The sequence below is a fragment of the uncultured Shewanella sp. genome, from assembly GCF_947501665.1.
Taxonomy (GTDB): Bacteria; Pseudomonadota; Gammaproteobacteria; order Enterobacterales; family Shewanellaceae; genus Shewanella.
In genome coordinates this window covers 56,420-114,090 of record NZ_CANMWS010000021.1, presented here as the reverse complement: position 1 = coordinate 114,090, position 57,671 = coordinate 56,420, and the positions used below count along the sequence as shown (strand labels likewise).

Annotated in this window: 44 protein-coding genes (2 of these 44 running past the window's edge); 15 read left to right on the top strand and 29 right to left on the bottom strand. The window is 40.8% G+C overall.

Annotated features, from left to right (window positions below):
- The 4 genes from Q0976_RS16730 to Q0976_RS16715 all read right to left on the bottom strand — a co-directional run.
- On the bottom strand, positions 1-296 hold the 5' end (the start) of the coding sequence (locus Q0976_RS16730; protein WP_299495005.1) for a sulfite exporter TauE/SafE family protein. 529 nt of this gene lie to the left of the window's left edge; the window shows 296 of its 825 coding nt (coding positions 1-296); it begins with the start codon at positions 294-296; the stop codon falls past the left edge of the window.
- 257 nt (positions 297-553) lie between these two features.
- A complete protein-coding gene (locus Q0976_RS16725; protein WP_299495004.1) occupies positions 554-1,972 on the bottom strand; it encodes an MFS transporter in 1,419 nt (472 codons plus the stop codon).
- Positions 1,973-2,057: 85 nt separating this feature from the next.
- A complete protein-coding gene (locus Q0976_RS16720) occupies positions 2,058-3,458 on the bottom strand; it encodes an MFS transporter (RefSeq protein WP_299495013.1) in 1,401 nt (466 codons plus the stop codon).
- 330 nt (positions 3,459-3,788) lie between these two features.
- A complete protein-coding gene (locus tag Q0976_RS16715) occupies positions 3,789-5,171 on the bottom strand; it encodes an MFS transporter (protein ID WP_299495003.1) in 1,383 nt (460 codons plus the stop codon).
- 144 nt (positions 5,172-5,315) lie between these two features.
- Here Q0976_RS16715 and Q0976_RS16710 point away from each other — a divergent pair, with 144 nt between their 5' ends.
- From Q0976_RS16710 to Q0976_RS16700, 3 genes are all read left to right on the top strand, one after another.
- Complete coding sequence (locus Q0976_RS16710; protein ID WP_299495002.1) at positions 5,316-6,461, top strand: sugar diacid recognition domain-containing protein; 1,146 nt, start codon at positions 5,316-5,318, stop codon at positions 6,459-6,461.
- A 146-nt stretch (positions 6,462-6,607) separates the two neighbouring features.
- Positions 6,608-7,966, top strand: coding sequence for a GntP family permease (locus tag Q0976_RS16705; RefSeq protein WP_299495001.1), 1,359 nt, complete (start codon positions 6,608-6,610; stop codon positions 7,964-7,966).
- 20 nt (positions 7,967-7,986) lie between these two features.
- Positions 7,987-9,144, top strand: a complete 1,158-nt coding sequence (locus Q0976_RS16700; protein WP_299495000.1) for a glycerate kinase — start codon at positions 7,987-7,989, stop codon at positions 9,142-9,144.
- 519 nt (positions 9,145-9,663) lie between these two features.
- On the opposite strand, the gene Q0976_RS16695 is transcribed toward Q0976_RS16700, so the two are convergent.
- Together Q0976_RS16695 and Q0976_RS16690 are read right to left on the bottom strand one after the other, a co-directional pair.
- Positions 9,664-10,566: a class I SAM-dependent methyltransferase gene (locus tag Q0976_RS16695; RefSeq protein WP_299494999.1), complete on the bottom strand. Its 903-nt coding sequence runs from the start codon at positions 10,564-10,566 to the stop codon at positions 9,664-9,666.
- 86 nt (positions 10,567-10,652) lie between these two features.
- Positions 10,653-11,765: an AI-2E family transporter gene (locus Q0976_RS16690; protein WP_299494998.1), complete on the bottom strand. Its 1,113-nt coding sequence runs from the start codon at positions 11,763-11,765 to the stop codon at positions 10,653-10,655.
- Between the two features lie 133 nt (positions 11,766-11,898).
- Here Q0976_RS16690 and folX point away from each other — a divergent pair, with 133 nt between their 5' ends.
- Both folX and Q0976_RS16680 read left to right on the top strand, forming a co-directional pair.
- Complete coding sequence (gene folX / locus Q0976_RS16685) at positions 11,899-12,273, top strand: dihydroneopterin triphosphate 2'-epimerase (RefSeq protein WP_299494997.1); 375 nt, start codon at positions 11,899-11,901, stop codon at positions 12,271-12,273.
- Between the two features lie 161 nt (positions 12,274-12,434).
- Positions 12,435-13,346 (top strand): TIGR01777 family oxidoreductase, encoded by a 912-nt coding sequence (locus Q0976_RS16680; RefSeq protein ID WP_299494996.1) that lies wholly within the window; start codon positions 12,435-12,437, stop codon positions 13,344-13,346.
- Between the two features lie 19 nt (positions 13,347-13,365).
- On the opposite strand, the gene Q0976_RS16675 is transcribed toward Q0976_RS16680, so the two are convergent.
- Together Q0976_RS16675 and Q0976_RS16670 are read right to left on the bottom strand one after the other, a co-directional pair.
- The gene (locus tag Q0976_RS16675; protein ID WP_299494995.1) at positions 13,366-15,819 is read right to left on the bottom strand and encodes an FtsX-like permease family protein; all 2,454 of its coding nucleotides are present in this window, start codon (positions 15,817-15,819) and stop codon (positions 13,366-13,368) included.
- Positions 15,819-16,532: an ABC transporter ATP-binding protein gene (locus tag Q0976_RS16670; RefSeq protein ID WP_299494994.1), complete on the bottom strand. Its 714-nt coding sequence runs from the start codon at positions 16,530-16,532 to the stop codon at positions 15,819-15,821. The genes Q0976_RS16675 and Q0976_RS16670 overlap by 1 nt, the downstream gene beginning before the upstream one ends.
- Positions 16,533-16,557: 25 nt before the next feature.
- Between Q0976_RS16670 and Q0976_RS16665 the strand changes: the two genes are divergently transcribed.
- Positions 16,558-17,142: an arylesterase gene (locus Q0976_RS16665; RefSeq protein ID WP_299494993.1), complete on the top strand. Its 585-nt coding sequence runs from the start codon at positions 16,558-16,560 to the stop codon at positions 17,140-17,142.
- Between the two features lie 113 nt (positions 17,143-17,255).
- Positions 17,256-18,410, top strand: coding sequence for a DUF481 domain-containing protein (locus Q0976_RS16660; RefSeq protein WP_299494992.1), 1,155 nt, complete (start codon positions 17,256-17,258; stop codon positions 18,408-18,410).
- A gap of 193 nt (positions 18,411-18,603) precedes the next feature.
- On the opposite strand, the gene Q0976_RS16655 is transcribed toward Q0976_RS16660, so the two are convergent.
- The 5 genes from Q0976_RS16655 to Q0976_RS16635 form a co-directional block, all read right to left on the bottom strand.
- The gene (locus tag Q0976_RS16655; RefSeq protein ID WP_299494991.1) at positions 18,604-19,101 is read right to left on the bottom strand and encodes a DUF2165 domain-containing protein; all 498 of its coding nucleotides are present in this window, start codon (positions 19,099-19,101) and stop codon (positions 18,604-18,606) included.
- A gap of 292 nt (positions 19,102-19,393) precedes the next feature.
- Positions 19,394-20,083, bottom strand: a complete 690-nt coding sequence (locus tag Q0976_RS16650) for a VIT family protein (protein ID WP_299494990.1) — start codon at positions 20,081-20,083, stop codon at positions 19,394-19,396.
- Between the two features lie 111 nt (positions 20,084-20,194).
- Complete coding sequence (locus Q0976_RS16645) at positions 20,195-20,818, bottom strand: M15 family metallopeptidase (RefSeq protein WP_299494989.1); 624 nt, start codon at positions 20,816-20,818, stop codon at positions 20,195-20,197.
- A 36-nt stretch (positions 20,819-20,854) separates the two neighbouring features.
- The gene (locus Q0976_RS16640) at positions 20,855-21,409 is read right to left on the bottom strand and encodes a hypothetical protein (RefSeq protein ID WP_299494988.1); all 555 of its coding nucleotides are present in this window, start codon (positions 21,407-21,409) and stop codon (positions 20,855-20,857) included.
- A 124-nt stretch (positions 21,410-21,533) separates the two neighbouring features.
- A complete protein-coding gene (locus Q0976_RS16635; RefSeq protein WP_299494987.1) occupies positions 21,534-22,454 on the bottom strand; it encodes an alpha/beta hydrolase in 921 nt (306 codons plus the stop codon).
- 181 nt (positions 22,455-22,635) lie between these two features.
- On the opposite strand from Q0976_RS16635, the gene Q0976_RS16630 reads away from it, so the two are divergent.
- Positions 22,636-23,583 carry an AEC family transporter gene (locus tag Q0976_RS16630; protein WP_299494986.1) on the top strand — a complete coding sequence of 316 codons (948 nt, stop codon included), beginning with the start codon at positions 22,636-22,638 and terminating at the stop codon, positions 23,581-23,583.
- A 144-nt stretch (positions 23,584-23,727) separates the two neighbouring features.
- Here the strand turns inward: Q0976_RS16630 and Q0976_RS16625 are convergent, their stop codons facing one another.
- From Q0976_RS16625 to sdhC, 11 genes are all read right to left on the bottom strand, one after another.
- On the bottom strand, positions 23,728-26,070 hold the full coding sequence (locus Q0976_RS16625; RefSeq protein WP_299494985.1) for a cellulase family glycosylhydrolase: 2,343 nt from the start codon (positions 26,068-26,070) through the stop codon (positions 23,728-23,730).
- Positions 26,071-26,769: 699 nt separating this feature from the next.
- Positions 26,770-27,456 carry an SDR family oxidoreductase gene (locus Q0976_RS16620; protein WP_299495012.1) on the bottom strand — a complete coding sequence of 229 codons (687 nt, stop codon included), beginning with the start codon at positions 27,454-27,456 and terminating at the stop codon, positions 26,770-26,772.
- A 418-nt stretch (positions 27,457-27,874) separates the two neighbouring features.
- Positions 27,875-28,219: a cupin domain-containing protein gene (locus Q0976_RS16615; protein WP_299494984.1), complete on the bottom strand. Its 345-nt coding sequence runs from the start codon at positions 28,217-28,219 to the stop codon at positions 27,875-27,877.
- Between the two features lie 189 nt (positions 28,220-28,408).
- Positions 28,409-29,281, bottom strand: a complete 873-nt coding sequence (gene sucD, locus Q0976_RS16610) for a succinate--CoA ligase subunit alpha (protein WP_299494983.1) — start codon at positions 29,279-29,281, stop codon at positions 28,409-28,411.
- Positions 29,281-30,447 carry an ADP-forming succinate--CoA ligase subunit beta gene (sucC, locus tag Q0976_RS16605; RefSeq protein WP_299494982.1) on the bottom strand — a complete coding sequence of 389 codons (1,167 nt, stop codon included), beginning with the start codon at positions 30,445-30,447 and terminating at the stop codon, positions 29,281-29,283. Before sucC ends, sucD begins: the two co-directional genes overlap by 1 nt.
- Positions 30,448-30,527: 80 nt before the next feature.
- A complete protein-coding gene (odhB, locus tag Q0976_RS16600; protein ID WP_299494981.1) occupies positions 30,528-31,712 on the bottom strand; it encodes a 2-oxoglutarate dehydrogenase complex dihydrolipoyllysine-residue succinyltransferase in 1,185 nt (394 codons plus the stop codon).
- Positions 31,713-31,743: 31 nt separating this feature from the next.
- Positions 31,744-34,566, bottom strand: a complete 2,823-nt coding sequence (gene sucA, locus Q0976_RS16595) for a 2-oxoglutarate dehydrogenase E1 component (protein WP_299494980.1) — start codon at positions 34,564-34,566, stop codon at positions 31,744-31,746.
- 199 nt (positions 34,567-34,765) lie between these two features.
- Positions 34,766-35,473 carry a succinate dehydrogenase iron-sulfur subunit gene (locus Q0976_RS16590; protein WP_298769751.1) on the bottom strand — a complete coding sequence of 236 codons (708 nt, stop codon included), beginning with the start codon at positions 35,471-35,473 and terminating at the stop codon, positions 34,766-34,768.
- Positions 35,474-35,487: 14 nt separating this feature from the next.
- Positions 35,488-37,254: a succinate dehydrogenase flavoprotein subunit gene (gene sdhA / locus Q0976_RS16585; protein WP_299494979.1), complete on the bottom strand. Its 1,767-nt coding sequence runs from the start codon at positions 37,252-37,254 to the stop codon at positions 35,488-35,490.
- Entirely contained in the window at positions 37,255-37,602 is a 348-nt protein-coding gene (gene sdhD / locus Q0976_RS16580) for a succinate dehydrogenase, hydrophobic membrane anchor protein (protein WP_299001832.1), read from the bottom strand.
- A complete protein-coding gene (sdhC, locus tag Q0976_RS16575; RefSeq protein ID WP_299495011.1) occupies positions 37,596-37,991 on the bottom strand; it encodes a succinate dehydrogenase cytochrome b556 subunit in 396 nt (131 codons plus the stop codon). The genes sdhD and sdhC overlap by 7 nt, the downstream gene beginning before the upstream one ends.
- Positions 37,992-38,398: 407 nt before the next feature.
- Between sdhC and Q0976_RS16570 the strand changes: the two genes are divergently transcribed.
- The 7 genes from Q0976_RS16570 (at position 38,399) to gltS (ending at position 50,702) form a co-directional block, all read left to right on the top strand.
- Positions 38,399-39,685 (top strand): citrate synthase, encoded by a 1,287-nt coding sequence (locus Q0976_RS16570; protein ID WP_299494978.1) that lies wholly within the window; start codon positions 38,399-38,401, stop codon positions 39,683-39,685.
- 327 nt (positions 39,686-40,012) lie between these two features.
- On the top strand, positions 40,013-41,071 hold the full coding sequence (locus Q0976_RS16565) for an efflux RND transporter periplasmic adaptor subunit (RefSeq protein WP_299495010.1): 1,059 nt from the start codon (positions 40,013-40,015) through the stop codon (positions 41,069-41,071).
- Between the two features lie 11 nt (positions 41,072-41,082).
- Positions 41,083-44,361: an efflux RND transporter permease subunit gene (locus Q0976_RS16560; protein ID WP_299494977.1), complete on the top strand. Its 3,279-nt coding sequence runs from the start codon at positions 41,083-41,085 to the stop codon at positions 44,359-44,361.
- Positions 44,358-47,414, top strand: a complete 3,057-nt coding sequence (locus Q0976_RS16555) for an efflux RND transporter permease subunit (protein ID WP_299494976.1) — start codon at positions 44,358-44,360, stop codon at positions 47,412-47,414. Before Q0976_RS16560 ends, Q0976_RS16555 begins: the two co-directional genes overlap by 4 nt.
- 532 nt (positions 47,415-47,946) lie before the next feature.
- Positions 47,947-48,777, top strand: coding sequence for a DUF2971 domain-containing protein (locus tag Q0976_RS16550; RefSeq protein ID WP_299494975.1), 831 nt, complete (start codon positions 47,947-47,949; stop codon positions 48,775-48,777).
- 241 nt (positions 48,778-49,018) lie between these two features.
- Positions 49,019-49,453: a GNAT family N-acetyltransferase gene (locus Q0976_RS16545; RefSeq protein ID WP_299494974.1), complete on the top strand. Its 435-nt coding sequence runs from the start codon at positions 49,019-49,021 to the stop codon at positions 49,451-49,453.
- Between the two features lie 46 nt (positions 49,454-49,499).
- Positions 49,500-50,702: a sodium/glutamate symporter gene (gltS, locus tag Q0976_RS16540; protein WP_299494973.1), complete on the top strand. Its 1,203-nt coding sequence runs from the start codon at positions 49,500-49,502 to the stop codon at positions 50,700-50,702.
- Positions 50,703-50,967: 265 nt separating this feature from the next.
- Here gltS and Q0976_RS16535 read toward each other — a convergent pair whose 3' ends face one another.
- From Q0976_RS16535 to msbA, 5 genes are all read right to left on the bottom strand, one after another.
- Complete coding sequence (locus Q0976_RS16535) at positions 50,968-53,976, bottom strand: hypothetical protein (RefSeq protein WP_299494972.1); 3,009 nt, start codon at positions 53,974-53,976, stop codon at positions 50,968-50,970.
- 450 nt (positions 53,977-54,426) lie between these two features.
- Positions 54,427-55,164, bottom strand: coding sequence for a serine/threonine protein phosphatase (locus tag Q0976_RS16530; RefSeq protein WP_299494971.1), 738 nt, complete (start codon positions 55,162-55,164; stop codon positions 54,427-54,429).
- 264 nt (positions 55,165-55,428) lie between these two features.
- Positions 55,429-55,605, bottom strand: a complete 177-nt coding sequence (locus Q0976_RS16525; protein ID WP_299494970.1) for a Trm112 family protein — start codon at positions 55,603-55,605, stop codon at positions 55,429-55,431.
- Between the two features lie 26 nt (positions 55,606-55,631).
- Positions 55,632-56,624, bottom strand: coding sequence for a tetraacyldisaccharide 4'-kinase (gene lpxK / locus Q0976_RS16520; protein ID WP_299494969.1), 993 nt, complete (start codon positions 56,622-56,624; stop codon positions 55,632-55,634).
- A protein-coding gene (gene msbA, locus Q0976_RS16515) for a lipid A export permease/ATP-binding protein MsbA (RefSeq protein ID WP_299494968.1) crosses the window boundary here: on the bottom strand, positions 56,624-57,671 show its 3' portion. It continues 767 nt past the right edge of the window; the window shows 1,048 of its 1,815 coding nt (coding positions 768-1,815); the start codon falls outside the window, past its right edge; it ends in the stop codon at positions 56,624-56,626. The genes lpxK and msbA overlap by 1 nt, the downstream gene beginning before the upstream one ends.

Genomic DNA, 57,671 nt, shown 5'->3' with positions numbered 1-57,671 from the left:
ATAGCAACAAAACACCCAGTCAATGTGCCCACAACCACAAACGGTAAGATCTGCCCAAATAAAAGCCAATCAATGTTTCTTGCTTGATGATGAGACCACGCAGACGCCACGCTGTTCACCAACATAATAAGGAGCGATGTTCCAACGGATAAATGCATTACAACACTAGAGTCAACTTGATAAAAGGGTAGGCAGATCATCAAAGCAGGGACAATCACTAATCCCCCCCCTAAGCCTAATAAACTGGCCAAGATCCCTCCGAGAAAACCGGCAATAATCAGAATAATAACTTCCACAATTACCTCATTAAGTCTTCATAGGTTCACTTCATTATACCAACCTAACTAAGTAAATGATCAGCTCAGAGCCACTCAGCAATTGATCCCAATACTCGGGATCTTAGCCATTAATTAAACGCTAACATATCGTTTATCCTTCATTTCACTTAAGAATAACAGCATTTTAAAAATAGACTTTCAAGCCCCCATTAACAATGCAGATCACAACAATAATGCTCAATCTGAGTATAAGCTATTTTTAATGTTAAAGTCCCTCAGTCAGAATATGACTCACTAGTATGATCTTTTACCCAAAATAAGCAGATTAACAATCCAAATAACGCAAGAATAGCGTTAAACAAAAAAGCATGTTGCATACCCACTAAGGGAGAAGAAGATAACAGAATAATACAGGTGCTGATCCCAATTCCAACGGCGCCACCTGCGGTTCTAAACATATAAATAATCCCACCAGCCAAACTCATACGCGATGAAGGCACCACCGTCAATGCTGCGGTAGTGACACTAGGATAAGCCAGTCCAATTCCAACACCTAATATGAACATCACAACCACTAATTGCCAATAAGGTGTCAAAGCATGGACATAGGACAGTAATAACATTCCCAGTGCAAGACAACCCACACCAATAGATACTAAACATTTAGCACCTAATCGCTTATAAACAGCCCCAGAGATAAAAGACATCAAGGCATAGGTCAAAATCATGGGCAATAGCCCCACTCCAGACTTTGCTGCTGAGTAGCCCAACTCACGCATAAAAAACTGTGGCAAATATAATAACGCCGCAAAAAAAACCGTCGACATCATCAAAGTCGTTAACCCAATAGCAAAAAATACTTTATTTTGCATCAATTCTTGAGGAATTAATGCCTTTTCATTTTGATAATGTTCAATAATAATAAAAATCATCATGCTCAAAGCAAATAAGCTGAATAACCCTATAATTAACTCACTTTTAAGCTGGGGATCGGCTAATAAATCCAAACCAAACAGTAAAGAAAAAAGTGACACTGATAATGCCAACACCCCGGCATAATCCACATGCTTCTTTTTCAACAAAACAACATCCGCCGCAATGGCTTTCCAAGTGAATAATATCGCTAACAGTGCAATGGGAATATTAACCAGTAAAATCAATCGCCAACTGTAAAAGTCTGTTAGCAAGCCACCAATCATAGGGCCTGCTGCATTACTTATCCCTGCTACTCCAATAATAAAGCCACCCGCAACGCCCTTTTTTTCTTCAGGAAATAAAGCATAAACCATACCTAAAACAGCAGGCCACATCATGGCTCCCCCAACTCCCATGATAATGCGGCATAAAATTAAAATGTTAAGGTTAAAGGCACAGGCACCGATGAGAGAAAAAAGGGTAAAAATAGTCAACCCAATGAAAAACAACCGACGCCGACCATACAAATCAGCTAAATGCCCACCAGTAATAATAAAAACACCTAAGGTCAATGCATAACCATTAAAAACCCATTGGCTATGATTCAAGGTACTATTAAATTCGGTACTTATTTTGTTAATTGCCACAGAGAAAGCGGTAAAATCATAAGCAATAAGAATAATCGCCAGTGACATCGCCAAAAAGCCTAAGGATTTATTCGCCGTACCGCCAGGTTTTTGCTGAAATAAAGTGCGTAAATTATGATAATTTAGCATCATAGATATGATTCTCTTGATGAGCAAAAATCACACAAAACGCAATGTCTAAATACCAATGATCCGCAACGGGTTTCATTATCGCTCCTTAATTAATCTTTGATTGGCACTTTTCAAGCCTTTTCTTACCACCAATCCAAAATAAACAAATGATAAGACCCAAAATAGATAGCACACCATTGAGTCTAAATGCCATATTAATGCCTTCACTAAGCTGTTGAAAATGAGTCACAATCGCGGTATTGAATCCCAAACCGATAGACCCACCAGCAATTTGAAACATAAAAATGATCCCGCCTGCTAAACTGGCTCTATGTTCTGGTACTGAGGTTAAAGATGCCGTGGTAATGGTGGCATAAAAGAGTCCTACTCCCGTGCCAAGAATAAACATCCCTAATAGCATAGAGGCATAACTAGAATGCATGGTTAAACTCGATAATAAAAACATACCTAATGCTAAACAGGTACTCCCCACTGATAAAATCAACTTCGCGCCTAATTTCTCATATAGCGCTCCGGCAAAAAAAGACGCAACAGCAAACGTTAACATTACCGGTAAGAGACCCACGCCCGAACGCATGGCAGAATATTGCATCGTTTCACTAAAAAAGAGTGGCAGATAAACTAAAACTGCAAAAAAAATAGCAGACATCATTAAAGTGGCAACCCCAGCAGCCATAAAGGGGTAATTGTGCACCATATCAGTTGGAATAAGTGCCGATTGACCCACTTTATACTCAATATAAAAAAACGCACATATTGCGATAAAGAAAATAACAAACAAACTGAGAATAAAAGGGTCTGTCCACCCTAATCCTATACCGAAGTCCAGCGCCAGCAATAACGCCATTAAAGCAATCGATAAAGTCAATACACCGACATAATCTATGGGTTCATTTTTATCTATTGGCTTATCATTCTCAATCACTTTATAAACGAATAAAAAAACAATCATGGCAATGGGGACATTGATTAAGAAAATCCAACGCCAACTTAAAAGATCCGTTAACACACCACCAAACATGGGCCCCATGGCATTACCAAAACCTGCCGTACCTATCACTAAAGCACCAGCTAACCCTGCCCGATGAGCAGGTATAATGCTAAAGACAATACCTAATATTGAAGGCCACATTAAGGCACCACCCACTCCCATTAATATTCGGCAAACAATCAACCCAACAATCGAACTCGTTAGAGAGGCAAAAACAGAAAAAGCCGTGAAAATACTGATCCCAATAATCAATGTTTTTCTGCGACCGATACGGTCTGCCAAACGTCCTCCTGTGACAATCAACACACCAAACATCAAGCTATAACCATTAATGATCCACTGGGTCTTATTAATCCCAGCTTGAAACTCTTCCCCTATCGTAGGCAATGCAACAGAAAATGCAGTAAAATCAATAGCTATTATAAGTACAGATAGCGCCATAGCGAGCAAGGCCCAACCGCTTATTTTCGCATTTTCCTGCTCACCTTCCTGCATCACCTTTCCTCCCTTTAAATCACAAAAAAATTCGCCTTAATATCAAACTTCCTCGGATTTTTAGAGGTAATTTGATGATCTATTGCCCTTAGCAATACAATCGGTATAACAAAATAATGGCACATAAATTTAGAAGTGTTTGAAAATCAGCAACCAATTCATCAATAGAATAAATTGACCTGATTCGGAATAAAGACTGTCGCCAACAAAATTTGAATATAAAAAGTAAAATTAATATCTTGTTTTTATGTATTTCAATTTTTACCAGGGCTGTTTATATTGAGTGATAATTTATACAGCTGTTTATAAGGGCTTTATACCAATCTATAGCTAACTCTTTTCAATATTGGATTTATTTCCAATCCACAACAAGCAAATAAGTAAACCTAAAAAAGATAATATGGCATTCAAACTGAATGCCATATTCATTCCTTCACTCAGGGACTCATATTGTGCAACAATAACCGTATTCACTGCTAAACCAATTGCCCCTCCCACATTCAGCAACATATAAATAATACCTCCAGCTAGACTGGCTCTTGTTTCAGAGACAGATGTCAAAGCCACAGTCGTTATTGTTGAATAGAAAAATCCAACGCCTAATCCCAAAACAATCATGCCTGTTAGCATAGAGGTATAGCTTGTATACATAGTCAAATGCGATAATAAAAACATACCTAATACTAAACTACCTGTACCAATAGATGTAATCCACTTCGCCCCTAACTTTTCATAAAATGCACCGGCAAAAAAAGACGAAAGTGCAAATGTCAACATAATGGGTAATAGCCCAATACCTGACTCCATAGCGGAATACTGCATAACTTTAGTGAAGAATAAAGGTAAATAAACCAAGACTGTAAAAAAAACCGCTGATGTCATCAATGTGGCTAAGCCAGCCAGTAAAAAAGAGACATTATGTATAATATCAGGTGGAATAAGTGCACTTTCTCCCCCTCTTCGTTCAATAAGAACAAAGCAGAACAAGGCAACAAGAAAAATAACAAACAAACTTAAAATAAAAGGGTTTTTCCACCCAACACTGATCCCCAAATCTAATACTAGTAATAATGATAGTAAAGAAATCGATAAGGTCGATACGCCGACATAATCTATAGACTCCTTCTGATCCACAGGGTTATCATTTTCGATATTGATACAAACTAATAGATACACAATAATAGCAATAGGTAAATTAATAAAAAATATCCAGCGCCAGCCCCAAGTATCTGTGAGCCCCCCTCCCAATAAGGGGCCCATTGCATTTCCAAATCCTGCCGTACCCAATACCAACGCACCAGCAATACCTGCTTTACTTACTGGAAATACAGAGAACACAATGCCGATAACCGATGGCCAAATGAGCGCGCCACCTATCCCCATTAATATTCGGCAAATAATGACCCCATAAATCGAATTAACTAAACCTGCCAGTACCGAAAAAAACGCAAATATAACTAGACCAAAAATCAATGTCTTACGACGACCAATACGATCAGCTAACCGCCCTCCTGTAACGATAAACACACCAAACATTAAAGTATAACCATTTATCACCCATTGTGTTTTATCAATTCCAGTATGAAGTTGTTCATTCATCATAGGTAAAGCAACAGAAAAGGCAGTAAAGTCATTTGCGATAACCAGTACAGATAACACCATCGCTAGCAAAGCCCAAACGTTTGCCTTCGCATTTTTCTTACTTACTAGCATAAACCGTTCTCCATAGTATGAACAAATAAGAAAATTTAATTTTGGTATTAATAAAAGAATGGCACATTACGAAATGTTTATTGGAATGTATTTTTATGTTCAAATGAGAAATGAAATTTTTATTCCGCTGATGAAATGCCGACTATGTATTTTTTGAATAAGCAGATTGCACAACAAATAATAAAGCGCACCACTCATATTATTAAACACAACATCAATGTCATGAATAACCAAGGCATTATTCTCGCGTCAGGTGATCCTGAGCGCATTGGATTAATTCATGAAGGCGCGCTGCTCGCCATTCGCCAAAATAAAGTGATAGCAATTCATCCCGATAATATTGATACCTTTCAAGGCGTACAAGCCGGTATTAACCTGCCACTTCACTTTAAAGGCACTATCATTGGCGTCATTGGGATCACAGGCTCACCAGAGCGACTCAATCAATATGGCGAACTTTTAAAAATGACGGCAGAAATGATTGTTGAGCAAGCCGAATTATTAAATCAAACACAATGGCACAATCGACAAAAAGAAGAACTCACTCTTCAATTGATCAAAAAAAACACTGACGATACTAAGCTTATCCAACAATGGGCCGAAAAATTATCCATTGATCTAAGTGTGCCAAGAGTGGCATGTGTGCTGCAATTAGACGCTTCTTTCGCTAAGAAAGCTGAACATAATGAATTAAATACCCTCGTTCAACTTATTGACACGCCTGAAAGAGATAATTTAGTGGCCATCACTTCCCTAACAGAATTAGTGATCCTTAAACCCGCATCCTTAAATGGTCAAGATTGGGCGCCTGAAAATGAAAGTCAACGTATCGATCGCCTCCTTAAAAGGCTTCCTGACAAGCTCCAAAACAAAGTAAAAGTCGCCTTAGGACACTATTTCCCCGATCCAAATAATATCTACCTGTCATATCAAACAGCAAAAGAAACGCTATGCCTTGGCATTAAAACCGCTCCAGCACAGAGTAAATATGTCTTTGAAAATTATGTATTACAAGTCTTATTATCTGATCTCAGAGAACATTGGCAAGGACAAGAGCTACTTCGTCCTTATTTGAAACTCTTAAACGCTGACAAAAATAAAAAATTGGTTAATACATTACATGTCTACTTCTCTCATTTTGGCGATCAACAAGCCTGTGCTAATGCACTTTATATTCATCGAAATACCCTCAGATATCGCCTCGATAAAATACAACAAATTACGGGTATTCAACTTCAATCATTAGAAGGCGTGTGTCAGCTCTATCTTAGTCGACTGCTTGTAAAATAACTTTTTCGTGCATTTGCATAAAAAAAAGGCAATATTTCTCACTGGATCTGTCTATTACGCTAAAGTATACAAAGATCCTGAACGCTACAATATAGTTAAATCAATACAAAATGACATAGCTTCAGCATGCCTAGAAAGGATTAACTATGAGTCTGGTATTAATATTAATTTTCGTCATTATTTTTATTATTGTGGCGAGTTCAACGTTTAAATTACACCCCTTCTTAACTTTGATCCTTGCGTCATTTCTCACCGCTTTTGCATGTGGGTTACCCGCTGAGAATATTGCCGAAACTATCAGTCAAGGGTTTGGTGGCATACTCAGCTATATCGGATTGGTTATCGTCTTAGGCACCATTATTGGGACTATTTTAGAAAAAAGTGGCGCTGCGATCACCATGGCAGATGTCGTAATACGATTATTAGGGCAACGCTATCCAACTTTAACCCTGTCCATCATCGGGTACTTAGTGTCTATTCCTGTTTTTTGTGATTCAGGCTTCGTTATTTTAAATGCATTAAAACAATCCATGGCCCATCGCATGCAAGTTTCCAGCGTAGCGATGAGTGTGGCACTCGCCACGGGCCTTTATGCTACCCATACTTTTGTTCCTCCTACACCCGGCCCTATTGCTGCTGCTGGCAACCTTGGATTAAGCAATCACCTCGGCCTTGTGATAGCGTTTGGACTCGTCATTGCCGCCATCGCCTCCATTGCAGGCATGCTATGGGCGAATCGGTTTTTACAGACCCAACCTGATGGAGAGAATGCGCCAAATACCAATGACAATACGGCAGATGTCGAAGCTAGCCTAAGTCAATATGGTCAACTTCCCAGCCCATACCGGGCCTTTGCGCCTATCTTTATTCCTATTTTATTAATCTGTTTAGGATCCATTGCCCAGCTTCCCTCAAAACCATTTGGACAAAGTGAAATATTGCATCTTTTTGATTTTATTGGTCAGCCTATTAACGCCCTCATGATAGGATTGTTGTTATCGTTAACACTGCTAAAAGGAGCAGACAAAATAAAACAATTAAGCCAACATGTGAGCGATGGGTTAGTTTTAGCTGCGCCCATTTTACTCATAACCGGTGCTGGCGGCGCTTTTGGTGCCGTATTAAAAGCCACTCCAATCGGTGACTTTTTAGGCGCATCATTATCTGAATTAGGGCTCGGTCTGTTTATGCCTTTTTTAGTCGCTGCCGCTCTTAAATCAGCACAAGGCTCCTCCACAGTAGCATTAGTTGCAACCTCAGCATTAGTGGCACCTATGCTAGACAGTATAGGATTGTCAAGTGACATAGGTCGTGTTCTTGTTGTCATGGCCATTGGCAGTGGAGCCATGACTGTCTCCCATGCCAACGATAGCTTTTTTTGGGTCGTGGCACAGTTCAGTAAAATGAGTGTGAAGCAGGCCTATAAAGCACAAACCATGGCCACATTGATCCAAGGGCTGGTGAGTATCAGCTGCATTTATTTGTTAAGCCTAGTTCTACTGTAAGCTAACTTTATGGATACCTTATGAAAATCGTAATTGCACCTGATTCATTTAAAGAAAGCTTAACGGCTGTTGAAGTCGCCAATGAAATAGAAAAAGGGTTTAAAAGCGTCTTTCCTCATGCACATTACATTAACCAACCTATTGCCGATGGTGGTGAAGGGACAGTTGATACTCTAATTGCTAGTACAAAGGGGGAAAAAATCACCTTAACCGTTACCAATCCTTTAGGCGATGCTGTGCAGGCGTATTACGGTATTCTTGGCCATAGCTCAGCGAGCAAAGTAAAAACCGCTGTTATTGAAGTTGCCAAAGCATCGGGACTGGATTTAATTCCCAATACATTACGTGATCCGCAAATAACCTCAAGTATCGGCACTGGAGAGTTAATCCTTGATGCCTTAAACCGAGGCATAAAACATATCATATTAGGTCTCGGAGGAAGCGCCACAAATGATGCTGGTGCCGGAATACTCAGTGCATTAGGTGTAAGGTTTCTCGATAAAAACAAACAAAGATTAAAGCCTGGTGGCATTCACTTGCAAGCACTCGACTCCATTGACACCACCCAAATACACCCCCTTGTTCAAACTTGTCAATTTGAACTGGCTTGTGATGTCACTAATCCCTTATGTGGGCCCACAGGGGCCAGCCAAATATTTGGCCCTCAAAAAGGAGCAAACAGTCACACCGTTAATCGACTTGACAAAGCACTGGCCCATTTTGCCGATGTTTGGGTTAAAACAGGAAAAGAAGATCATCGAGATAAAGCAGGGGTAGGAGCCGCCGGTGGTATTGGGTTTGGTCTCATGTCATTACTTCAAGCAACAATACAGCCAGGTATTGATCTTGTCATTGAAACAACAGGCCTAGATAAAAAAATAATAGGCGCGGATTTAGTCATCACTGGTGAAGGCTGCTTAGACAGTCAAACACTCAATGGCAAAGCCCCAATTGGCGTGGCTCGCTTAGCCAATCAACATCATATACCTGTTATCGCCATTGGAGGCTGTATCAGTAAAGATGCACAAGTACTCTTAGATAATGGCATTACCGCATTGTTTTCCATTACCCCAAAAAACCTCCCCTTAACCACACTCTTTAAACAAGCCAGACCTCATTTATTCGATTGCTCACGCAACATTGCTGCGCTTTATAATATCGCACCTAAGTCACAGTAATAAAAATGCCAATCAATCACTGACTGGCATTTTTATTTTGTTATCATTTTTAATCCATCTCGCGACTTGGATCAAAAATGATGAATAAGGAGCTCAATCTAAAAACGCATCTTCATCCATTTCAGTAGGCAATGAAGCTAACATTTCATCTTGTACTTGATAGTAAGCTTCTTCGTAGTCTTGCGCTTCCATAATCACTCCGCATCAAAAAATGTAGGGAACAAAGGCATGCCATCAAATCGTGTCATTTTGCCTTGTTTGAATGAAAATAAACCGTAATACTTGATATTTTCAAACTCAGTAGAGTATATCACCTCAAAACCAATAATTACAAAAAACTTTCAGTTCTGTTTGAAGAAAACAGTGTCTTAAGCTTAAAAACAATAAAAAAGGCATTAAAAACTGAAAGGCTTTCAGTTTTTAATGCCTTTTTTATCTTAAAAGATAATTTTATATTACAAAATTAACATACAATCAATTTAATTACCTAAGCTAAAAAGACCTAAAAATACCCGTAGCTCATCGATACCTCAATACTTTCAGTGCTTTATCTGGGTCAATATCCACAAATGCTTCCGGATTATCAATTTGTTCGTTAAACACTAAATTTGGACTGTATTCTTTGACTTGATCCTTTAAAAAGTCAATGCCCAGTTCGGGAGCATTCAAACATAACAACAAATCTCCCCCTTCTTTCAGTAATTCAGGTAATCGCTTCAATAAACGGGCATAGTCTTTGGTCGCCACAAAGCTGCCTTTTTGATTACTCGGTGGATCAGCAATGATGAGATCATAAGGGCCTAACTTGGTCAGCTTGCCCCATGACTTAAAAATATCATGGCCTAAAAATTTAGCGCCCGTTTGAAAACCATTCAATAAATGGTTTTGTTTGCCAATCGCTAGCGCACCTTTACTCATATCCATATTCACCACATCAGTCGCTCCCCCTTGAAGAGCGGCCACTGAAAAACCACAGGTATAGGCAAAGAGATTCAGCACTTTTTTTCCATTAGCCTGCTCTCGCACCCATTGACGACCTTGACTCATATCAAGAAACAATCCATGGTTTTGTCCCTTTAATAAATGTACCTGAAAACGCGCACCGTTTTCAGTCACAATATGAGGTTCAGGAACCGAGCCAGTAATACATTCTGTATGCGTTTGCCCGCCACTGCGATACTGATAAACTAAATTAAGCGGATCTGTAGGCATTAACTCCTGCCAACGTGAAGTTATCGCATCTATGACCACCCCACGCTCTTCATCTATTAACGGTTTAAAACTTGTGAGCAATAAAACGGGGTTAAACCAATCTAAACAAATATGTTCACAACCATCATAACGCCGCCCTCGTCCATGAAACAAACGTATAACATCTTGATCCCACTTCACTTCTTTTAGTGCTTCTAAAAATAACTGCATGAACTCACGATTCCAACCATCTAAAAATTATTCCCCAACTCACTTTAATGTCATTGACACACTCAGGTGAATAAAAGGAAGGATGTTTAATCTTTCAAATCTTGTTCCCCAGCCTGCTCAATCTTTTCTGGTTCACAAACCGGTTTTTTTATTGTAACGCAAGGCTCTGCACCTAAATTGTCAGACAATAAAATAGATAACCATTTTCCACTTTCACTGTATTCTAACGCAATTTTCACCACCATGGTCAAGGGAACTGACAATAGCATACCGACCGTCCCCAATAGCCAACCCCAAAAAATTAATGACAAAAAAACCACTAAAGTCGACAGCCCAACTCCCCGTCCAGTATATTTAGGCTCAATAATGTTACCAATAACAGTATTCGTTACTATGTATAATAACGTCGCAGCACCCGCCTCGCCGGTGCCTAATTGAATGAAAGCCAATAACACAGCAGGAACCGCGGCAATAATCGAGCCTATATTTGGAATATAATTGAACAAAAAAGCAATCACTCCCCACAACAAGGCATAATCCACGCCAATAATATAAAGGCCAACACCAATAATGACACCCGTCGCTAAACTCAATAGGCTCTTTATCACCATATAACGGTTAACAGAATGTAAAAACTTATCCATTTGCTGTAAGCCAACACCAGGATTATCAAATGCGAAATGTAATTTTTTAGCAAATGTAGGCGCTTCAATCAGCATAAAAACAATGGTCAATACAATTAAAAACAAATTCGCCATGACATTGCCAATACCCGATAGCATGTTAGTTGTCATTGAAAAAGCCACACCGGGATCAAAATAAGACATGATCTGTTTTCGCGTGATATTGATATTCAACGACTGTAATTTATCAATCCCCCATGAAAAGTGCTCTATCAATTGGCTACGATAATGGGGTAACTGCTTGGAAAACTCGGTAATAGAGCTACCAACCACTGACGTTAACCAAAAACCCGCTAATAAAATCAACACCATCAAAATCAACACAGCCAATAGACGCGGTACGCGATATTTTGCCATCCAATTAATAATAGGATTACAAATCACCGCAATAAAAGCAGACAACACTAAAGGGACAACAATAGAACTGGCAATTTTAATACCAGCTAAAATAATCACAATAAATCCCATCGTCGCAATGCCCTTATACGCAACCCCTTTATCTTCAAATCGATTCATTTACGTGATCCTCAACGCTTATTTATAACAAGACTTTATCGGTTTTCTATACAGGTTAAGACAAAAAAGCTTCTAGATTTACTATAAAATTGATAGGCTTATTCTTAGTGATATAAAGGAGATTATAACAAGAATGAAGCCAGAAATAGCAATTATCCGCATTAAAAATTTACGCTTACGGACATTTATCGGCATAAAAGAGGATGAAATTAACAATCAACAGGACATTATTATTAATGCCTCTATCCATTATTGTGCTAATAAAGCCCGCAGCAGTGACAATATGGAGGATGCATTAAACTATCGAACAATAACAAAAGAAATAATTGCACTGGTTGAGAATAATCGTTTCTCACTACTTGAAAACCTCACGAATCAAGTACTCACCATTGCCAGTAAACATCCTTGGGTAGAATTAGCCGAAGTTGAAATAGACAAACCCTACGCGTTGCGATTTGCCGATTCAGTGTCTTTATCACTTTGCTATACCCGTGAGACTTCAAGCTAAAATATCACCGATATATAAAAAATCCCCCCAGCCTCACTTAACATGAGTGAGGCACGTTTGTGCTCTCCTTATCTCATCATTTTGAATAAAAAGTTCAAAAAATTGATCCAATTTCTAACCAACTGATTATGCTTGTATGAAACCCTAAAAAAAATACCATCATGAATATACTTATCACAGGTGCAACAGGCTTTATTGGAACACAATTAGTTCATGCCCTTGAACAAGAACATACATTGACACTTCTGTCTCGTCACCCAGGAAAAGCAGCACAAAAGTTAGGCATGTCACATACCTACTTAAAAGAGTTAAGTTCACTTGAACATCTCAATGACATTGATATCGTGATCAATCTGGCTGGAGAAGCAATAGCAAACAAGCGTTGGAGCCATGAACAAAAAGATCGTATTTGTCATAGTCGCTGGCAATTAACCCAAGAAATTGCCACATTGATCAAAAAAAGTGCCACGCCACCTCACAAGCTAATCAACGCCTCCGCCATCGGTTTTTATGGTAGCCAAGCACAAACAGCATTGGATGAAGACTTTATCCCTCAAAAAGACAGCGCTGATGAGTTTCCTCACATCGTTTGCAAAGAATGGGAAAAATCGGCAAATAATTGCCGCTCCATACAAACTCAAGTCATTATTTTACGCATAGGCTTAGTGCTAGGCAATCATGGCGGTGCGCTCAGTAAAATGCTTCCCGCCTTTAAATTAGGGCTTGGCGGCTCTATTGGTGAAGGACGCCAAGGGGTAAGTTGGATCCACCAAACCGATTTAATCAACCTCATTATTTTTATGATAAAACAAACCCATTGCCAAGGTGTTTTCAACGCTACCGCCCCGCACCCTGTCAGTCAAAGCGAATTTGCCAAAATATTAGCCCACACCCTTAAAAAACCCGCCATACTCCCTATGCCTACATTTATATTAAAAATGGCGTTAGGCGAGATGTCACAACTGCTTACGCAAGGACAATTTGTCCTGCCCACTCGCACATTAACCTCAGGGTTTCAATTTCAATACCCCTACCTCAATGAAGCACTACACCAATTGCTTCAACAGACATAACCTTAGGGCCAAGCAGTGCTTAATGCCCTTTTAATAACGCAGTGCAAGATTGATTTAATAATTGGCGACACCGCCAAAGACCTAATAAGCCAACCACCACCCCACCACTAAGCGGTGCAATCCCCCACCAAGGCCAATGCATAGACACATTGAGTTCAAATACTTGGGTTTTTAATAAATATAGAGAAAACTCTGCGACACAAACGGCCAAAACACCGGCTATGACCCCTAACAAGGCAAATTCCAATCCCGTAGCCCATTTCAACAAACTCCCTTTAGCGCCAAACGTTCTTAATACAGCCAATTCTCGTTGCCTAGAAGCCATACCCGCTTCAGTTTGTGCCATCATAACAAGTGCACTGGCCATCACAACTAATGCCAATACTAACGTTAAAGACACTGAGACTTGACTGATAATTTGCCGTAACTGATCTATCATGGCCCCCACGTCAATCACTGATATTGTAGGAAATAAACGCAATAAACCCACAATGACTTGTTGTTTGTCTTCTTCTAATCGAAAACTGACAATGGACGTCGATACAAAAGAAGCCAAAGCCTCTTTCGTAAAGATCATGAAAAAGTTAGGTTGCAAACTTTCCCAATGCACATCTCGAATACTGGACACAATAACATTCACATGTTGATTATCAATGGTGAAAGTTAACTTATCCCCGAGTTTGAGTCCTAAACGATCAGCCACTCCAGATTCGACAGAAACCTCATTTGATGCTCGATTAAATTCCCCTTCTAACAATTGATTATTAGCAGGTAACACATCTCGCCACGTTAAATTAAGCTCTCTCCCTATGCCTAAACGCCCAACACTGCCTTCATCTTGCTGCTTTTGAGTAATCGTATTTTCCCCATTGATCTGCGTCAATCGGCCTCTAATAACAGGGTAGAGATCGGGGACCTCAGTGATATATTGAGATAAATACTTGACTACATCTTGCTTTTGCTCTGGTGCAATATTTACCAAAAAATAATTAGGAGCATTATCCGGTAATTGCTCTCGCCATTCCTCTAACAAATCTTGCCTAAGCGCCAAAATAGTTAATAAAAGCACCAATGCACAACTAAAACCAACCAACTGTATGGCATTTTGCTTTGCTCTGCGCCTTAGTCCAGCCAAAGCTAACTGCATAGGATTGGTTGTTTTCATGCCCATTCCATGACCTAGCTTTATCATGAAAAAACCCAATACACTTAATAAGATGCCTAACAGTAAAACAGTAGCCACCACAGTCAAAGTCATGGCCAATTGTCCAGAATACAAGTAGCCCAGTAACCCCATTGCCAGTAAACTCAGCAACAAATGAAGCCACATACCTAAATTCGCACTTTCAAGCTGACGTTGAAGGACTCTTAGCGGCGGAATGGATAATAAACGCAATAATGGATAGGCTGAAAACATCACAGCACTGATTAACCCTGTTGCAGCGCCTAATAAAACAGGCCTGAGCAATGAGGGAGAATAACGGGCTATCTCCTCAGGTAAAAACACGCTAATGGCTTTATCAAGCCCTATCCCTAACATGATCCCAAGAACCACACCCACACATGTCACCAAGAGTAAATGCAAGCTAAAAAGCGTACGAATTTGACGCGCCGAAGCCCCAAATGTTTTCAGCATAGCCACAACATCATAATGACGCTGACAATAACGCTGGGCTGCAATGCCAATCGCCGCACACGCCAAAGCAATCCCTAATAAACATGCTAAGAGTAAAAACTGCTCGGCACGGTTAACAGCATTGGCTATTGGAGAGTCTCCTGATGTCACATCAACCCAACGTTGACTCGTATTCAACAGCGGTTTGACTTGTTTTTCAAATGCCTTTAATTGACTGCTGTTACCCGCGAATTGATATAAATACGTGACTCGACTACCTGGCTGCAATACACCGGTTTTAACCACATCTGCCATGCGCATTAAGACAACAGGTGATGAAGCAAACAGATTAAATCCCGCATCAGGCAATCGTGTAATTTCCCTTGATAAGGTAAAATTCATATGCCCAATTTCAATGTTTTTCGGCTGAGATAATAAACCATAAAGCCGAGTTTCAGCCCATAAATGCTCAAACTGAGGTAATCCAGAAGTTGGACCGGTCACTAATTCAATTTTACCTTTTAAAGGATAGCCATCCTCTACCGCCCTCACTTTAACAAGTTGAAATTTATCCCTGCTATACGCCATGGAATTAAATTCCAACACTAAGGTTTGTGATAAACCCAGTTCATCCGCTACCGCTAATAAGGCGGGATCAATTTCTCTTGGCGAGCGAATAATACGATCCGCTGCAATAAATTGAGATGCTTGGCCTTCAATGGCTGCCTTAAGCCTATCACTTACACTGGCCAATCCCGTCACAGACAGTACTGCTAACGTAATAGCCAAAATAATCAGTAATAATTGCCCTTGAAATAATTCACGTCTAAACAGTCGCCACGCTAATGTTAAAGCCATTATTTCACCTCATCAATAACATGAGCGGACTGAAGCCTTGACTCTGATAACACCCCATTTTCCATCATAAATTGGCGCTCACACAAATTGGCTAAGATTAAATCATGCGTCACAAGCACAAGAGTTGTATGACTTTCTTGATTCATAGAGAATAGCATTTGCGTAATTTTATCACTGTTTGCCGCATCTAAATTACCTGTTGGCTCATCAGCAAATAACACCTTTGGCTCGCTAATAAAAGCTCTAGCAATGGCCACACGCTGCTGCTCACCGCCTGAGAGTTGATGAGGTAAATGGCTTAAACGGTGAGATAGTCCCACTCTGTCTAACATTTTTTTTGCTTTTTCTCTTGCGTCTTTAATTCCCGCAAGTTCGGCGGGTAACATCACATTTTCTAGGGCATTTAAGGTATCAACAAGCATAAAAGACTGGAAAATAAAGCTCACTTTTTCTTTACGAAGTGCCGCTTTACCCTCTTCATCAAGCCCCTTTAAGGACACACCATCTAGGTGAATATCACCAGATGTTGGCGTATCAAGCGCCGCAAGCAAACCTAACAAAGTTGACTTTCCTGATCCCGAAGGACCTAAAATAGCAATACTTTCTCCCTGCTTGACATCTAAGTCAATGCCGTTGAGGATAGAAAGCAGCCCTTCTTGGGTTGCCACCGACTTAACGAGAGAATTAACCACTATGGCACTTTTATTAGACATAACATCCTTCTTAAAGAAAAAGTACATGGCGCCATGCTTCGCCATGATGTTCATTTTGATAAGTCTTCCCTTGCAAGCTGCTCCCATTTTAATCTTAGGCGATAGCTTAAGTGCAGGTTATGGTATGCCTGAAAATGAAGGCTGGGTTAACTTAATACGTAAAAAATTACCGCAACATACGATCATCAATGGTTCTGTTAGTGGTGAAACATCCGCAGGAGCTCTTAGGCGGCTGCCTGCATTACTTGATTCATCAGCCCCTCAATTGGTTTTCATTGAGTTAGGAGGGAATGATGGACTACAAGGGTTTCCAACAAAACAACTTAAACAAAATCTAACACAAATCATTAAATTATCTCAAGAAAGAGGCGCACTTATTTTGCTCTCTAATATTATGATCCCTCCCAATTATGGTCCAAGATATGCCAAACAATTTGCCCAAGTCTATCAAGATGTCGCTAAGGAACAACACGTCACTTTAGTGCCCTTTTTCCTAAAAGATATCATCACTCACCCCAATTTAATGCAAAATGACGGTATTCACCCTAATGCGAAAGCGCAGCCGCAGATTGCGGCCTTCATTAAACCTTGGTTATTAGGAGAATTATAATCTTTGATAAATACAATTTACTCTTTGATTTACCTATAACAGCATTGTGTTATAAATAACACTTTTGTAATATATTCTCCCTAACGAGACGATAACCAATTAGGGAGAAAAAGGTGAAGGAAAATGCGCTAATCCACCACACATCGTTATGGAAGAAAAACACACTGAGCCTGATGACCTTGTTTTGTGGCTTATGCGTCATCAGCGTTGAAAGCATCGCCACTCCTGCGCCCAAAGCACTACCAAATGACAAAAGTAAAAATGAGCTCACCCCAGCAGAGCTCACTTTACCCATTGATGACAAGTATGATTGGATCCAACTCTCCAGCCTAGAAATGCTCAAAGGAACCCTCAATAATTTATATGAGGAAAAAGTCGAATTTAAGAGCAAAGAGTTTGGCACATTAACCATAGATTGGGATGATATTCTTCAACTTCATACCAGTCATATTGTCAGTGTAGGTTTGACCGACTTTAGCATACAGGTAGGACAATTAACCTTAAAAAATAACCAAATAACAATCAATAACCGCCAGTATCCCCGTCATGATGTCATGACCATTATCACAGGCCATGATAGTGAAAGTAATTACTGGTCCAGTAAAATAACTTTAGGCGCTGATTTTTATTCGGGCAATACAGATCAAATTGATTATAGTGCGATTGCCTATACGCGAAGACGAACAACTGAGTCTCGCTTTAACACAACATATTTAGGAAATTACTCACGTACCGATGGCGAGGAAACAATTAATAATCACAGATTGAACAGTAATTTTGATTGGTTTGTCTCCCAAAAATTCTATTTACGCCCCATTTTTGGCGAAATCTATAAAGATCCCTTTTTAAACTATGATTATAAAATCACCTTAGGTTCGGGTATTGGTTATAACATCATTGATACCTCGACGACTGAGTGGAAAGTCAGTGGAGGTCCCGCTTATGTATATACGCGCTTTGATGAAGTCGAAGCCGGTGAAGAAAAATATAACAGCAGTCCAGCCATTGTTGTTGAAACAGATTATGACACAAAGTTAACTGAGATTATCGATTTTAATGCCCTTTATCGTATTCAGTACGGCAGTAGCGATGCGGGAGGATACACTCATCATGTGTTAACAGGGTTTTCTATTAACTTAACCCAATATTTTGATTTAGATCTTTCCTTTGTTTGGGACAGAGTCAGCCAACCCCAAGCTAATAGTGAAGGTGAAATTCCGAAAAAAGATGATTATCAATTTATTGTGGGTTTAGGCTTTTCTATTTAGTCTGAATGAGGGATAACAAGTATCAAAAAATAAGCTATTTCACTTTAAATTGATAGCTTAATGTGAAGCTTGTTATCCTTTATGTTTAAATGTATCAGCATATTGACATATTTGTGCATACCAAAATAGAATCAAAAATAACGATATTAAGCAGCGCTGCTTATCTCACCTTCAAGTTGGTTAATGTACAACCTCATTCCTTACTCACAAAATCATCGGGTAAAAGAAGAAAAATTAAAATCATTAAAAACACAACCACTAATCGATAGGCAGCTTGTTGTCCATTCCAGACTGCAGACTGCCACATCAAAAACCATTCACCTCCAATGGTTAAAAAACCAGTAAACCAAAGTACGACACCTAACACTAACCCCACTACCGCCACACTCTTCGCTGCATTAAATTCTCTATGGCTATGACGATGCCTGATTAACTGTACTCCAGCAATGGCCGATAATAAAGCAATGAGACTTTCAACCGCAATAATAACGCCATAAACAAAATGGTACGCCATCGGTGACTCTATGGCTCGCCACATACCCACATTATTAGGAAATGTAGTATCCATTTTCAGCACATGAAAAACAAAACTATAATTTGACTCATAATCAACCATATTATTCCAAGCAACAAGGCCTGAAAATAAAGCAACACTCCAAATAAGTACTATTTTTGCATAACGAATCGTCATAATTTCATCCTTGAATGAAAAGTAAAAGCTATATAGCTAAATCAATATAAAATGACATACTCAGCTGGAATAAAAAGTGATTTAGGCTAGGCGAATTGTTAAAAGCATAGTCATTCTACGGTAAGACAAATTAACAACGCATAAATCACTTTTAAACCAGCCTGTTAGGAGCTTCATTTGAGCGGCACTTCTTTGTTGCATTATCTCGAAAGGAGCCTACATTCCATCACTAATGCACCTCAAATTGCCGCTCAATTGATTGCTCTGAGACTATCATTTTATATTGATTTAGCTATACCACTACACCAAAGAGTTTCCCCACAGCTGCTGAGAGTAACATCGCCAAGGCTCCCCAAAAGAGTACTCTCATTGCTCCCTTTCTCATTGATGCACCGCCCACACGCGCCGCTACCATTCCTAAAATAGCCAAAGAAAGCAGTGAAGCAAAGCTGATCGCAACTATCATCTTATTTAACGGTGCCCACCATGCCACCAATAAAGGTAACAATGCACCAAGCGTAAACATACTTGCCGATGAGATAGCAGCTTGCAGCGGGCGAGCTCTTCCAGTATCCGTTATGCCTAACTCATCTCTCGCGTGTGCCGCTAATGCATCATGTTCCATTAATTGTTTTGCCACAAGTTGTGCTAATTCAGGCTCAAGGCCTCGATGACAATAGATCTCCGTGAGTTCCTTTTCTTCAAATTCAACATCATCATTTAATGACGCCTTTTCTAGCGCTAAATCGGCTTCTTCAATATCAGATTGCGAGCTTACAGAGACATACTCTCCTGCGGCCATCGACATCGCACCAGCCACCAACCCTGCCATACCTGCAAGCAAAATATCAAAACGAGTTGAATGGGCAGCGGCCACGCCAATCAATAAACTCGCAGTGGAAACAATACCATCATTAGCCCCAAGTACCGCTGCACGAAGCCAGCCAATACGATGCATTCGATGTAATTCAGATCGACTCATTGTTATCTCCACATCATATGTCTCAATGCCTGCTACCTTATCAGGTAAAAAATCTTACTTCTGTGGTATTAAACAAGATTAATCATTGACTCATCATACACAAGTGATGACCTATTCAATTGGAAAATTAAAATAAGTATCAGGAAAAGGCTCTTTTTCTAACGTAAAATGCCACCACTCTTGTTTCAAGCCTCTAAAGCCAACACGACTCATCACTTGCTGCAACAGCATACGATTAGCACGCTGTTCATGAGTCAATTTTTTATAATATGTCCAAGAAGCAGGGTGAAAATAATCCCACGCGGTTCCCATATCCAACTCATGAAAAGAAGGAGAAGATAAATCGATTAATGTGATATCGACAGTACTTGCTCTTGAGTGGGAGGATTGCCTTGCAATAAAGCCTTTATTAAATAATTCTTTTTTATCAAGTTCTGGATAATAAATCACTTTCATTTCATTATTGTATTCAGATTGAGACCAACGTATAAAATGATCAACGCTCATTTGAGGACGATAAGCATCATAAATTTTGATCCCCAAATCAAACAGCGCAAGCATACTTTGTGCTTGCTCTATCGCTCGACATGCTGGTATCGATAAAAAAACTTTCGGCGCTAAATAGCCATCGATAGGCACCCCGACAAAGTTATCTACTGAACAGTAACGTATATCCAACACAATCGATGGGATTACCGATTGAATATCGATAATCGTATTCGGACGTTTATCCATATTCACCTCCCCTATACATCAAAAGACCCATATTGACTAAACCACAGGATTAGCCACATGCTCCTCTTCTGGCTCTTTAGGCGGACCACCAAATACGCCTTTTATGACCACCGAAGGTGCTCTTCGGCCTAAAAGAAAGGCTAATATGTTCACATTAGTATCAGCAAATAAAATGGTATTGTTGATGGATAACGTCACTTTCGTACTGCCATCCACTTTCCAAGTCGTTTGCGCAATTTTAAATCCATCAACCCAATATCGCTTATCGGCTTTTACAGAGCCTTTGGCTGATTGATCAAATTCATCAATCAACCAGAGCTTTAACCTTCCTTTGCAGCTAGACTCTATAATAATCTCGCCTAAATTTAATTTAAAAGCGCATAGCCCTAATTGATAAGGAAATCTATTCTCTAAAAATTGCCCGTCAGACAAAGTACTCAACTCAGTCATGTCAGATATTGCCTTGACCTGTAATTCGTTCTCTTGTAGCACCAACTGAGCGAGAGGAAGGCGATAACGAAAACTCACAAACGCAAAAAGACCGATAATACCTAAAGAGACTAACCACCCTATATAATCCAATAACAACATAATCTTCCCTGTTTCGCTCTATACCTGACTTGATAACACCTGCGCCTTTTTAAAGTCATACTTCACAAAAAAAGGCACGCTCATGCCTATAATAATAGCTCGCAATTATTATTTTTGTTGTGACTTAGGCCTCCCTAATCAACCCTGCGATATGCCCTAAAGCCTCTTTGGCTGAGCCACTAATCGTCGATAATTGAATAAAACCATGAATAACACCAAAATAACGACGACAATAAGCCTGCACGCCAGCTAAACATAAACGTCGATATAGCGCTTCACCTTCATCGACAAGGGGATCATATTCAGCGGTTAAAATATGTGTTTCTGGTAACCCTTTCCAATCATCTCGAAAAAGTGGACTTAATTCCGAATGCAACGCATTCACATTATTTTGCCCCATATAATGCTTAAAACCCGACATTAACATAGCTTTCGTGATCACATAATCCTCACCATATCGTGTCATACTCGATGTTGATGCCGTTGCATCCAGCATGGGGTAAATCAGTATTTGCTTTTTCGGTAACCAACTCGAGTCATCTCGCAATCTTAGCGTCGTCACTAAAGCGATATGCCCACCCGCACTGTCTCCCGCTAAGATAATGGCATTTTTATTACCTCCCCATTGATAGCAATCCCGATAAATACCTTCACATGCTTCAAAGGCATCATCATGCGCACACGGATAGGTGTATTCAGGCGCTAAGCGGTATTTCACAGCAATCACAATTGCACCTGATAAATGTGCAATTTGCCTTAATTGCTGATCATGGGTTTCAACACTACCACTGACAAAACAGCCACCATGAAAATAGATCAAAACGGGCAGGTTTGTTTCTTCTGAAGGTTTAAACACTTTAATTCGCACACCATTAGAAACCCTTTCAAATACATGCAATATCAACGGTGAAACACCAGCCAACTTAGTACTCTCAATATATCCTTGACGGCGCTGCACAATACTAGGCAACCCCATCGGCTCAATTTTTTCACGCTGAAAACATCGTACTAACTGCTCAATACCGGATTCTAAAACTTGTTCCATTTAAACACTCTGCCAAAAAAACACTCAGAATAACAACAAATATTATCACTGTGTATAAACACAGTATTAATATTTTAAAACCAACTTACATGGTTAAATTGCATTTTCACTTCTATATTCAAACTATCAATAAAAAGAGGCTGCTCAAGTGCTTGCCTTTTACTAATGAATGAGCCTTCATATGGATATATTAAACCTAGTGTTACCCGTTTTTGCCATCATAGTCACAGGATACCTTTTTTCAAGAACACAGATCCTGCCAAAAGAGACACCCGCTTTACTCATTCAGTTTACTTATTTTGTCCTCATGCCTGCTTTATTGTTTCTCGTTATTGGGCAAGAAGAAATCAAAAATTTATTTAATTTACCGTTTATATTGGCACTGGGAGGCGGTGTCATTGGGATCTACTTTATTATTTTAGCTTTCTTATTAATTATTCATAAAAATTTAGCCACTTCCACTATGCTCGCAGCTTGTTGCGTATTAGCAAATACTGGTATTATCGCATTACCGCTATTACACAGTATTTTTGGCCACAAAGCTCTGCTTCCTGCAGCGATTGCCAATGTCATCATGGTCATCATGATCATCCTCACTATGATTTTTCTTGAACAAGCCGCGCACACTAAAGATGAACATAAACTGTCACTTTTTGAAAAAATCCTCCATGTTGTCAAAAACCCCATCATACTCTCAACCATTGCGGGAATTATTTATGCCTCATCAGGGTTAGCATTACCAACGTTAATCACAGATTATCTCACTATCTTAGGATCAGCAATTACGGCTTGCGCACTCTTTGCCATTGGAATGAGCCTCAAATGGAGTTCCTTTCATCATAACGAGCTAAGTATCTTACTCATTAATCTCTGCAAACTCATTTTCATGCCCGCACTCATCCTCTACCTTGCTAGATTAGCCGAACTTCCTCCCATTCTCGTGATTGCAGCAACCATTTCAGCTGCTGTGCCAACAGCAAAAAATGCGTATATTATTTCAGAGCAGTACCAACAATCACCAGAATTTGTCTCTAATGTCATTTCAACCACAACCTTATTCTCAACGCTGACCTTGCTCGGCTGGCTGCTCATATTGCATAACATTTACCCAACTGCTTTTCATCATTAAACAAGTCGGCCCAATGGGTGACATTGCTAAAAAAATACGTCATAACGGGCAACCTATCATGACGTATTTTCTCATACCATTTGTCTCTACTCACACGCTTACAATCTGCAAAGTCAGTAAGGTGAAAAGAACCCAGACGTTAAATCAAGGCTTCATTTCACAAGCATTGTGATCAGAAAAGCCCGCCCCAACGGCCAAACAGCCTTGAATTCTTCCAGCAGCTTGACGTGTTCCTTCAGGATAACGACAAAGTGCTTTTAGATAATTTGGACTACGACTATCGATTTCTGCCTTCACAGTACCAAAAGGAACATCAGTATTGGCAATATTATTACTATTGGCTAAATAATAAGGCCAAGTACTTCCACCATCGAATTTAGGCTTGTTATCATTGCCTAACAAACTGTTCTCTTCAAATATATGCGCTGGGCAATGAAATTCACTGGCGAATATAGGCTCTACTGGTTCTGTTAATGGTAAATGTGCTTGGATCTGCTGCGTTAATTGATATTCATGACTATAAGCCTCTACAACCACTGTGACTTTATCGCTTAACTCCTGAAGCCTAAGTTGGCCATTTCCAAGTACTTCACAGCTCTCGTGATGTGTATTGCCATGGTTATCCAATGTGAAACAACGGTATTGAACTTGAGTTGTTAACGGTGTTGTTCCATGAATGAGTATTGCAGTTTGTGAAAAAATAGCGATTCCAGCATGACCATCTACCGTCAACTGAGTAATACTCGGGTTATTCCATAAAAGCGACACTTTTTCCTCAGGCGCCGTCGGCGCATTCCCGCACCCATCGGAATTGGGCTTATAAGCCGTAATACTGTATCCCGCTCTGTCTGTCACACTTAAGCCTGAAAATGGTTGTCCATCAACACCTATAAACTTCACATTCTGAATAAATTGCCCATCTTTATACACACAATACCCCTCTGCACCAGCGACACCCGCCCAAATAAGCTGAGTTCCTGTGGCAGTTTCCACGAGTTCACCTATTTGAACATCCGCTAAAGGATCATCACGCTTCATACCTGAAAACTGCACTGCAGCTTCAGAAAAACGTTGCATAATTTCTTTGTGGGTATCGGTTTCAATTGGACTGTTTTGAACATCAGCACCAGGATAGTGATAACCTGAAAAACCATTTTCTTCAAAATGTGTGTAGATCCCCGTACGCCCAGTATCTTTAAAGAATGTATCGGCATTTCGTCCCTGATCCGCATGCCCCCTTAAACTCCAAAACGCGGCAAAAACGGTCGAACCTTCATCACTGTGCTGTTGAAACCTATCCATAAAGTCATAAGTACAGGCGGCAAAACAAAGAAACTCCCCAGCAAAATATGGCTTTTTATGATTAATTTTAGCTAAGTCATATTCGTATAATGTCGCCATTCCCCAGAATTGATAATAATGATTCGATAAAATATCAATATTAGGATCATCAATACTGGCCTCACTAACACCAAAACGTCCATCCATTAACAGATGGCTTGGATCATTTTCTTTAATAAAAGCGGCAATATTTTGAGTCCAAGAATCTAAATTTTTCCATAAAGTAGATGCTTTCAATGTGACTAAAGAAGCGGTCGTTTCATCATTCAATATTAATGTTTTTGAATCAATACCGTTTAGTATGATTTGGTTATACCGTACTTCTGCACCAAGCTCATTACCCGTTTCCCAAATAATATTTTGATATTCTTTGAGTTCTTGAGTAAGCGCTAATACATAACTTTTATACGCATTAATATATTTATCTTGTGTGAAAAATTGGGCGACTTTTTTTGTATCTAAATTAGGCTTTCCATTGATATAACATGGACTTTTATTATCTGTATCACCATATTCGGCATCAACCATATCAACAAAGTTTTGTATTCCTCCCCAATAACACCAATAATCAATCATTGGTATAACGACTTGAATACCAGACTGATCCAATAAATGTAATGTTCTTTTAAGTGCAGCAAGGTTGTCAGCATCAAAAGTAATTGCTGCAGCGCCTTGTTTATTTTTATCAAAACCTATTACATGTGCATAATCATTATTATGCATGTACTCAGAAAAGCCGCCTCCAGCAATGGATGGAGGGTAAATTCTTACCAAATTCACTCCCATGCGCTGTAATGTTTCAATAATATCGTTAACTTCAAATTCGGTAGGAGAGCGAAACTGAGCCCCGTCATATTTCATAGGTGAAGGGTCTTCAACCATCATTAAAGAAGGCACATTGGCACCAAATAGCTTAGCAACCTGATATTGCTCGCCGTTAGTAATAGCGTAAAGGTAACCATTATCACCTTGTGTACCACGAGTTAATTTTTCGATAGGCTCGGCAATAGATTGTTTCGATATAAAAATCAATAAAACAAAAAGTAATAGTGAACTCAATATCATTAAAGATCTTGAATTCATGAAATATTTTCGATTAATTTGAACAATCAAAACAGTCAAAATATTGTGTTCTGTTATAGACATAGCACCCTCAATAAAAGTCATTACTTTAAAAAGCACATAAGGAGGCCACACAGACAATACTGTGAAAAATAAAACATCACAAATAAAGCAAAATAACGTAATAAACTTAGAGAGTTAATCTGAATATATTCAGTATATTACAATTTAACATTGTTATTAAAAATAGTGTTATAATTAAAAAATACATCAATAGAATGATTATTATTATAATTTATTTTTATCATATGCTTTGAAAACATATCATTCTCTCAAAAAGAACCACCTTGCCAATCAATAATGTTAAATTTACCTCGATTGTGTTAATTTCGTAATCAAGAGTAAATAAATATAAAATTAGAGTAAATACACATTAATTATGATTAATGTTAATAAAAATAAGATAGATCAAAAATAATCTTTTTAATTCATGACGATAAATTATTTTTAAATAAAAAGTGTCTAGGGTATGTCAACACTATATTCCCTTGTGTCAGTAACCATTCAGCAAACAGCAGAAAATCAAAGTTTAGTGACCAAAAGGAAAACGTGAAACTCATGGCCATTATCAGGATCAGATGAACGTTTTTAACTGTCTTAATCAAAAAATAATAATAACAAAAATAAAAAAGAGGTATGCAATAACATTACATACCTCTTTTTTTAACGACAACACATTGAATAGTTTTACTTACTGCTTATTAGCTTAAGTTTAATTTGATATTACCACGGTAAGATTTGACCATTAGAGTGTTTAAAAACACCTGACTCGGCTAGCGTCAGCTCTCCAATTAACTTAACAATCCTAGATGCAGCCACATCACTGGTTATATCACCATTAAAGTTCACCATGCCTGTTTGCACATAGCCAGGATGATAAATACCGACAGCAATATTGTCATCCGCGAGATCTTTTGCCAAAGACATACCCGCAGCATTCAATGCCGCTTTTGACATTCGATATCCATAACGTCCACCGGATCCATTATCAGCAATCGACCCCATTCTCGAGGTGATTAAAGCAATTTTACTGCCGGATGTGAGATAAGTGAGTAACGCATGACACACACGTAAGGGCGCCATAGCATTCACTTGAAATTGCTGCTCTATTGTTTGTAAATTTAAATTTTGAAGGTTTTCATCCCTCAAAATACCGGCATTATTAATTAAAATATCGACCGTTCGCCCATTCATTGCCGATACCATGATATCAATTCCTGCATCAGTCGCCACATCCACGCCTTCTACAACCTCAATATTATCATGAGATAACGCTGCTAATTTAGTGGAAGACTGACGACACAGTGCTATCACGTTATAGCCTTGAAGTGCATAAATCGCCACCATGGCTAAGCCAATGCCCCTATTCGCTCCAGTAATCACAACTGTTTTAGGAACCATATTCGTCATATTTTCCATAGGACACTCTCAAATATTAGATAAATAAACAGTCACTATCATAACAAAAACATGAACAAACAGTATTGAAATCGACCAGTTTATTAAGGTGCAGTTTAAACTATTTTAAGCTGAGCTCAGGATGATGAGTGTCAAAGAGTATCCTTAATCAATTAAAAATCAATAAGTTAAAAGTTGACCCTATTATTCTTTATTGTTTAATTTGGTTAAATACCGCTATTTTAACCCTATCGTTAAATCAATATTGTACTTAGAATTGATACCAGACTATAAAGGTCGAAAACAAACCGAGTATTGACAAAAGAACAGGTTAATAAAAACTCAAACTAACACTATCATTTACATGATTCGATGTTGCTCGTGATCCCGAGTGTTCACTATTCAAGAAAGGTTTATTTTAATCTGGACACTATTTTATTTCAGTTTCAATAATAATCACTTCTGTATCCCCAATATTGATAACATTATGAGTCACTTTAGGCATAAAAAACGATTTTCCATCGGGAATATTCACCACATGTCGCTGATTATCATGGTTATCGGCAAGTAATTGGAGCTTTCCCCCCTTAACAAAATAAACAGCGCGATGAGAAAAGTCATGAGTATGCATACCTGACTGAGTACCAGGAGGATAAGTCAGTCGAATAATTTGCACTTTGTCATTATCAATGAGCACTTCCCTTGAGCCGAGCTTTGTTTCAGCATGTATAAATGAAGACCATAAACTGAGTATTATTATTGTTATCCCTTTCATGTTAACCTCAATATTATTTGCTTAACACAACCATAGCAAAATAGCCTCGCTGATATAAGTCTTTTATTTCTCTGATTTTCTCCTACAGTGATACATTTAAAAATAACACGCACATAAAAAAAGCGCCGAAAGGCGCTTTTTCATGTCTACAGATAGCTTATTGATTGATGGTTAACCACCAATCAAATATTACCAACCTGTCTTAGTGCGTAATGCACTGCCGATATCAGCAAGTGAACGAACCGTCGTCACGCCTGCTGCTTCAAGGGCTGCGAACTTATCTTCCGCTGTTCCTTTACCGCCAGCAATAATGGCACCAGCATGGCCCATACGCTTACCTTCAGGTGCAGTCACACCCGCAATGTAAGACACAACAGGCTTAGTCACGTTAGCTTTGATGTATTCAGCCGCTTCTTCTTCAGCTGTACCACCAATTTCACCAATCATAACGATAGCTTCAGTTTGTGGATCGTTTTGGAACATTTCCAATACGTCGATAAAGTTAGTACCAGGAATTGGATCGCCACCAATACCCACACAAGTCGATTGACCGAAACCTTCGTCAGTCGTTTGCTTAACCGCTTCGTACGTTAATGTACCAGAGCGAGAAACAATACCGACTTTACCTGGTTTATGGATGTGACCAGGCATGATACCAATTTTACACTCACCCGGCGTGATAACACCTGGGCAGTTAGGGCCAATCATGCGAACGCCAGTTTCTTCAAGCTTTACTTTAACTTGAAGCATATCAAGCGTTGGGATCCCTTCAGTGATACATACGATTAGCTCAATGCCACCGTCAATCGCTTCAAAGATCGCATCTTTACAGAAAGGCGCTGGTACGTAGATAACAGAGGCAGTCGCACCTGTTTGTGCAACAGCATCTTTAACCGTGTTAAAAACTGGCAAGTCTAAATGAACTTGGCCACCTTTTCCTGGAGAGACGCCACCAACCATTTTTGTGCCATAAGCAATCGCTTGCTCAGAATGGAAAGTACCTTGACCACCAGTGAAACCTTGACAGATAACTTTAGTATCTTTGTTAATTAAGACAGACATTATTTGCCCTCCGCAGCTTTAACAACTTGCTCAGCTGCGTCAGTTAGACTGGAAGCTGCAATGATATCAAGATCTGAGTTAGCTAACACTTCACGACCTAATTCAGCGTTTGTTCCTTCAAGACGAACAACAACAGGTACTTCAACGCCTACTTCTTTAACAGCGCCAATAATACCTTCAGCAATCATGTCACAACGTACGATACCACCAAAGATGTTCACCAGAACCGCTTTCACATTATCGTCAGAAAGAATGATCTTAAATGCTTCAGCAACACGCTCTTTCGTCGCCCCGCCGCCCACATCTAAGAAGTTTGCTGGCTTGCCACCATGAAGGTTAACAATATCCATTGTGCCCATCGCAAGACCAGCACCGTTAACCATGCAGCCAACATTACCGTCTAATGCAACGTAATTAAGTTCAAACTTAGCCGCATGGGCTTCACGTGCATCATCTTGTGATGGATCGTGCATTTCACGGATTTTAGGTTGACGGAATAATGCATTACCATCAATACCAATTTTGCCATCAAGACAATGAATATTACCTTCATCAGTAATAACCAATGGGTTGATTTCAAGCAGTGCAAAATCATGATCTTCGAACATTTTCGCTAGACCCATGAACACTTTTGTGAACTGCTTCATTTGTGTTGGGTTTAAACCCAATTTGAAGCCAAGATCACGTGCCTGATAGGGCTGAGGTCCCGCTAAAGGATCAATGATTGCTTTATGAATAAGCTCTGGCGTTTCTTCAGCCACAGTTTCAATTTCAACACCACCTTCCGTTGACGCCATAAACACAACACGACGAGTCGCACGGTCAACAACGGCACCTAGGTATAACTCATTTGCAATGTCAGTACAGCTTTCAACTAAAATCTTAGCGACTGGCTGGCCTTTCTCATCAGTCTGATAAGTAACAAGATTCTTACCTAACCAATGTTCAGCAAATGCTCTAATTTCGTCTTTATCGCCAGTGACTTTAACGCCACCTGCTTTACCACGGCCGCCTGCGTGTACTTGACACTTAACAACCCACATATTACCGCCAATATGGCCTGCCGCTTCAACAGCTTCTTGAGCTGTATCACATGCAAAACCTTCTGACACTGGTAAACCATATTCGGCAAATAAAGATTTTGCCTGATACTCATGCAAATTCATGATGATCTATCCGTATACTACTTTTCAATGTTTAGCAGGCCCAATCGAGCCTGCCACGAGGGTACTGTCTGAACTTAACTTTACAAATCAAGTAACAGACGTGTTGGATCTTCTAAGAAGTCTTTAATTGCGACTAAGAATCCAACAGACTCACGACCATCAACAATACGGTGGTCATAAGATAATGCGAGGTACATCATGGGCAAGATTTCAACTTGACCATTCACCGCCATAGGACGATCTTTGATTGCATGCATGCCAAGAATAGCACTTTGCGGTAAGTTCAAAATAGGCGTCGACATCAATGAGCCAAACACGCCACCGTTTGTCACAGTGAAGTTACCACCAGTCATATCAGCCACTGATAGCTTGCCATCACGGCCTTTAATCGCCAGCTCACGTACGGCTTTTTCAATTTCAGCCAAGCTCATGGTATCAGTATCACGCAATACAGGTGTCACCAATCCACGGGGTGTAGAAACCGCAATACTCACGTCAAAATAATTATGATAAACAATATCATCACCATCAATAGACGCATTGACATCAGGGAAACGTTTCAGTGCTTCTGTAACCGCCTTGATATAGAAAGACATAAAGCCAAGACGTATACCGTGACGCTTCTCAAACACTTCTTGGTATTGCTTACGAATATCCATAATAGGCTTCATGTTAACTTCATTGAATGTGGTTAACATGGCCGTTGAATTTTTCGCTTCTAATAAGCGAGTCGCAATGGTTTTACGCAGACGTGTCATTGGCACACGTTTTTCACTACGCTCACCTAATGGTGTCACGGCAACTGGCGCAGCAGCAGGTTTAGCTTGCGCTTTAACAAAAGACTCCACGTCTTCTTTAGTAATGCGGCCACCCACACCTGTGCCTTTCAATTTGCTAGCATCAACATTATGCTCTGCAATTAAACGGCGAACAGATGGGCTTAATGCATCACTGCTTTCATCACTCGCTTCTGGAGCAGGCGTCGCCGCTTCGGCTTCCGCTTTCGTCACTTCTTTGCCTGCTGTCGCACCTGCCACAAATTTAGCGATTAAAGCTTCACCCAGAACAGTGTCACCTTCTTCAGCTAAAAACTCTACAATGTGCCCATCTTCTGGGGCAACCACTTCTAACACTACTTTATCGGTTTCAATATCAACCAAATTTTGATCGCGAGACACTTGCTCACCGGCTTGAACATGCCAAGTGGCAATCGTTGCATCAGCAACGGATTCTGGTAGTACGGGTACCTTAATGTCGATACTCATGGATCACTATCCTTTTAAAATATGTCTATTACTAGAGTTTTAATGCGCTATTAATCAAAGATTCTTGTTGCTCAGCATGCAAAGCGGGATAACCACAAGCAGGGGCAGCAGATGCATCACGGCCTGCATAACTCAGCTCTGCACCGCTAGGGATAACCCCGCGGAAATGATGCTGACTGCAATACCATGCGCCTTGATTTTGTGGTTCTTCTTGACACCAAACAAAATCACTGACGTGGGCATAATCGCTTAACGCAGCTAACGCTTCTTCACGTGGGAACGGATATAACTGCTCAACACGAATAAGGGCAACATTATCAATATTGTTGTTACGACGTTTTTCCAGCAGTTCGAAATAAACCTTACCACTACAAAAAACGACGCGATCGACTTTACTGGCATCCAAGCTATCGATTTCACCAATCACATTCTTAAAAGTCCCTTCAGCGAGCTCTTCCATACTCGACACCGCTAAAGGATGACGAAGCAGTGATTTAGGTGACATCACCACCAAAGGACGGCGCATAGGACGCACCACTTGACGGCGAAGCATGTGATAAACCTGAGCAGGTGTAGACGGAACACACACTTGCATATTATGGTTAGCACATAACTGTAAAAAACGTTCCAAACGAGCACTTGAATGCTCAGGGCCTTGACCTTCATAACCATGAGGCAACAACATTGTTAGGCCGCACAAACGTCCCCATTTTTGCTCACCTGATGATAAAAATTGATCGATAACCACTTGGGCACAGTTAGCAAAATCACCAAACTGAGCTTCCCAAATCGTTAAACCGCTGGGTTCAGCCGTCGCATAACCATATTCAAATGCTAATACTGAGGCTTCTGATAACACCGAATCCGTAATATCAATTGGCCCTTGCTCTTCACTAATGTTACGCAGTGGCAAATAAGCCGTCGCATCATTTTGATTATGCAACACCGCATGACGATGGAAGAAAGTACCACGGCCAGAATCTTGACCCGTGATTCGAATACGTTTGTTATCTTCTAAAATAGAAGCATAAGCTAAGGTTTCAGCAAACCCCCAATCAAGCAGCTTTTCACCTTGAGCCATCAATAACCGATCTTTATAAATTTTAGCCACTCGCGACTGTAATTTATGAGACTCAGGTACATAGCTAATTTTATCGGCTAAGTGCTTAAGGCGTGACATTGGCATTTCACCAGCATAAGTATCATGCCATTCAGCCCCAATATAAGGTCCCCAATCACCGGAGTGCTGGGTCGTTGCACGCCTTTCTTTAACGACACAGTTGCCTTGATCAAGCGCGTCACGATAATGGTTCACCATCGCAGTAACATCATCACTGGCCAATGTCTGTTCAGCAATAAGGCGCTCAGCATAGATCTTACGTGGCGTTGGATGTTTCTTGATTTTTGCGTACATTAATGGCTGAGTCGCACTTGGCTCATCAGCTTCGTTATGGCCATGGCGGCGATAACACACTAAATCAATAACCACATCACGTTTAAATTCGTTACGATAATCAACAGCCAATTGCGAGACAAAAGCAACCGCTTCAGGATCGTCCGCATTCACGTGGAAAATCGGTGCTTGAACCATTTTTGCAATATCAGTGCAATATTCAGTTGAACGCACATCTTCACGATTAGACGTGGTGAACCCCACTTGGTTATTCACCACAATACGAATACTGCCACCCACTTTAAAACCGCGAGTTTGAGACATATTAAATGTCTCTTGCACAATACCTTGACCTGTTATTGCTGAATCACCATGGATAGTAATAGGTAACACTTGCAATCCGGTGTCACAGCCGCGGCGGTCGAGACGCGCACGAACTGAGCCGATAACCACAGGGTTAACAATTTCTAAGTGCGAAGGGTTAAAAGCCAGTGCCAAATGGACATTACCACCGGGTGTTTCAAAGTCAGATGAGAAACCTTGGTGATACTTCACATCACCAGAGCCATTATTATGATCGCTATGCTTGCCCGCAAATTCATCGAACAATTCAGAAGGCTTTTTACCTAAAACATTCACCAAAACATTTAAACGACCACGGTGAGCCATACCAATGACAACTTCTTTCGTGCCAGCATCACCCGCGCGATAAATAATCTCTCTCATCATAGGGACAAGTGCATCGCCCCCTTCAAGTGAGAAGCGTTTTGCGCCGGGGAATTTAGCGCCAAGGTATTTCTCTAATCCTTCAGCCGCATTTAATCCTTCCAGTACGCGCTTCTTATCATCAGTGCTATATTGACCACGACCTAAAGAAGGTTCGAGGCGCTGTTGGATCCAACGTTTTTCGTCAGTATCCGTAATATGCATGTATTCAGCACCAATTGAACCGCCATAGGTGGATTTGAGTGCATTCACTAAATCAATCAGCTTTAAGGTATCACCACCGTGCGCAAAGGAACCCGTATTGAATTCACGTTGCATATCATCGCTATCTAAGCCATGAAAACTCGGATCTAACTCTGATACTTTTTCACGATCCCACAAGCCGAGAGGATCTAAGTTTGCACTTTGATGACCACGGAATCGATAAGCATTAATAAGTTGCAAGACTTTGACTTGTTTAGCATCAACATCAGGATCACTCACTCGAGCAGAGCTCTTATGATGTCCTTCTAATGCGAGGCTGCGAAAATAGTCTCGAACTTTAGAGTGAACCGCTTCAGGTATTTCTGTCGAATTACCATTCACATAAGGGAGGTTATCAAACACCGTCTGCCAATCTTCTGGAATTGACTGAGGGTCTTCTTGATAGGCTTCATACATCTGTTCTACATAGGTCGAGTTTGCCCCATTCAGGTGAGATGACTCGAGCCAGGCTTTCATGATGCCTTGGTGCATTTCTATTCCTTACAAACTTGATACACGTGTTTAGCCAAAATTGTCAATATGCACTAACAGCAATACATCGTTCAGTGCACTCTTTGCCGCTCCAAATAATGGAGATATGCGGCGCCTTATCATACTCTAGTCAAGCAAGGAGTCACAAAAAATGTGACTCTCAATCGAGTGAGTAAAACACTCACTCGACTTCTGGCATTTAAACTGCTCGATTAAGCAACATAGACTTAATATGTCCAATTGCTTTCGTTGGATTAAGGCCTTTAGGGCACACATCCACACAGTTCATAATACCATGACACCTAAAGACACTATAGGCATCATCTAATTCAGACAGACGCTCTTCAGTAGCGGTATCACGACTATCAATCAAGAAACGATAAGCATGCAACAAGCCACTTGGGCCGATGAACTTATCAGGGTTCCACCAGAAAGAAGGACACGCAGTCGAACAACAAGCGCACATAATGCACTCATATAATCCATCTAAATGCTCACGCTCTGCAGGTGATTGTAAATGTTCACGAGCAGGGGCTTTCTCATCATTGATCAAATACGGCTTAATCTTTTCATACTGAGTATAAAACTGTGTTAAATCAACAACTAGATCGCGAATAACCGGCATACCAGGTAGCGGTCTAATTTCTATTTTTTTACCTTTAAAGGTCGAAATAGGGGTAATACACGCTAATCCATTTTTACCATTCATGTTCACGCCATCGGAGCCACATACCCCTTCACGACAAGAACGACGCAACACCAGACTAGGGTCTTGCTCTTTCAGTTGAAGTAACATATCCAGTACCATCATATCAGTACCTTCAGCCACTTCTAACGTATAATCCTTCATGTAAGGTTTAGTATCTACATCTGGATTATAGCGATAAACTGCAATATCCAATTTCATCTCAACTACTCCTACTAGTAGGTACGTTTAATCGGTGGGAATGCATCACGAAGCTTAGGCTCCATGTTAACAGCACGGCGATCCATCTCTTCCGTTTCCGGATTAAAGAGACTGTGGCATAACCAATTCTCATCATCACGCTCAAGATAATCTTCTCGAGAATGTGCGCCGCGACTTTCAGTACGGAAATTCGCTGCATAAGCGGTCGCAATCGCTGTGGCCATTAAGTTATCAAGCTCTAAACATTCAATACGCTGGGTATTAAATTCAGTTGAGTTATCGGATAACTTGGCATTTTGTAAACGCGCACGAATGGCTTTGAGCTCTTTTAAGCCTTCAGCCATCGCATCACCACTTCTAAACACAGAGAAGTTCAATTGCATACAAAGTTGCAGATCCTTACGTATTTGAGCAGGATCTTCGCCTTCTTTGTTATTTTCCCAACGATTCATACGCTCAAGGGATTTGGCAATTTCATCATCAGTAGCATCTTTAGGATCCGCCGTTGCATCCAACGCTTCACCCAAGTGATGCCCAGCCGCGCGGCCAAATACCACCAAATCAAGCAGTGAGTTCCCGCCTAAGCGATTCGCACCATGTACCGATACACAAGCAATTTCACCCACAGCAAACAAACCGACCACATCACTTTCACTGCCATCGGTATTTTTACGGATAACTTGACCACTGACTTTAGCCGGCAGGCCGCCCATCATATAGTGGCAAGTCGGTAAAACAGGAATTGGACCATCAGCAGGATCGATATGCGCAAACGTACGAGATAATTCACATACGCCAGGTAAACGCGCTTCAAGGGTTTCTTTACCTAAGTGATCGAGTTTAAGTAAACAGTGAGGACCTAAAGGACCATCAAGACCACGGCCTTCACGAATTTCTGTCATCATCGAACGGGCAACCACATCACGAGAGGCTAAATCTTTCGCATTGGGTGCATAACGTTCCATGAAACGCTCACCATCTTTATTGAGCAGGTATCCACCTTCACCACGACAGCCTTCGGTGACTAACACACCTGCGCCCGCAATACCGGTCGGGTGGAATTGCCACATTTCCATGTCTTGCATTTGCACGCCAGCACGCATCGCCATACCAACACCGTCACCCGTGTTAATATGTGCATTAGTAGTTGACGCAAAAATACGCCCCGCACCGCCTGTCGCAAGAACCGTTGCTTTGGCTTTAAAATAAACGATTTCACCGCTTTCAATATCAATCGCAGTACAGCCAACAATAGCGCCATCTTCGTTTTTAACTAAATCTAATGCATACCATTCAGAAAACACTTGGGTATGGTGCTTAACATTTTGCTGGTATAAACAATGTAATAATGCATGACCCGTTCGGTCAGCAGCAGCCGCAGTCCGTGCCGCTTGTTCACCACCAAAATTCTTCGACTGCCCACCGAAAGGACGCTGATAAATAGTACCATTGTCGAAACGTGAAAAAGGCAGACCCATCTGTTCTAATTCAATGACCGCTTCAGGACCGGTTTTACACATAAATTCGATCGCTTCTTGGTCACCGATAAAATCGGAACCCTTCACCGTATCGTACATGTGTTGTTCCCAATGATCTTCATGGGCATTACCCAGAGCGACAGTAATCCCTCCTTGGGCTGATACCGTATGAGAACGCGTTGGAAACACTTTCGATAAAAGCGCACAGCTCTTACCTTCTTTAGAAATCTGTAGTGCTGCGCGCATACCCGCGCCGCCAGCACCAATAACGACTGCATCAAATTCGCGTACTGGAATACTCACTTATACACCCCACACAATTAATATGCCTGCGACAAGATACGAAAACGCAGCAATAACAAAAACAAATTGAAGTACGCCACGCACCGCCACGTTTTTCACGTAATCGGTGAGCACTTGCCAAATACCAATCCAAGCATGAACCAACACAGCAATTAGTGTTAAAATGGTAAATACTTTCATTGGAATAGCACTAAACAATCCGTGCCATACGTCATAAGTAAGGGGTGAATTGCAGGCAACAAAGCCCACCATAAAAATGGTGTAACAGGCTAAAATAATTGCACTTGCACGAATAAGAATAAAGTCATGGACACCGCTGCGTCCAAGGCTTGCTGCGTTGGTTACCATACCCAAATCCCCACAATGATAGAAAAGACGACAGCCAAGGCAATCGCTATTTTAGCCGATGCTTGACCTGACGGTAATTCTTCCCAGCAACCCGCGTCCATCACTAGATGGCGAACGCCAACAATCAGATGGTAACCGAGTGCGGTTAAAATACCCCAAATAACAAACTTGACTAAAAAGTTATCAAAAAGAGACTGGACATTGGCAAAACTCTCAGGTGACGCTAATGATTCATTTAGCAACCAAATAAGAATGCCAACGGCAAACAACATTATTACACCGGATACACGGTGAAGGATTGACGCAATCGCAGTTGCAGGGAAGCGAATGGTCTGCAGATCTAAATGGACAGGTCTTTGCTTTTTCACGTTCTGCTCACTCTGCTCAATTGAGCTGGTTTTTGTTATACGAACTACTTTTGTTCGAAAATTAACCTATCATTTAGCTTAGTTAAAAATGTCACAAAAGAAAAGTTTAAACAAACATTTTACGCTTTAGAAGCTACTCATTAACAAGGAAAAAGTGATTTCTCAACGAAAATGCCTGTGGCTCTAAATGAGCCGAGCCAAGTATACTCGCGGCTAATGTCAAATACAAACGTCACATTATGCAAATTTAGTTTTTTTCTAAAAAAAATGCATGAAAGCCTTTATATACAAAGGTTTCAATGCAATTTAATTATGTTAAAAAAAATTTAAACGCTTATTTGAATTGAAATGTGATCACGATCCGCTGTAGAGTATTGAGCGCTTAATAAGCCGCACTCAAATAAGATACGAAGTAAGGAGAATGGGGTATGGCTGAAAATATAGCCAAATTGGAACTACCAGGAAACGACTCAATCGAGCTGCCTATCAAGAAAGGGACAGCCGGATTTGATGTTATTGATATCAGTAAACTAGGTAGTAAAGGTCACTTTACCTTCGATCCAGGGTTTCTAGCAACAGCCTCATGTGAATCAACAATCACTTATATTGATGGCAATCAAGGTATACTGCTACATCGCGGATACCCTATTGATCAGTTAGCCATGGATTCTGATTATTTAGATTTGTGTTACTTGTTGCTTTATGGAGAGTTACCCACTAAAGAACAGTATGAATCTTTCGTACAGAGCGTTAAACAACATACACTTGTTGATGAGCAGTTAGTTGCCTTTTTTAAAGGTTTCCGCCGCTCAGCACACCCAATGGCAATGCTTTGTGGTGTGACAGGTGCACTATCTGCGTTTTTCCAAGACTCGCTTGATGTCAACGATAAACAAGATCGTGAAACAGCCGTATTGCGTTTAGTCTCTAAGATGCCGACTATCGCAGCAATGTGTTACAAATATTCTGTTGGTCAACCTTTTATCTACCCACGTAACGATTTAAGTTATGCAGGTAACTTTCTCAGCATGATGTTTGCTGTCCCAACTGAAGAATATAAAGTCAATCCGATTGTTGAACGTGCTATGGATCGAATCTTCATTTTACATGCAGATCACGAACAAAATGCATCGACATCAACCGTACGTTTAGCTGGTTCATCAGGCGCCAATCCTTTTGCGTGTATCGCTGCTGGTATCGCATCATTATGGGGACCTGCCCATGGTGGAGCAAACGAAGCTTGTCTGAACATGCTTGAAGAAATCGGCAATGTTGATCGCATTCCTGAATTTATTGCACGTGCTAAAGATAAAGACGATCCATTCCGCCTAATGGGCTTTGGGCACCGTGTTTATAAAAACTTTGATCCCCGTGCTAAAGTGATGCGTGAAACCTGTCATGAAGTACTGGCTGAGCTTAATGTCAATGATCCACTGCTTGATGTGGCCATGGAACTTGAGCGCATCGCATTAGAAGATGAATATTTCGTGTCAAAGAAATTGTACCCGAATGTCGACTTCTACTCAGGGATCATCATGAAAGCAATTGGTATTCCAACCAGTATGTTCACTGTCATGTTCGCCCTTGCGCGGACTGTTGGCTGGATAACACATTGGAAAGAAATGCTTGATCAACCGGGTCATAAAATCAGTCGTCCTCGCCAACTTTATACTGGTGAAGCAAAACGTGATTTTATTCCTACAGATAAACGATAAACATGACATAACCTCAGGGTTATGACTCATAAAAGGCGCAATGAGCGCCTTTTTCTTTGCCCATAAACAGCAAGAAGTAAAAAACACATTATTTTTAGCATTATTTCACAGTCAAAAATGAACTCCCTTCCTATCGTTTAGTCAAATCCACCACAAGTTAAACAATTACACTACAAGTGATTATCAAATCGACACAAAAGGAGTGCGGTACAATATAAGCTGTTAATTTTAAATAGTAAAAATAATTGGCACAATTAATGCTATGGAATAAGCATTACTGCAATGAAGAATAAAAATAAGGTTAAGGACACCAAAATGACAGCACAAATCAAACATCATACCCTGTGGGTATTGATGCTAATGGCACTCTTTGGCATAAGCGCCTGTAACAACACCGAGTCCACGGAAGCAGAAACCGAATATGCCGTTCCGGTGAAAACGGATATTGCCAAACAAGGCGATGTTTCTTCATTTTATAACACGACAGCCATTTTAGAAGCCCCAGAAGAAGCCAGAGTCGTCACTCGCCTTACAGGGCTCATTACCCAGCTGACTGTCGAAGAAGGTGATAGCGTCACTCAAGGTCAAATCATGGCTATTATTGATGCAAAAAGACAAGAATTTGATCTCGCCCACCTGCAAGCCGAAGCACAAATTATTGAACAAGAATTGCAACGCCTAAAACAAATTAAAAATAAGCAGTTTGTCAGCGCCGATTCCTTAGCAAAACTAGAATATAAATTACTGTCTGCTCGCGCTAAACAAGATTTAGCCCAACTGCAAGTCACCGAAAGCCAAATTCGCTCCCCCATTAACGGTATTGTCGCTAAACGCACAGTCAAAATAGGTAATATGGCTCAAGAGTTTGATGAGTTATTTTATGTTGTTAATCAAGATAAACTGCATGCCATCGTGCACTTACCTGAAGCGCAGCTCCCCTACTTACGTATAGGGCAAACAGCCAAAATCTACACCAGCCATCAGAAAGACAATACCCTTAATGCACAAGTCCTACTCATCAGTCCCATTATCGACACCCAAAGTGGCACCTTTAAAGTCACTTTACAGCTCCCTAATTCAAATGCACAACTGAAAGCCGGTATGTTTACCCGCGTTGAAATTCGCTACGACACCCATAAAAATGTCATTACTGTGCCCGCCCAATCCATCATAGATCAAGATAATCAATATACTGTTTATGTCGTTAATGGTAATAAAGTACAAAAAAAACAAGTCACCATTGGATACAAGCAAGATAACACCATCGAAATTATCTCTGGTATCAAACTCGGGGACAATATCGTCACCCACGGACTGCACAATTTAAAAGATCAATCTCTTGTTGAAATCATCAACCCACTGACGCTAGCGTCAAGCCATCAATAAGGGTTATTCACATGTCAATCATTCAAACTGCTGTAAAACGGCCGGTCAGTGTCTGCATGTTTATGCTGGCGATCATGCTATTTGGCATGGTGGGGTTTTCTCGACTCGCCGTTAAGTTACTGCCCGATTTAAGCTACCCCAGTGTCACTATTCGCACACTTTATGAGGGTGCAGCCCCCGTTGAAGTTGAGCAACTGATCGCTAAACCGATAGAAGAAGCCGTGGGTATTGTTAAAGGCTTGAGGCAAATAAGCTCCATATCCCGCGCGGGTTTATCCGATGTTGTGCTAGAGTTTGAGTGGGGAACAGACATGAACATGGCTAGCTTAGCCATTAGAGAAAAGCTCGAGACCATTAATTTACCCCTCGATATTAACAAACCTCTATTACTGCGATTTAATCCTAATCTTGACCCCATTATGCGATTGGCACTGTCGATGCCCAATGCCAGCCAAGGGCAGCTAAAGCAAATACGAACCTATGCGAATGAAGAATTAAAACGCACATTAGAATCCATTAAAGGGATTGCCTCAGTCAAACTCTCCGGCGGCTTAGAGCAAGAAGTCCACATTCAATTGGATCAGCATAAACTAAGTCAACTGAAACTCAATGCCCTCGACATTAAAAACCGTATAGAACAAGAAAACGTCAACTTATCAGCAGGTAAAGTATTACAAGGCGATAAAGAATATCTCGTGCGGACACTGAACCAATTTAATTCCTTGGAAGAACTGGGACAAATCATCATTTATCGCAATGGCACTCAGCTCATTAGGCTCTTTGAAGTCGCCGATATTATTGATGCCCATAAAGAACGCAGCGACATGACCCGGATCAGCGGGCAAGAATCCATCGAGCTGGCAATCTACAAAGAAGGAGATGCCAATACCGTCGCCTCAGCAAAACGAATAAAAGATCAATTAAGCCGTCTTCAAGCCCTCTATCCCGAGGCCTCGCTGGACATTATCTTTGATCAATCCGAGTTTATTTCTCAGGCCATCGACGAAGTCATTAACACAGCATTAATCGGCAGTCTCTTGGCCATGTTAGTGATTTATTTTTTCTTAAAAGACATTATTCCCACTTTAATCATCTCAATTGCCATTCCTTTTTCTGTCATTGCCACGTTTAACATGATGTATTTTAGTGACATCAGCCTGAATATGATGTCACTGGGGGGCATCGCGCTCGCGGTGGGATTATTAGTGGATAATGCCATTGTGGTACTTGAAAACATTAACCGCTGCCAATCACAAGGTATGGATAAGACACAAGCCGCTATCACGGGCACCAAGCAAGTGGCTGGTGCTATTTTTGCCTCAACGTTAACCACGTTAGCGGTTTTTATTCCACTGATTTTTGTTGACGGCGTTGCAGGCGCCTTATTTTCCGACCAAGCACTCACGGTCACTTTTGCCTTAATCGCCTCCTTAATTGTCGCATTAACCACTATCCCTATGCTCGCGTCAAGAAAAGGCCTAAATACCCTCACTCAACCCACATCCAATATGGCAGCCACTCAGTCAACGGGCACACCAACAAAAAGTCAATCATCAAGCCTACATCAATGGCTCAGCTTACCGCTTCATTTTATGTGTCGCACCGTCCCTTTTGCATTAATCACAGGCTTTCTCACTCTTATACGAGCCTTTACTTGGTTAGCAAAATGCCTGTTTAGCCCTTTTTTAAGCCTGTTTGATAAGAGTTACCACTTTATAGATAGCTATTATGCCAACATGCTCAAAACGGCATTAAGAAGAAAAAAAACATCCCTCATAATCGCCTTAAGCCTTTCTGTCGCTGCGGCCGCATTGTTACCCAAATTGGGCATGGAACTCATCCCCACCATGGATCAAAATAATTTTTATGCGGATGTGCTATTGCCACCTGGCACACGCGTCCACCAAACTGACGCGGTATTACAAAAATTAGCGTCAGCCATTGACTCCCAACCAGACGTCAAGCAAGTCTTCAGTCAAGCGGGCAGCAGTGGACTGATGACGTCAAATACTGAGCAAGGAGGTGAGAACTGGGGACGCTTACAAGTTAAACTCAAAAATAAACAAAGCTTAAGTGTCGTGTCGCAACGTTTACGTCAAGCGGCAATGTTAATTCCCGCGGTTGAGCTCAAGATTGAACAACCGAGCCTGTTTAGCTTTAACACCCCCCTTGAAATTGAGCTCAGTGGTTATGACATCAAACAGTTAACCCAAACCTCTCAAGCTATGGTAGAGGCCTTAAGTCAGGACAAACGCTTTGTGGATGTTCGCACGAGTTTACGCACCGGCCAACCTGAGCTCAGTATTCGTTTTGATCACGCAAGACTCGCGGCCCTTAATATGGATGCTCCCACTGTCGCAAATCGCATCGCACAGCGGATCGGTGGCACATTTGCCAGTCAATACACTATTCAAGACAGAAAAATCGACATACTCGTTCGCAGTCAACTTATTGAGCGCAATAGCATCAGTGACATTGACAGCATGCTCATCAATCCAGACAGCGAACGTCCCATTACTTTATCAGCTGTCGCAGATGTATCATTAACATTAGGGCCTTCAGCAATCAACCGCCTTCACCAACAACGTGTGGCATTAGTCAGTGCCAATATTGCTTATGGCAATTTAAATCAAGCGGTTGAACAAGCTAAGAATATTATCGCCAAACAACCATTATCTAACACCATACAAGTGCGATTTGGCGGTCAAAATGAAGAAATGCAAACCTCATTCACCTCATTAAAAATGGCCCTTTTATTGGCCATTATTTTGGTTTATTTGGTAATGGCCAGTCAATTTGAATCCTTAATGCATCCTCTGTTTATTTTAATCACCATCCCCATGGCACTCGCTGGCAGTATTTTAGGCTTATACCTCACCCACACTCCGCTCAGTGTAGTGGTGTTTATTGGTCTCATCATGCTCGCTGGTATTGTCGTTAACAATGCCATTGTGCTCATCGATAGAATTAATCAACTGCGCAGTGAAGGCTTAAATAAACCCCAAGCAATTATGCAAGCGGCTCAATCTCGACTACGCCCCATATTAATGACCACATTAACCACCACTTTAGGGCTATTACCCATGGCAATTGGTATGGGGGATGGCAGTGAAGTGCGAGCCCCTATGGCCATTAGTGTTATTTTTGGTCTGCTATTATCCACCTTATTAACCCTCATCGTCCTGCCAGTACTGTATAGCATCTTTGACCGCAAACAATTTTCATCAGCGGACATCATTCCCCCTCAAAGCGCTAGCACCTTGGCACCACAAAACGGAGACATTCGATGAGCCTCACAAAAATGGCATTAACACGACCGGTGACCACCAGCTTATTTTTTGTCGCCGCACTATTATTTGGTCTGGCCGCCACTAAATTGCTGCCGTTAGAATTATTACCCGGTATTGATATGCCGCAAGTGTTTATTGAAGTTCCCTATAAAGGCTCCACACCCAGTGAAGTCGAGCGAGAAATCACTCGAGTGCTAGAAGGCTCACTGGCCACCTTAAGTGGTGTCAAAGAACTGAACTCGACGTCTAATCAAGATGGCGCAGAAATCGAACTTGTCATGAAGTGGGGAGAGAATATTGCCACCAAAAGCTTAGAGGCCAGAGAAAAAGTTGATGCTGTTAAACATTTACTGCCCAACGATGTGGAGCGCATTTTTATTCGGCAGTTTTCGACCTCAGATCTGCCTTTAATTAATATCCGTCTTTCAAGTCAACATGCACTATCGGGCGCTTATGATTTACTTGAAAACCAATTGCAAAAACCATTAGAGCGTATTGAGGGCGTCTCTAAAGTCACACTCTACGGCGTCGATAAAAAGCAGATCCGAATTCAAATTGATGCGAAAAAGTTAGCGGCCAGCGGGATCAGCATTCAAGCATTAACTCAACGGCTGCAACGTGAAAATTTTATCGTTAATGCTGGTACTGTTCGCACTCAAGATCAAGTTTATCAACTCTCCCCCCAAGGTGAATACCAAAACCTCAAGGATATTTCAGGCTTATCCATTACCCCTCATGTCACATTAGGGGATATTGCCGATGTGCGTTATCAACTGCCCGAGCCCACGGAAGGTCGATTATTAGGCAGGCAATTTGCCATAGGACTGGATATCTTTAAAGCCTCGGGCGCCAATCTGGTCGACGTTTCTGAACGGGTCTTTAAGGTCATTGAACAAACTAAACAAAATAGCGAGTTTGATGGCATTAAGCTCTACATTATGGAAGATCAGGCCGATGGGGTAAAATCGTCCTTGTTTGATCTACTCACCGCTGGACTCATTGGCGCCCTGCTCTCTTTTATCATTTTGTACGTTTTTTTGCGGGATCTAAAAATCACTCTCATTGTCGTCAGCTCTGTCCCCATTGCCATCGCCATTACACTGGCAGTCATGTATTTACTTGGCTACAGCCTCAATATTCTGTCAATGATGGGGTTATTATTGGCCATCGGCATGCTGATTGATAATGCAGTGGTGATCACCGAAAGCATATTGCAAGAAAAGCAACAAGCAGCAAGTCATAAAGCTGAGCAAACCCAAGCGCTCATTAAAGGCGTTAATAACGTCTCCTTAGCCGTGCTGGCGGGTACCTTAACCACTGCCATCGTTTTTTTACCCAACATCGTTGGCGAAAAAGTCGAAATCACCTTGTTTTTAGAACATGTCGCCATTGCGATTTGTATCGCGTTAGCGAGCTCATTACTGATCGCAAAAACCCTCATTCCCTTACTGCTCAATGTTATTCACTTTACACCGAAAAAAACGAGCGCTCCCTCCCGTCTCAGCCACACATACCAAGTATGGCTGAGTCGCTTATTAAATTACCCCAAAACAGGCGGGTTTATCGCCTTGGTATTATTGGCCTCAACCGCCATTCCAATGCAGTTTGTCAAACAAGATCAAGATGATAATCAAGGTAATGAGCGCTTATTTCTTAACTATAACGTAGAAGGACGCCACCACCTTGATGTCACTAAGTCCATGGTTGATCGCATGGAGGCCTACCTTTATGCCCATAAAGACACCTTTCATATCGATACGGTATACAGCTACTATGCGCCCCACACAGCGCAATCAACCTTATTGCTCAAACCTGATCTCCCAATCAGTATCAATGCATTAAAAGATACCATACGCCAAGGTTTTCCCACCTTCACACAGGCGAGTCCTCAATTTGGTTGGGGAAACCAAAATCAAGGCCTACGGGTGTCATTAACTGGACGTTCTACCGCCAAATTAATGCAATTAAGTGAGCAAGTCGTCCCCTTACTCGCACGAATTGAAGGATTAAGCGATGTCCGATCGGAAGTGAACCACGCTCAGCAAGAAGTGATTATCACCATAGACAGACAACTGATCGCCAGACTCGGATTAAGTCTTGAGCGCGTGGCCCAAGATATCGCCACCGCCCTTAGAGGGCAGATGTTACGCTCTTTTCGTCACGCCCCAAATGGCGAACTGCGGATCAATATGCGCCTCTCACCCAACCAACTCTCTTTATCCCAGCTTAAAGCCTTGCCCATACTGCGCATCGGCACACAGGTCTTCGATTTAGAAAGCCTTAGCCACATATATATTCAACCTAGGTTTGACAGTATTCGTCACTATGACAGGCAAACTGCCTTAACCATAGGGGCCAATCTGGATGACTTGTCCCTGCAAGAAGCCCAGACCCAAATCATTAAGGTCATGGACACCATTCATTTTCCCCCGGGTTACCGCTATTCGTTAACGGGTGGGTTTGAGCGGCAAAATGAAGAAAAAAACATTATGCTCACCAATATGATATTGGCAGTTGCCATGATCTATATTGTCATGGCAGCACTGTTTGAATCACTGTTATTACCCACAGCCATTATTAACGCCATTATTTTTTCAATCACAGGCGTATTTTGGGCCTTAATGCTCACCGATACCCCTTTATCCATGATGCCCATGATTGGCATATTAATTTTAATGGGCATCGTCGTGAATAACGGCATCGTATTAGTGGATCAAATCAACCAACGCCGCCCGTCACTCGATACCTTATCTGACGCCATTGCCACCGTCTGTGTCACTCGACTGCGCCCCGTGCTCATGACGGTATCCACCACAGTGCTGGGGTTATTACCACTGGCCATGGGCGACACCCAAATTGGCGGCGGTGGCCCCGCTTACGCGCCCATGGCCATCGCTATTATTGGCGGCCTTCTCTTCTCCACGATCACTAGCTTGTTTCTCGTGCCCTTATGCTATCAGGCCCTATACCGCTTGCGCCATCGAGCGGGTGTGCAATTTGCCAACGCCAATCAAGCGTCTAAAAATTTGTTACCGAGATTGATGAGAAAGTGATTTATGAAAAAATAGATGTAGAGAAAATAATGACGAGAAAATAGTAAAAACATAAAGGGTGAAGAAATAGTTTTATGAGGTATTAGTGAGTGCGACCACCAGTGATGACCTTTGTTTATCACTGGTAGGCATAAGTGAAAGCTGGCTTATATATTCATATATTCACTAAAGGGAGTATTCCCATATCGATTTTATCATGCTAATAATCAATGTTTTTTTAGTGGTTATCGTAGTTAAGACAGTTAAGAGTTGATATGAATGTAAAATTAGAAAAATTAACCTGAGCTTGCCTAACTACCTATTGTCAGCCAAATACCCAGTGATAATGAGCTTTATCGCTGGTAGGGATAAAGATCATTATCTTTTATAGATAAACTTTAGTTGAATTGTGTTTAACATAAACTTTTGTGTTTGAAGGGGTTTTCTTGTAATTTCTCAATGGGGTGTGTCATGATACTCGGGATTTAAAGTGAACAGTGGTTAATGAGTAGCTTAATAATTTTGTTTTATAATTTTGATAATGGAATGAGTTATGTCTGATATTGTTTATCATTATACTGATTTAAATGCTTTACATGGGATCTTAGAAAATAAGGTCATTTGGTTGAACAACATTCAATTAATGAATGATTCTACAGAAAACTCGTTATTTTTTGGAAAGTTAAAAAAACGCTTCGAAAAGTTAAATATGGAAGAAATATACGCCTCAGGTGTAGAAAAAGCTTTTAAAAATATTGATACTTATTGTACTTCATTTTCAAAGAAACCAGACTTATTAAGTCAATGGAGGGGATATACACCTAATGAGGGAGGATACTGTATTGGTTTTGATCGTTCAAAATTAAAAAGAAGATTGGTAAAAGGCAATAAAAATACAGGAGATGATAAAAATAGGCATTTGGGAGGGCATGTTAGTTTCATTTATGATTGTTTATATGATGAAGAGGAACAAAATGTAATAGTTAATAACGTTGTTGATGAATTGATCAAGTTGCATAATCTATATCGTAGCCAAGAAAACAATTCGGATTTACGGGATATTATTCACATTAATACTTTTATCGACTTATCTGTTCATCAAGCTACTTTTAAAAATAAACATTTTTGTGAAGAGGATGAGGTTAGGTACGTTTTTTCATTAGATAAACCTGATATTCAAGAGAAACCCTTTTTTAGAGCGGGTAATATTTTAAAATCTTATTATGAATTATCCATTCCTGATGATGCAATAAAAGAAATTTATATTGGCCCATGTGAAAATATAGAGTTGAAAAAACTTTCATTGGAGCATTACTTTAGATGCTCTAATATAGATCCAACAGATATGATTAAACTTAGTGAAATACCTTTCCGTAACACATGAGTTCCCCTTCCCGCCCCAATTTACCAAAATAATAAAAGTACGCCACAGGACTGTCACTTAGACAATTCCTCTCACCCATGAAAAATGCCCCCATGTAAAATGACACTCTTGTTAAATATTAATTATTCCTTAGCTATTCCTTAGATTTTCCTAGATCTCAGTAATAACGACAGGCTACACTGCGTGCTCGCGGCTACACATGGATTTCATTCAGAATAAGAGATAGAAATAAGAGTAAAAAATGAAAATAGAAAATGTACGCCCCGAAGATTACGCAGAAATGCTGAATGTGTGGGAAAATTCAGTTAGGGCCACCCATAACTTCATCACTGAAGATGATATTGCGTTTTTTAAACCTATCATTATTGAGCAAGCTTTTCCTGCTGTAACCTTAAGGTGTGTGAAAAATGAAAGTGGCTCAATACTAGGTTTTGTAGGTATTCATGACTCAAAGGTTGAAATGCTGTTCATTCTAAACGAAACCAGAGGACAAGGTATTGGTCAGCGGCTACTGCGATATGCCATTGAGCAGTTAAATGTTACCAAAGTAGACGTGAATGAGCAAAATCCTCAGGCTGTCGGTTTCTATGAGCATATGGGGTTTAACATCATTTCACGTTCACCCTTAGATGATATGGGAAAACCCTTCCCCATTCTGCATATGGCACTGAAATAAGAACATATAATGGACAGCCGTTTTTTAAGAGAAACTGGGAGAAACAATGACAGAAATACTCATAAGCGGTGCCGATGTGGTGATTTTAACTATCATGGTCTGGTTTGTCGGCAGTTTTCTCAATAAACAATTTTCTATTTTAGAGCGCTTCAATATCCCTGTCGCCGTCACAGGTGGTTTTTTGTTCAGTCTGTTTATTGCTATTATCTATAAGGTTTCCGGTATAAAAATCGTGTTTGATTTAGCACTGAGAGATCAAATGATCTTAGTGTTCTTTTCAACAGTAGGCCTGTCAGCAAAATTCCGAACATTGGCCGCAGGCGGTAAGGCGCTGCTTATTCTCACCCTCGTCACGGCAGTGTTTCTCATTTTACAAGATTTAGTTGGAGTGGGTATTGCCACTGCATTGGGGGTTAATCCTGGATATGGACTCTTTGGCGGCAGTGTCTCCTTTGCCGGCGGTTTCGGCACCGCTATCGCTTGGGGGGATATCGCACAAGAAGCCGGACTAAAAGGTGCGACGGAAGTGGGGATCATGTTTGCGACACTTGGGCTCATTGCTGGCGGCATGATTGGCGGACCCGTGGCGACATTTTTAATTAATAAATATCAATTGACGCCTTCACCAGAGGATCTCGACAACACAACCGATGTCATCACAGCACCAGAAAATAACCCCATGAGCACTAAAGTCAGAAGTGCCCTTGGCACCTTGATGATTTTGGCAATATGTGTGCAGGCAGGGGATCTGGTTAATGCCTATCTTTCTGGGCGAGGTGTGACCTTGCCCGGTTTTCTAACGGCCATGCTAGTCGCCATCATTATCACCAATGTTGCAGATGGTTTTAAGCTAAAACTTTCAAAAAATGCCATTGATATTGTACAGGAAATCAGCCTGCAACTCTTTCTTTGCCTGAGCTTAATGAGCATGCAACTTTGGATATTCTCAGGCACCTTGGGCCCTGTCATATTCGTGACGCTCACACAAACCCTAATGATGATTTTTTTCGCTATCTTTATCGTGTTTCGCTTGCTAGGGCGAGATTATCAAGCTGCGGTCATTTCTTCAGGCTTTATCGGCCTTGGATTAGGCGCCACTCCCGTGGGCATCGCCAATATGAATGCCGTCACGGCAAAACACGGTCCTTCTCCTAAGGCCTTTATTTTAGTGCCCTTGGTCGGCGCCTTTTTTCTTGATTTAATGAATGCGACAATAATACAAGCTTTTCTTCAATTTATAGGGCCATAGAAAACAGTCGAGTGCTGCCAAGCTATCATTGCCAACTCACCAAAATCTCTTTCAGCACAAGCTTATTGATAGTTTGACGTTTTTATTCCAAAGTCATCAGCGGTGAAGGCTTGTGTCAATCAATACTCAAATTTATCGTCAGCGCTAATATGCCCGTGACACTTCAAGCTGCAGGATTCAGCTTAAATAAAAAGCGATTTAGCTATAATAAACAATTGCATCACCCTACCAAAAAGTGATGCAATGTTAACCTCAATTTAAAATCTTAAGGGGTAATAGAGCTTTCAATTAAGATTAAAGAAGAGGTGAGTTCAGTTGCAACGGCACGACTATCATTACCATAATTATTCCCGCCCCATGTTACCACGCTACCATCGACCTTCAGTGCTGCAAAGGCAGAATTTGTAGAATAAATAGCCGTAATATCAATCAATTCATCTGCGACAGTATGACTATCACCACCAGAATAACTATTCCCCCATGTCACCACACTGCCATCTAACTTAATTGCCGCAAAAGAGGAATCGTTTGCATAAACCACTTGAATATTCGTCAATTCGCTCGCCTCTAAAGTGATAACATTCTGGCCAACGTATCCAGCTTTTTCAGCCCTTCCCCAATGACCATGACTATCTCCTCCCCAAGTGACCACTGTACCGTCTGCAGTTAATGCCGCAAAGGCTGAGAGACTGGTATAAATTGTCGTAATATTATTCAGTTCATCCACCACCTCACTGCTGTCACCACCAGTATACTCACTCCCCCATATCACCACACTACCATCGCCCTTGAGTGCCGCAAAAGCCCCCCTTGTTGAATGAATCGATTTAATATCAAATAATTGATCAGCAACGGTACTGCTGTCACCTCCAGAATAATTATCACCCCATGTCACCACGTGGCCATTAGCTGTGAGTGCCGTAAAGGCAGATTCAGTTGAATAAATCATTATAATATCATTTAATTGACTTGCGACTGCACTGCTGTCACCACCAGTATACTCATTACCCCATGTCACCACACTGCCGTCATCTTTGATAGCCGCAAAAGCTGAGCCATTTGAATAAATCACCGTAATATTATTCAGTTCACTCACCACTGCACTGCTATCACCACCAGAATAATCATGACCCCATGTCACCACACTTCCATCAGTCTTGAGCGCCGCAAAGGCTGAATTAGTTGAATAAATCATTGTTATATCGATTAATTCACTTGCCACCACGCTACTGTCACCACCATGATACTCATCACCCCATGTCACCACGTGGCCATCGGTCGTTAGTGCCGCAAAAGCATGATTTGTTTTGTAAATATTATTAATATTAACTAATTCACTTTTCACCGCACTGCTGTCACCACCATAATTACCATCACCGTCATGAGCGCCCCCCCATGTCACCACACTTCCATCCCCCTTGAGTGCCGCAAAAGCTGACTCTGTAGAATAAATCGCGATAACATCGGCCAATTCATCAGCCACAGCACTGCTATCTCCACCATAGGCATTACCGCCCCATGTCACAATATTACGATCATTATCAAGTGCAGCAAAAGCAAGTGAATTTGAATAAATAGTTTTAATATCAACTAATTTATTCGCGACAGCACGACTGTCACCACCATGATTAGTCCCTCCCCATGTCACCACATTACCATCAGATGTTAATGCAACAAAAGCATAAGTATTTGAATAAATTTCCGTTATGTTGCTCAATTCAGTCGTAATAACACTCGTATCTGCACCAGAAGACTCACTCCCCCATGCCACCGCTTTCCCATGGACATTAATAGCCAAAAAAGCTTGGGATGTAGAATGAATAGACGTAATATCAATGAGTTCATTAACCACAGCACTGCTGTCACCACCAGAATAATCATGACCCCATGTCACCACTTGACCATCACCCCTGAGTGCCGCAAAGGCTAAATAGTTAGAATAAATCATCTTAATATCAATTAGTTTACTCGAAACAGCACTGCTGTCACCACCAGAATAATCATTACCCCATGTCACCACGTGGCCATCAAGCGTAAGTGCCGCAAAGGCATCCCTTGTCGAGTAAATATTAATAATATCAATTAATTCACTTGCCACCACACTGCTATCACCACCAGAATAATCATTACCCCATGTCACCACACGACCATCAGCGGTGAGTGCCGCAAAAGCTGAATAACTGGAATAAATCATCGTAATATCAATTAATTCACTCGCAACAGCGCTGCTATCACCACCATAATAGTCGTAGCCCCATGTCACCACACGACCATCGCCCTTAAGCGCTGCAAATGAAAAACTTGTTGAGTAAATCGCCTTAACATCAACTAATTGACTGCTCACAGCACTGCTGTCACCACCATAGTCACTATCACCCCATGTTATGACATGACCGTCAGACGTAAGTGCTGCAAAGGCAAAAGAATTTGAATAAATGGCAGTAATATCAAGTAATTCATTTGAAACAACATCATTTTTCTTTTCATATGGATCACCGCCCCATATCACTACCCTACCATCTTCCCTGAGTGCAGCAAACGCATACTGTGTTGAATAAACCTCTTTAATATTAATCAGTTCACTTGAAACAGAACGGCTATCACCGCCTAAAAACTCATTACCCCATGTCACCACTTGGCCATCAGCTGTGAGTGCAGCAAAAGCTGAACTAGTTGTAAAAATCGTCGTAATGTTTATCAACTCACTTTTAACGGCGCTACTGTCACCACCCGAGCCAATATCTCCCCATGTCACCACATTACCGTCAGCCTTGAGCGCCGCAAAAGCTGAGTCAGTTGAAAAAACATCCACAATATCATTAACGCCATACAACACATACTCACTTGCGGTAACTTGCTCATAACTATCTGTACCTATGACTTCAAGCCTCAGGGTATAATCTGAACCACTTATTTGGGGCATGTAAGTTTGCTCTGAGCTTACGAGCTTATTATTCACAATCCACTTGTAATCGTATAACTCTTCAACACAACTTGCACAAGTCACATGAGCACTATAGAAACCATCGACCAGACTCTTAGCGGTTAACTGAGTGATTTGAGGAGCTGATGATTTGGCCGCTGTTGTGGTATCATTATCAACTGTCCCAGAAGCATCTGTTGTACTGGTATTAATGGCTGTCGTGTCGTCAGAAGTCGTACTGGCAGAAGTTGAGGACGCATCATCACCACCGCACCCCATTAAAAAAAACATTAAAAGGCTGACTGAAATAAAGGAACGTAAAGAAGGGTTATACCTCATGAGATTACACATATTGACTCCTAACACCATTGATATATTTAGTTATTCCGTTCACTAATCTCACATAAAAAATGTGACATGAAATGCGAATAGTCTGATCTCAAACTCTATTTTTTTGTGAAAAAAGTTAAAAAATATAAAACACGCATTTCAGATACATAAATGTTAACTGTATAAAGTCAATATTGAATGATGCTTGAGTATGATATTGAGCTGATCTAATGAATATAACGACATTGTGAATTAATACTTTTTTACTATACCTTTAACACTTACTGTCATCACCTTGGCTGACGAAAGGTATAGGTATAGCTAAATCGATACACAAGAGCGGGGGCTTATTTTATCGTCTGTGAAGAAAAGTGCATTTCAATCTTACACTCTGGTTTATCAACAGAAATTGAATAAACAACTAATATAAAAAAAGCCTGAATATTCAGGCTTTTTTATTGCAAACTGTGGCTAGCACAATGAATTCGCTTCTTGTACCCTAAAGTGCCTCAATACCCAATAAACAGGCGTTAAATCACGTCCTCCTCGTTTTTTAAATAAAGAAACAGGATAATACAACCACTGCCATTTTTTTAAACATCGAGCAGCATTTTGCCAAATGGCTTCGCCACCATTTAAACGATAATGCTCAATAGCAGGCACAATGAAATCATGTAATGGCCCTAAATAACGATATAAGCTATGAATAAACACCAGTAAGTCTCTAACCTGCTGATAGTCTAAGTCCTTTTTATACTGGCTCGCTTCAAAATCAATAAAAGTCACATGGCCATTCTGCCAACTTATATCCCGTAATGCTGGGCGTCCATGGGCCAAACTCATTGTATGCAGATCAGCCAATGCCTTAGCACTATCATTTAAAATTTGATGCATGCAGGGCTTAGTGACTGCTTCTTCCGTTAGCCATTGCTTAACCGTTGAACCCACATCTTCAACCACAAAAAAATCTTTTTCTGCCAATACCAATTTAGGAACAGGCGCTAATTTTGCCGCCATGTTTTTCAAGGTCAGCACTTCCGTTTTAATGGCTTCTAACGGATTGGGCTTTAATAACCGCATAAAGCCTGAATGACGCTCAGCTTGCTTTAACCAATACCGCTTCCCTTGGTATTCGAAATTTGAAACACGCTCCCCCTTATGAAGGGCAAGTAATTCTATAATTACAGATTTAAACACATTATCTACCATGACTCAGACTCCATTCACATAAGACGGTAAATTGAAAGGTAACAAGAAAAAATAAAAAAGATAAGAAAAATAAACAGTATATAACTCCATCGAATAAGAAATAATCGAAGTAATTGACTGTTAATTATATATATAAGAGGCAGTATTAACAAATTTTAGCAAATAAAAAAGCGCCTTAAGGCGCTTTTAGACACAATTGCTTACGCATTAACAAAAAACTTAACGCATTAATTTAATATTCATGACCCAATTTTAACGATTCGTTTATTCAGGCGTCCAAGGTTGTGCTTGATTTTCAAGCAGAACTGGAATGCCTTCATTAATGGGGTAAACTAATTTATCAAACTTACACACTAACTGCTGTGCTTGCTTATCATAGGCTAATGCCCCTTTACACACTGGACATGCCACTATATCTAACAATTTTTTATCAAATATCATTGAATATATACCTTACTTAACCCTGTTTAGCTCTTAGTAGCCTGAACTTCATGACCCATTTTCACCAGTAAGTCTTGCTCAAAGCCCGATGCGATACTTGCATCAACAGCAAGATAGCCCCAATTCTCTTTTGCAAAATCCACACATTTAATCGCATCTTTCTCCGTCATCACTAAAGGATAACCGTCTGCCACTTTCATTAGCTCTGACAAGTGGTATGCTTGGTGATCATTAAACCCATGGGTTTGATGTACCTGATACCCTAATAGCTGTAAACTATTAAAAAATCGTTGCGGATCCCCTATTCCAGCCATAGCAACAATAGGTTCATCTAAGTGAAAAGTAAATGTTGAGTCCGTCAATAATGGTGTGATGGGCTTGGGCTGTAAGTGCATAGAATATTCACCTTGTTTAGCTTCACCACCATTCACAATAATAAAATCAGCCTGTTTAAGTCGCCACGCTCCTTCTCTCAAAGGACCCGCTGGTAACAACATGCCATTACCTAAACGTCGATTACCATCCACAACAACAATTTCAATATTTCTCGCCATAGTATAATGCTGCAGACCATCATCACTAATAATGATATCCACCTCAAAATCAGCCAGTAATTGCTTTGCCGCTTGAATCCGTTTAGGGCCAACAACCATAGGAACATGTGTACGCGCAACGATCATTGCAGGCTCATCACCGACTTCAGATGCCTTTGCTCCTACATGCACTGACTTAACACCGTCAATATCCACGCCGTAGCCTCGACTGATCACCCCAGGTTTATAACCATGACGACGCAAAAGCTCAATCAAAAATATGACTGTCGGTGTTTTACCACTACCTCCCACCGTAATATTACCCACAATAATCACCGGCACAGGCAGTATAATCTTCTCTTTAAACCCAAAGTGATATAAACAACGCCTTATGGCCGTGATAATGGCATAAAGCCAAGATAACGGCATTAATATCCAACGCCACAAGCTTTTTCCATACCAAACTTGATTAATCCAGGCCTGCATTATTCACCAAACTGCATTTGATAAAGATTGGCATAAGCCCCATTTTTCTCGATTAAGACTTGATGTGTGCCTCTTTCAATCACTTGACCTTGATCGATAACCAAAATCTGATCAGCACTTTCAATCGTCGATAACCTATGAGCAATCACAATAGAGGTTCGGTTATGACGTAAATTATCTAATCCCCTTTGAATGGCTTTTTCAGACTCGGTATCCAAAGCAGACGTCGCTTCATCTAAAATAAGCACAGGTGCATCACGTAAAATTGCACGAGCAATGGCAATGCGCTGCCTTTGTCCCCCCGATAGCATGACACCATTTTCGCCAATTTCAGTATCGAGACCATTGGGCAAGTCTTTAATGAACTCCATCGCATAAGCCAGCTCTGCTGCGTGCTCAATCTGCTCTCGAGTCACTTGACCAGAGTAAGCATAAGCAATGTTATTCGCGATAGTATCGTTAAACAGCGTCACTTGTTGAGAGACCAGCGCTACTTGCTTACGTAATGATTTAAGTGAGTATTGTTCAATGGGCATATCATCAATGCAAATTTCACCGGCACTCAATCCCGAATAGAAACGCGTGATTAAACTGGCAATGGTCGACTTACCGGACCCCGAGCGTCCAACAAGCGCAATGGTTTGACCTTGCTTAACTGAAAAATCAATGCCATTTAAGGCTTTTTTCGGTTGTTCTGGATAACTAAAGTCAACCCCTTTAAAGCATAAATCACCCCGCACACGCTCAGCTTCATAAGTCCCCATATCCACTTCAGGTGATGTATCTAACAGTTCAAAAACGGTTGTACAGGCCGCAATGCCTCGCTGAAAATCGGCATTAACACGGGTTAAATTTTTAATGGGCTGTAACATGGCCATCATGGCACCCAATAAGGATGCGAAAGTCCCTGCGGTTAATTCTGCTTTAAGTGAATCGATACTGGCGGCATAGAGCACGAATGCTAAGGCAAATGAACCGATAATCATCACTAACGGCTGACTAATCGCCTGAGTCGTGGCCAATTTCATATTCTGATAACGATTACGG

Coding starts and splice junctions, on each gene's coding strand:
- Q0976_RS16725 (WP_299495004.1), bottom strand. CDS start 1,972: ATGATGCTAAATTATCATAATTTACGCACTTTATTTCAGCAAAAACCT.
- Q0976_RS16720 (WP_299495013.1), bottom strand. CDS start 3,458: ATGCAGGAAGGTGAGCAGGAAAATGCGAAAATAAGCGGTTGGGCCTTG.
- Q0976_RS16715 (WP_299495003.1), bottom strand. CDS start 5,171: ATGCTAGTAAGTAAGAAAAATGCGAAGGCAAACGTTTGGGCTTTGCTA.
- Q0976_RS16710 (WP_299495002.1), top strand. CDS start 5,316: ATGTATTTTTTGAATAAGCAGATTGCACAACAAATAATAAAGCGCACC.
- Q0976_RS16705 (WP_299495001.1), top strand. CDS start 6,608: ATGAGTCTGGTATTAATATTAATTTTCGTCATTATTTTTATTATTGTG.
- Q0976_RS16700 (WP_299495000.1), top strand. CDS start 7,987: ATGAAAATCGTAATTGCACCTGATTCATTTAAAGAAAGCTTAACGGCT.
- Q0976_RS16695 (WP_299494999.1), bottom strand. CDS start 10,566: ATGCAGTTATTTTTAGAAGCACTAAAAGAAGTGAAGTGGGATCAAGAT.
- Q0976_RS16690 (WP_299494998.1), bottom strand. CDS start 11,765: ATGAATCGATTTGAAGATAAAGGGGTTGCGTATAAGGGCATTGCGACG.
- folX (WP_299494997.1), top strand. CDS start 11,899: ATGAAGCCAGAAATAGCAATTATCCGCATTAAAAATTTACGCTTACGG.
- Q0976_RS16680 (WP_299494996.1), top strand. CDS start 12,435: ATGAATATACTTATCACAGGTGCAACAGGCTTTATTGGAACACAATTA.
- Q0976_RS16675 (WP_299494995.1), bottom strand. CDS start 15,819: ATGGCTTTAACATTAGCGTGGCGACTGTTTAGACGTGAATTATTTCAA.
- Q0976_RS16670 (WP_299494994.1), bottom strand. CDS start 16,532: ATGTCTAATAAAAGTGCCATAGTGGTTAATTCTCTCGTTAAGTCGGTG.
- Q0976_RS16665 (WP_299494993.1), top strand. CDS start 16,558: ATGGCGCCATGCTTCGCCATGATGTTCATTTTGATAAGTCTTCCCTTG.
- Q0976_RS16655 (WP_299494991.1), bottom strand. CDS start 19,101: ATGACGATTCGTTATGCAAAAATAGTACTTATTTGGAGTGTTGCTTTA.
- Q0976_RS16650 (WP_299494990.1), bottom strand. CDS start 20,083: ATGAGTCGATCTGAATTACATCGAATGCATCGTATTGGCTGGCTTCGT.
- Q0976_RS16645 (WP_299494989.1), bottom strand. CDS start 20,818: ATGGATAAACGTCCGAATACGATTATCGATATTCAATCGGTAATCCCA.
- Q0976_RS16640 (WP_299494988.1), bottom strand. CDS start 21,409: ATGTTGTTATTGGATTATATAGGGTGGTTAGTCTCTTTAGGTATTATC.
- Q0976_RS16635 (WP_299494987.1), bottom strand. CDS start 22,454: ATGGAACAAGTTTTAGAATCCGGTATTGAGCAGTTAGTACGATGTTTT.
- Q0976_RS16630 (WP_299494986.1), top strand. CDS start 22,636: ATGGATATATTAAACCTAGTGTTACCCGTTTTTGCCATCATAGTCACA.
- Q0976_RS16625 (WP_299494985.1), bottom strand. CDS start 26,070: ATGTCTATAACAGAACACAATATTTTGACTGTTTTGATTGTTCAAATT.
- Q0976_RS16620 (WP_299495012.1), bottom strand. CDS start 27,456: ATGACGAATATGGTTCCTAAAACAGTTGTGATTACTGGAGCGAATAGG.
- Q0976_RS16615 (WP_299494984.1), bottom strand. CDS start 28,219: ATGAAAGGGATAACAATAATAATACTCAGTTTATGGTCTTCATTTATA.
- sucD (WP_299494983.1), bottom strand. CDS start 29,281: ATGTCTGTCTTAATTAACAAAGATACTAAAGTTATCTGTCAAGGTTTC.
- sucC (WP_299494982.1), bottom strand. CDS start 30,447: ATGAATTTGCATGAGTATCAGGCAAAATCTTTATTTGCCGAATATGGT.
- odhB (WP_299494981.1), bottom strand. CDS start 31,712: ATGAGTATCGACATTAAGGTACCCGTACTACCAGAATCCGTTGCTGAT.
- sucA (WP_299494980.1), bottom strand. CDS start 34,566: ATGCACCAAGGCATCATGAAAGCCTGGCTCGAGTCATCTCACCTGAAT.
- Q0976_RS16590 (WP_298769751.1), bottom strand. CDS start 35,473: ATGAAATTGGATATTGCAGTTTATCGCTATAATCCAGATGTAGATACT.
- sdhD (WP_299001832.1), bottom strand. CDS start 37,602: ATGGTAACCAACGCAGCAAGCCTTGGACGCAGCGGTGTCCATGACTTT.
- Q0976_RS16570 (WP_299494978.1), top strand. CDS start 38,399: ATGGCTGAAAATATAGCCAAATTGGAACTACCAGGAAACGACTCAATC.
- Q0976_RS16560 (WP_299494977.1), top strand. CDS start 41,083: ATGTCAATCATTCAAACTGCTGTAAAACGGCCGGTCAGTGTCTGCATG.
- Q0976_RS16555 (WP_299494976.1), top strand. CDS start 44,358: ATGAGCCTCACAAAAATGGCATTAACACGACCGGTGACCACCAGCTTA.
- Q0976_RS16550 (WP_299494975.1), top strand. CDS start 47,947: ATGTCTGATATTGTTTATCATTATACTGATTTAAATGCTTTACATGGG.
- Q0976_RS16545 (WP_299494974.1), top strand. CDS start 49,019: ATGAAAATAGAAAATGTACGCCCCGAAGATTACGCAGAAATGCTGAAT.
- gltS (WP_299494973.1), top strand. CDS start 49,500: ATGACAGAAATACTCATAAGCGGTGCCGATGTGGTGATTTTAACTATC.
- Q0976_RS16535 (WP_299494972.1), bottom strand. CDS start 53,976: ATGTGTAATCTCATGAGGTATAACCCTTCTTTACGTTCCTTTATTTCA.
- Q0976_RS16530 (WP_299494971.1), bottom strand. CDS start 55,164: ATGGTAGATAATGTGTTTAAATCTGTAATTATAGAATTACTTGCCCTT.
- Q0976_RS16525 (WP_299494970.1), bottom strand. CDS start 55,605: ATGATATTTGATAAAAAATTGTTAGATATAGTGGCATGTCCAGTGTGT.
- lpxK (WP_299494969.1), bottom strand. CDS start 56,624: ATGCAGGCCTGGATTAATCAAGTTTGGTATGGAAAAAGCTTGTGGCGT.